Source organism: Enterococcus canintestini (assembly GCF_001885735.1).
In the GTDB taxonomy this organism is placed as follows: Bacteria; Bacillota; Bacilli; order Lactobacillales; family Enterococcaceae; genus Enterococcus_C; species Enterococcus_C canintestini.
The window spans coordinates 173,015-230,685 of the sequence record NZ_JXKG01000002.1; the positions used below are offsets into that span (position 1 = coordinate 173,015).

The following is a 57,671-nucleotide window of genomic DNA, read 5'->3' on the forward strand; positions in this document are numbered from 1 at the left end:
CCTAATGCTAAGGTTTGGCTAGGTGTCCCTAAAAAAGTCTTTCGTCAATATGCTAAAGACAACGCAGATAAGCAGTATGCCGAAAAATTAATCAAAGCAGGACGTTACGGCACCACTTTGTTTTATGAAAAGGATTCATCAATTCGTCGTTATCTTTTGATGAAATATGCTTTCCACAATTATGTTACAGGCTTTAAGAAATATTTCAGTGAGAAAGAAGGCTAACCTAGTGGAAAACTTTTTTAGTATTTTAGGTGGGATGGGTACCCAAGCAACAGAAAGTTTTGTTCGTCTGTTAAATCAGCGGACTGTCACGCATAAAGATCAAGATTATCTAAATTATGTCTTGTTTAATCATGCGACCGTTCCAGATCGAACAGCTTATATCTTAGATAAAGATGCAGAAAACCCGCTACCGTTTTTATTAGATGATATAAAAAAACAAAATTTATTACAGCCGAATTTTATTGTCTTGACTTGTAATACTGCGCATTATTTTTTTGAAACGCTACAAGCGGCGACTGAAATTCCTATTTTGCATATGCCACGAGAAGCGGCGATTGAAATGAGTCGGCGGCAAGAAGGTGGCAAGGTGGCCTTTTTAGGTACAGAAGGTAGTGTAAAAGCGGGGGTTTATCAACGCGAACTGGAAAAAGTCGGTTTTGAAGTAATGCTGCCTAATGCAGCGTTACAACAAAAAGTAAACGATTTGATTTATCGTGATATTAAAGAAAACGATTTTTTAAATAAAGAGTTATATTATGAAATTCTGACCGAAGCGATTGAAGAATGTGGCTGTGCTAGTGCGGTTTTAGGCTGTACTGAGTTGTCGTTAATGGAGGAATTTGCAACGGATAATCCATATAGCGTAGTGGATGCGCAATCGATTTTAGTTGATCGTACGATTGAACGGGCGCTAGCTGATCGTAAAAGCGCAAAAGAAAATTAGTGATAGTTTAAACCGCAATAACTAACCGCTTACCCAAATACCGTTTGTGCACGTGTTAAAAGGATTGTGATGAAGCTTTGATCACAGTCCTTTTTTATTAATGGAAAAAAGATATACATAGAAAGTCGAGTGTTTATTTCTAAAGTAAAAAGTAAAGAGAATATAATATTATTGCTTATGATACGCCCGGAATGTTATAATGTCAGATGGAGAAGTTTTCCAGCTGAGAGTTTAGAGGAATGCTAAAAACCCGAGCAAAGAAAGCCAAAGTAGTTGCCATTCTTTGTTCGGCTTATTCATGTCGAGATAACTTTAAAAAACTGCAACTTTTGAGAGGAGCTGCTTTTATGCAAGACAATTTAAAACTAGTGATTATTACCGGAATGAGTGGTGCCGGTAAGACGGTAGCGATTCAAAGCTTTGAAGATATGGGGTATTTTTGCATTGACAATATGCCACCTTCTTTAATTCCTAAATTTTGGGAACTAATTAAGGAATCCGGCAAAGTTACTAAAATTGCTCTAGTCGTTGATTTACGCTCCCGATCCTTTTTTGAAGAGATTCAAGAAATGTTAATGGACATTGAAAATACGAACTTTATTGATACGCAAGTGTTATTTTTAGATGCTTCAGATGAGGAATTGGTTTCACGTTACAAGGAAACTCGACGCGTACATCCTTTGGCAATGGAAGGTCTAATTACAGAAGGAATTCGAAAAGAACGCGCCATTTTGGAAGATTTAAAAACTAAAGCAACTTTTGTTGTCGATACAACCAATTTAACGCCACGGCAACTGCGGGAAAAAATCAATCAAGAATTTAAAACGACCAATGAGGTCGGTTTTCGGATTGAAATGATTTCATTTGGATTTAAGTATGGTTTGCCAATTGATGCCGATATTGTAATGGACGTTCGTTTCTTACCAAATCCGCATTATATTCCTGAATTGCGTCCGTTAACAGGGAAAGATCAAGAAGTTTATGACTATGTTATGTCATTTCCAGAGACAGAACAATTTTATCAACAATTCTATCAGTTACTAGAGACGATTATGCCTGGTTATGTAAAAGAAGGTAAAAGTAGTTTAACGATTGCAATTGGTTGTACTGGTGGACAACATCGATCGGTTGCTTTGACAGAACGGGTAGGGCAAGCATTAAGCAAAAACTATAAAGTTAATATCACTCATCGGGATAAAGACAAACGCAAAGAGACGGTGAACCGCTCATGAAAATGAAAACATATCGTATTCGTAAACCAAAAGTCGTGGTCGTAGGCGGTGGAACTGGTTTGCCAGTTATTTTGCGGGGATTAAGAAATCAAGGAATTGACATCACGGCTGTTGTAACTGTAGCTGACGACGGTGGCAGTAGTGGTGAGATTCGTAATTCCGTTGCAATGGCTCCACCAGGGGATTTACGCAATGTTTTAGTCGCTTTATCAGATATGCCCCAATTATATGCTGATATTTTTCAATATCGGTTTCATAAAGATGACAAATTTTTAGCGAATCACGCCTTGGGAAATTTAATTATTGCTGCGATTTCAGAAATGCGAGGCAGTACTTATGAAGCAATTCAATTATTGAGCAAAATGATGCATGTCGATGGCCATATTTATCCTTCTAGTGAAACACCATTAGTTTTACATGCTGTTTTTAAAGATGGCACCCAGGCAGTCGGCGAGTCAAAAATAGCGATTGATCGCAAGACAATTGATCATGTTTTTGTTCGTAATCAAGAAGGAGACAAAGAACCAAGTGCTGCTCGAAAAGTAGTTTCTTCGATTATGGAAGCAGATATGATTGTGTTGGGTCCGGGAAGTTTATTTACAAGTATTCTACCTAATTTAATGATTTCAGAAATTGGTACCGCACTTTTGGCTACGCAAGCGGAGACGGTTTATATTTGTAATATTATGACTCAAAAAGGTGAGACAGAGCATTTTACTGATGCAAATCATGTACAAGTTTTACACCAGCACTTAAACCAACCTTTTGTAGATACTGTTTTAGTTAATACTGAAAAAGTTCCGGAAGGGTATATGGATCCTGAAGTATATGATGAGTATTTGGTTCAAGTGAAACACGACTTTAAAGGTTTACGCAAAGAAGGATGCCGTGTTGTTTCAGCTGACTTTTTACAATTACGCGATGGTGGCGTTTTTCACGATGGCGAAAAAGTCGTTGAAGAATTATTGCGCATATTGTATTAAAGATTAAAAATTTAATGAACCATAAATAAAGCAGAAAGGAGGTAAAAAAATGTCATTTGCGGCAGATGTAAAAAAAGAATTGACGACTTTAGAAGTCCATCGCGAACACGCAAAAGCGGAGTTGGCTGCTTTAATTCGTATGAATGGATCGGTTAGCTTAAGTAATCATCAGTTTGTTTTAAACGTTCAAACTGAAAATGCCGCAATTGCGCGCCGTATTTATACTTTATTAAAGGATCATTTTGGCGTGCGAAGTGAATTATTGGTCCGGCGTAAAATGAAATTGAAAAAAAATAACGTATATATCGTACGCTTAAAAGAACGAACACAGGAAGTTTTAAATGAATTGGCAATTATGGACGGTCTGATGTTCCAAACACATATTTCTGATGAAATAATGGGAAATACGCAAAAAATGCGCTCTTATTTGCGCGGCGCTTTTATGGCATCCGGATCGGTGAACAATCCGGAAACGAGTCGTTATCATTTAGAAATTTATTCTCTTTATGAAGAACACAATCTCGATGTCTGTCAAATGTTAAACTATTACGATTTAAACGCGCGCACCTTAGAACGGCGTAACGGCTATATTTCTTATTTAAAAGGCGCAGAAAAAATAGCGGATTTCTTGACGTTAATTGGAGCGACCAATTCTATGTTGAAATTTGAAGATGTTCGGATTGTGCGGGATATGCGCAATTCAGTCAACCGCTTGGTTAATTGTGAGACTGCTAATTTGAATAAAACAATTGATGCTGCTTCAAAGCAGATTGAAAATATTGAATTTATTGAAAATCGAGTTGGTTTACAAGCTTTACCAGAAAAATTGCAAGAAATTGCCGAGTTACGTTTAGAGCATCCGGAAGTGAGTCTAAAAGAGTTAGGGGAAATGATTCCTTCAGGTGCTATCTCAAAATCGGGAATTAATCACCGTATCCGCAAAATTAATGAGTTTGCCGAGCGACTAAGAGAACAAGTAGTTTAAATAAAAAATGATCATAAAAAAGCCTGTATTTTTTTCCTTTTAAAATTGTCACGATTTAAAGAGTTAGTTTTGGTTTAACTTTTTAAGATCGATACAAGCATAAAGGTAAAAAATACAGGCTTTACTTTATTCATTTAGGTAAGCTAACAGAGTTTCTGCAGAGATGCTTTCATCAAAAATATGGTCGTTTAAAATCATAGTTGGCACAAACTGAATATTGGCCCGTTGTGCTTCTGTGACGATAGCTTTTTGTGTTAATTCATCTGTATAGTTTTCCAGTTTTAAATCTTCTTCGGCAAATTTGGCTACAGCTTCTAAAGATAAATCCCCCCATAAGTCTTGTGATAAGAAGATTTTCTTGATATCAGCCAGCGCTTTTTTCTCATCTCCTTTTGTCACGTACTGATGCATGACATTGCCGCGTTGCAAACTTTCTTTGTCTTTATTGTATAATTTAATTACACGTTTTAAATTGCCACTCGCAACTTCTTTTGCTAACAGTTTTTCATGATCTAAAAACCATTGGCGGCAAAAAGGGCAACGGAGATTAATAAATTCGACTAATGTCTTTTTTGCATTTTTATCTCCAATAATGATTCCTACATCGCCATTTGTTTCGGCGGCATTAATGATACTAATATCCAAAATGTTTCATCCTCTCTGTTTTCTTACTGTTAGTGTAGCGAAAAGTAGGTAAAATGGGAAATATTGTGTTTAATAATAATTTTTTTGAATAGAAATGAAAAGAGTATGAAAAAAATGTAACTTCCATTGTTTTGCAGGTGAGGGGAGAGAAAAGCTGTGCTATACTAGTAAAGTAAGTCCAATTGTAAAGGGAGTCTGCCTATGTCATTTAGTATTCAAGAATTATTTAATATCGATTATTGGAAACAAATGTTTAACGTCGATATTTTTTCTTGGAATTTTTTTGTTAATATTTTAGATATTCTTGTTGTGTGGTATATCGTTTATAAGTTGATTCAACTAGTGAGAGGGACTAAAGCCATCCAGTTGTTTAAAGGTGTAGCAATTTTTATTGCTATCCGTTTTGGCGCTGAACTCATTGGGTTACACACGTTGTCTTGGTTAATGGATCAAGTTATTACCTATGGGGTGATTGCAGCGATTGTCATTTTCCAACCTGAAATCAGACGTGGGCTGGAACATTTAGGGCGGAGTACCTTCTTTAAGACGACAAAACAAGAACAAAAAGAAGACGAGCAATTGATCACGTCACTAGACAAGGCTGTTCAATATATGTCTAAACGTAAAATTGGCGCTTTAATTACGATTGAACGTAATACAGGCCTTGAAGAGTACATTGAAACCGGGATTCCTCTTGAAGCCGATATTACCGGTGAACTTTTGATCAATATCTTTATTCCAAATACTCCACTGCATGATGGTGCTGTGATTATTCGCAACGATAAAATTGCTGTGTCGTGTGCGTATTTGCCTTTGTCTGAAAGTATGCTCATTCCAAAAGAATTCGGGACTCGTCACAGAGCGGCCGTAGGAATTAGCGAAGTGAGTGACGCCGTTACCGTCGTTGTTTCAGAAGAAACTGGTGGGGTTAGCATTACATTGAATAATCAATTGTTATCTGAACTCTCCCAAGAAGAATATTTGAAAATTTTACACAGAGAATTAATTCCTGAAGAAAAAACAGAGACAAAGAAAAATCTGCTTCAATCCTTTATCGAAAGTTTCGCTAAAGGAGGTAAGAAATGAGCTCAAGTCGTAAAAGCAATATCTTGTATGGCTTCTTAGCGTTTATTTTCAGCTTGATTTTATTTTTTAATGCCAATGGCCGGAATGTGCAAACGACTTTAAATACCAATCCCGAAAATTTTGAAGAAACGGTCAATAAAGTTCAAATTCATCCAGTCTATGATTCGGATAAATATTATATTTTAGGTTTTGATCCTTATGTTTCTGTAAAACTAAGTAGTGCCAACCGGATTCAATTAAACGCAGAAGCCAATCCGGATACACGGGGATTTCGAGTTGTTTGTGATCTGACTGGTTTAGGTGAAGGTACTCATGAAGTGAAGCTACGGATTCAAAACGGTAGTAGTGCGGTAGGTTATACCATTAGTCCGGCAAAAGTTACGGTAACAATTGAAAAGAAAGTCACAAAATCTTTTAAAATCAATCCAGTTGTATCTTCGTCTAATCTTGGGGAAGGTTTTTCAGTTGATAGTATTACCGTTGAACCTGAAGAAGCACAAATTACCACTGGTGAAAAAACATTAGCTGAAATTGATCGCGTGGTGGCAACAGTTGATCCATCAAAAACTGCTAGTGCGGATTTTGAAGAAAAAGCGACAATTGAAGCGCTGGATAAAGAAGGTAATCGTTTAAGTGTGATTTCTGATCCAGCAGAAGCACAAATATCAGTTAAAGTAAAAGCACCTGAAAAAATTGTCAGTCTTTATGCGTCTCAAATTGGCACGGTTCCAGCCAACATTTCCCACTATGAATTTAAGCTAGATAGTTTATCTACAGTTATTCGTGGACCGCAGTCTAAATTAGATGCAATTGAAAGTATTGCGTTGCCGGTGGATATCACTAATATTTCTGAAAAAACAACGCGAGAAGTTGCTATTCCGACTGAAAGTGGCGTTGTTGCTTCTCCTAAAACAGTTAAAGTGGAAATTACACCAGTTCGTAATACAACAAGCACAACACAAACGACAACTTCTTCCACACGAGCAAGTACAAGTCAGGAAGAAGAAACAAGTGCTTCTTCGTCAAGTGAAGAAAGTCAGGAATCAACTGAAGCAAGCGTAGAACAAACGTCAAATGAATAAAATTAACTAAAACAATTTAGTGAGGTAAGAAAAAATGGGTAAATATTTTGGTACAGATGGTGTTCGTGGCGTAGCCAATGTAGAGTTAACACCAGAGTTAGCGTTCAAACTTGGTCGCTGTGGTGGTTATGTATTAAGTCAGCATGAGGACAGTGATCACCGGCCTAAAGTTTTAGTCGGACGCGATACTCGGATGTCTGGACAATTATTAGAAAATGCATTAGTAGCTGGTTTATTGTCTGTTGGAATTGAAGTTTTCACATTAGGCGTTATTTCAACGCCAGGGGTTGCTTATTTAACTCGGGTTCAAAAGGCAAGTGCTGGTGTAATGATTTCAGCTTCTCATAACCCAGCAGAAGATAATGGTATTAAGTTCTTTGGTAGTGATGGTTTTAAACTGGTTGACGAACAAGAAGCAGAGATTGAAGCATTACTTGATGCGCCAAAAGACACTTTACCTCGTCCTTCAGCTGAAGGGTTAGGGACAGTCGAAGAGTTTCCAGAAGGACTGTTAAAATACTCTCAATTTCTAGAGCAAACGATTACGGGAGATTTATCTGGCGTAACAGTATGTATTGATGCTGCTAATGGCGCTACTGCTACAAGTGTGAATCGCTTATTTGCCGATTTAGAAACTGATTTTTATACTATGGGTACTTCTCCTAATGGTCTAAACATCAATGATGGTGTTGGCTCTACGCATCCTGAAAAATTGGCAGAATTTGTTGTTGAAAAAGGTGCCGATGCAGGGTTAGCATTTGATGGTGATGGTGACCGCGTTATCGCAGTGGATGAATTAGGAAATATTGTCGATGGCGATAAAATTATGTACATTTGCGCGAAATATTTAGCAGCGAAAAAACGACTTAAACAAGACACAATTGTGACTACTGTTATGAGTAATTTAGGTTTTCATAAAGCGGTGGAAGCTATTGGCTTAAAAGATGTGATTACTCAAGTGGGCGACCGTTATGTCGTTGAAGAAATGCGTAAAAATGATTACAATTTTGGCGGTGAACAATCTGGTCACATGGTCTTTTTAGACTTTAATACAACCGGTGATGGAATGCTTTCTGGGATTCAATTATTAAGTATTATGAAAGAAACTGGTAAAAAATTATCAGAGTTAGCTTCTGAGGTTACGATTTATCCGCAAAAATTAGTCAATATTCGTGTTACAGATAAAAACGGTGCCATGGAAGTTCCCGCCATCAAAGCTGTAATTGAAGAGGCTGAAAAAGAAATGAATGGTGAAGGTCGAATCTTAGTCCGTCCTTCTGGAACTGAACCGTTATTACGCGTAATGGCTGAAGCCCCAACAGATGAGTTAGTCAATTATTATGTTGATAAAATTGCAGCTGTTGTTGAAGCTGAAATTGGTGCTTAAATATTAAAAAGACTGTGACAAAACTTGTCACAGTCTTTTTTTAATTGGAATGTTTTATATTTTTATCTAAAGTACATAAAATAAAAAATGATAACAGCTAAAAACACTTATTTTACCTGCTGTCCTTTAAAGTAACTTTTGGCAACAGGGATTCTTCGAGCCACAAACTCAGCCGTGGAACTAGCATTTACCAAGGTGAAATCAGCAGGCATACCTTCTTTTATCCAACCAGCAGGAGTAATTAGTTTTTGATTTGTAACCAACTCCAGGCTTTCGGTTAGCTCTTTTTGGGAGGTTAAATCAAATATTTCAGCGTAGCGATTCAGTTTATCTATGACGTCGCCACTTCCAAATGGCGACCAGCAATCATAAATGTTGTCATTTCCGATAAAAGTTTTCACCCCCGCAGACTTTAATTCAATTAAAGGTGGAATGACAAAGTCTAAAGGGATGCTTGAAATAATTGTTACTTTATTTTTAGCTAGCTGGGCAAACAGTTCTTTTCTTTCTTCTTTTGGTAAGTCTCTTAAACCATAAGCGTGGCTAATTGTTACTTTTCCTTGCCAGTTTGTTTCTTCAATTAATGACAAAAATTTCGCAAATGTTTGGCGGGCATCGTGATGGCGTTCATGTAAATGATAATCAATCGGAGCATGAAACTGTGTAGCAAGTTCAAAAGTCTGATTTAGTGATTTCTCTAAATTGCCATCAATACTAATCGGATCAACTCCGCCGACTAGGGTAGCGCCGTTTTGGAGGGCACTTTTCATCTCTGAAAAAGCATTTGATAAGAGTAGACCGTGTTGGGGAAATGCGACTAATTCATAATCCAATTTATCATGATAATTCTCTAAAACTTTTTTCGCAGCTTCAAGCGACTTTTGTCCAACAGCAGGATGAATATCAATATGGGAACGAAAATGAGTAACGCCATAAGAAAGTTCTAAGTTTAGCAAATTTTCCATTCTTTGTGTAAAAGATAATGGGGCTTTTTTTAAATAATCAAATTCCTTTTCAAAACGTTCAATCCGATTTTTGACTGGTTCTATTGGCGTCCAGGGGATTCCCAATTTACTTTTATCAAAGTGTACATGCATCTCACGTAATTGCGGTAATAATAAATTATTTTGACCATCAATGACGATGATATTTTTGGTTAATTTGGCTTTGTTTATTTTAACTTCATCATCTAAAACATCAGTAACAACCCCAGCATCAAAAATAATTGCAATTCCTTTTGTTGCGGTACCATAGGTGAAGTTGTCTTGTGTTAAATAACCTGTTTCAATGCGGATATTTGTAAGCAAAGTCTTCATAAAAGCACCTCCAATTTAGTATAAAGATACCGTGAAAGTAGCTAAAAAGCGAATTTTTCAACTTTAATCATAAGTAGCACGGGCCAGGTTAAGTAAGTGGTAATGGGATTGGTTAATTGAACCAAAAGTAATTTGTAACCAAAAGTAAGTTGTAAGCAAAAAGGGGCAGTTTGAAGAATAAGAAGGGATTTAAGAAAACACTGCTCAAAATTTTTCGCGAAGTTGCGGCTGATTGAAGCTGTTGCTTTTTTGACTAATCATAAAAAAGAGCTTGTGCCAAAAGCTGCTTCTGCTACAACCGTTTATTCGGAAACAAAAGGTGTGACAAGATTTTTGTCACACCTTTTTAAAATTATTCGACTGTTACAGATTTAGCTAGATTACGTGGTTTATCAACATCATAACCTCTTTGTAAAGTAGCAAAGTAAGCGATAAGTTGGGTTGGTACTACGGCTAATAAACTGCTTAGTAATGGGTGAACTGTTGGTAATAAAATTTGATCATCTGGTTTTGCGAGATCTTCTGTTGCAATGACCAAAGTCCGCGCACCACGACTTGTTACTTCTTGCAAGTTGCCTCTAGTATGTGGGCCGGTTACAGCATCAGTAATAATACCAATAACGGGTGTTCCTTCTTCAATTAAAGCGATTGTGCCGTGTTTTAACTCACCAGCGGCAAATCCTTCTGCTTGCAGATAAGAAATTTCTTTTAGTTTTAATGCAGCTTCCATCGAAACGTAGTAATCATTTCCCCGCCCAATATAAAAAGCGTTGCGAGTGTCAGTTAAATAATCAGCTGTTAATTCAGCCAATGATTCTTTTTCGTTGATCATTGTTTCCATCGCACTAGCCACGAGACTTAGTTCATGGAACAAATCAAATTGAAGGGCAGCAGAAATTCCTTTTTCTACTCCTAGTGCTTTAGCTAAAACGGCCATGACAGCGATTTGAGCAGTATAGGCTTTTGTTGAAGCCACGGCTATTTCAGGACCTGCGTGAAGTAACAGCGTATAGGTTGCTTCACGAGATAAAGTTGAACCAGCAACATTTGTAATCGTTAATGAAGGGTAAGCTAATTCATTTGTTTTGACTAAAACTTGGCGACTATCTGCAGTTTCGCCACTTTGACTTAAATAAATGAAAAATGGTTTTTCTGATAATAAGGGCATGTTATAGCCAAATTCACTAGACAAATGAATTTCGACTGGTATTTGGGTTAGTGTTTCGAAAAACTTCTTAGCGGCCCAACCAGCATGACTACTCGTGCCACAAGCGACGATATAAATGCGATCACTATTTTTTAAACTGGTTAATAAATTTTGATCGATGGCAACTGAACCATCGTCATTTTGATATTTTTGAACAATTTTACGCATCACGACGGGTTGTTCATCGATTTCTTTTAACATGTAATACGGATACGTACCTTTTTCAATATCACTGGCATCAAGTTCAGCTACATAATAGTCTCTTTTGATGATTTCTCCAGCTGCATTTTCAATTGTTACATTATCAGCAGTTAGTGTCACCATCTCACCATCTGTCAATTCCACAAAACGGTTGGTTTGATCTAACATTGCCAATGCATCACTACACAAAACGTTAAAACCTTCCCCTAGGCCAATCAAAAGAGGACTTTTGTTTTTTGCGACATAAATGGTTTCACTATCTTTTGTATCAACTAACGCAAAGGCGTAAGAGCCATCAATTACAGCTAAAGCTTTTTTAAAAGCAGCTTTTGTCGTTAATCCTGTATTTTTAAAGTGAGCAATTAGATGGACGGCTATTTCGGTATCTGTTTGGCCATAAAAATGATCTGTTGCTAAATAAGTTTGGCGTAATTCATCGTAATTTTCAATCACACCATTGTGAACCAAGACAAGTTCGCCGTTTTGACTAGTATGTGGATGAGCATTTGCCACGGTTGGCTTTCCGTGAGTTGCCCAACGCGTATGGCCGATACCCATTGTCCCTGTAATTGTAGTATCTAATTTTTCTTCTAAATTTTTAATCGGTCCAATTGCTTTTACTAAATGACTTTCATCTCCAGCGACATAAATACCAGCCGAATCATAGCCTCGGTATTCTAAGCGTTTTAAGCCATTTAAAATAATTGTTGTTGCGTCGTTTTTACCAACGACTCCGACGATTCCACACATATATATACCTCTTTTCTGTAGTTGCGGTTGTTTTCTTTTTTTATCATTTACCGCGTATAACACAAACGATTTAATTAGACCAATTAATTTTTTTGGGGATAATTTTTCATTGGTCTAAATTAAAAGACAATCAAAATGATATTATTTAATCTGGTTTTTGTCAATAATTATTTTTGTTTATTTAAATTGGTATAGTCTTATGCATTTAAAACCAATTTGTTAAGTGAATTTTTTTTTGCTTTTTTTATTTTTCGTTTAGGGAAATTATCTAGGAATAACTGTTTTTTTTGCAGTCTTTTCGCTACAATGATAAAAGATGATGCTGTTAAGAGCAGAGTTTAGAAAATAAAGTTACTCAGTGGGAGGATAATATGGAAAATATGGTACGCTGCATGAGTTTTAAGCAATTAAAAGCTATAGTTGCAAAATTAGAAGCGACAGAAGCCGTTTTGGATGAGACTAAAATTTTTCTTAATACAGGCTGGGATAGTTTACAAGAAGTGGCACCAGAGAGCATCGAAGTAAAAAAAGCCCGCTATTTTGAAGTGCAAGATCCTGTTAGTAAAGAATATTTTGGTGGTTTTGCTTTAACGGAAAAAGCGGAAAAAGTTAATGCGACAGGGGAAGAAGAAACAGTTATTGTGATTGAAAATTTATATTAAAAGGAGTTTAGGAATAAAGATGAATAAAAGACGTTGGATTGCCGTAGTAATTGCGGTGGGGTTATTTCTATTTTCAGCTGTGTCTTCAAGAGTGGCAACCCACAATAATGAGGATACAAAAGAAGCGCTAGCGGGGTTAAATGCGTTACTTTATGGTTCAAATCAGTTGGAAAAAAAGGTATTAGAAGACGGGAACGAGACACAACAGATTGCGAAATTATCAGTAGATGGAACGATCGCCGATACAGGATCAGGTGGGATTTTTTCGACTGAATCATACAGTCATCAAGATTTTTTAGCACAGTTAAAAGAGATTCAAACCGATGAAAATATTAAAGCCATCTTATTGGAAGTAAATTCTCCTGGGGGCGGGGTTTATGAAAGTGCTGAAATCGCCAAGGAATTTGCTAAGATTAAAAAATTAAAGATTCCTGTCTATGTTAGTATGAAAAATATGGCAGCAAGTGGGGGTTACTATATTTCTGCTGCTGCAGATAAAATCTTTGCTACTGATGAAACAGTAACAGGTTCAATTGGTGTTATTATGTCAGGCGTTAATTATAGTGGTTTGATGGAAAAATTAGGAATCACTGATCAAACTTACAAAAGCGGTGCTTTAAAAGATATGGGCTCAGCTACTCGTAAACCAACTGAAAAAGATAAAGAAGTCCTACAAACATATGTGAACAATGCCTACGATCGTTTTGTCAAAGTAGTGGCCAATGGACGTCACATGTCAGAAGATGCTGTTCGTAAAATTGCAGACGGACGTATTTACGATGGGGCGCAAGCTAAAAATATTGGCTTAGTAGATGAAATTGGTTTTCCAGAAGATACGTTAGCAGCGCTAAAGAAAGATCAAAAATTAGCAGATGCTCAAGTAATTGAATACACAGTAGGTGATACAGGTTTTTACTCTTCATGGTTAGGTAGCAAAGTGGCACAATGGCAAGGACTTGCTCCAAGTGAAAGTAGCAAGGTGTTACATTTATTTGAATCGTTGGGAAGTGCCCAAGCACCAAAACCTCTTTATTATTATGGGGGTGAATAAAATGAGTGAAGATAAAGTACAAGGACCAAAAATTTTTAAAAAAGCTCCGGCAAAAGAAAAATTTAGCGAAATAGAAACCAAACAAAAACAAAAATTATGGCACAAATTAACAAATGAACAAGCACCACAAAGAAAAAACTACTTTCCCAATTATTTTTATGCGGGTTTTTGGATTCGTTTTTTTGCTTATTGCGTTGATTTACTTTGTATAAGTGCTATAACGAATGGAACGGTTGGGCTAGTATATCGCGTTATGGGTTTAAAGATGCCAACTAGCTTTTTAAGTTTTGCTTCTTTATTGACACTAGCTATTTATTTAAGTTATTTTACTTTACTGACCAAACTAAATGGTGGCCAAACGATTGGTAAAATGATTTTTGGGATTCGCGTGGTTTCCTTAACACAATCTGAGTTATCGTGGACTACAGTTATTATAAGAGAAACTGTTTGTCGCTTTATCTTAAAAGGATTTCCTTTTATATTAGGTTATGTAGTAGCCGCTTTTACAGATCACAAACAACACGTAGGCGACTACTTTTCAGATACGTCTGTAGTTACGATTAATATTTTGAAAGCTTTTAACAAAGAAGTACGAGCGTAATTTGCAATAGGAGCAGGTGCTAACAATGGGAGAAAAAATCGTCTTTCCTGATGAACTCCAACGAATTATTCGTTTAGGTAAAAAGAAAATGGCAGAGGAAGAATACTTATCCAGTTGTCAATACTTTAAAAAAGCCTACGAAATGGAAATGTCATTTACTGTTAATCAACTTTATGTGGCAGCCTTACTAAAATTAGAAGATTTTCCAACCGCGTTAAATATAGCAGAAGATTTTTTTGAAGAATACAAAAAAGATGAAGAGACGCTGGCGCAATATCTGCGAATTTTATTGTTAAATCAACAATTTTTAGTTGCCCGTAAAACTATTTATCAAAGTTCTCTTTTGACTAAAGAAAAAACACATGCTTTTATGCACCAAGTAGAACAACTGGAATTGGCAGTCGATTTACTTGATCCGGAAAATTTACAACAAAAAAGACAACTTCTAAAAAGTTGGGATCAAAATAAAGGGCCCGTCACACCAAATGCGTGGGCCAAATTTCAACAACAATTAACTTATCCGCAATTTGTGGCTTTGATGCAAGATTTTTTACCGACAAGTAAAAATAATTTTTTACGGCCGCGCTTAATTGAAGAGTTAGTCCTGCTAAAATGTGACAAAACCATTACGACCAATAGCTGGCAAGATGTGACAATGCAGGTGGAGTTAACTAAACTATCTTTACCAGAAGAAATTCCTGCTTATAAAGTAATGCAACATTATTTTGAATCAGAAATTGCTGCTGTCGATGTCCAAATGGCACAATATTGTCTAGCGGAATTAAAAATGGATCTAGCTTTAACTTATCCTTTTGTACCGTTTACTAAAAATACAGCTCTTTGGCAAGAAAGCTATGTTTTACAATATCAACAAATAATGGGGAAAAGCATTGCTGAAAAGTATTTAGAGGAACTTTTGGAGGTCAATTTACAAAAAGAAAAAATTCGTCAAATTTATCACGAAATTTTATAAGGTTTTTTACTTTCCATAACCTTAAAATGTTTACAATTCAATAGGGTTAGTGTACTATTTAAAAGTATGCATGAAAGTATTTCATAGTAAAATTAGTTTATTCGGAGGGAAACACATGACTGCAAAATGGGAAAAAACTGGCACCAATGATGGTGTATTGACATTTTCAATTGATCAAGCTGAAATTCAAAAAGGTTTGACACAAGCTTTTAATAAAGTAAAAGGGAATTTAAACGTCCCTGGCTTCCGTAAAGGTAAAGTTTCACGCCAAGTATTTAACCGTATGTATGGGGAAGAAGCGTTATACGAAGATGCATTAAACGCTGTTTTACCTGAAAATTATGAAGCTGCTGTTAAAGAAGCGGGTATTGATCCTGTTTCACAACCAAAAATTGACATTGAAAGCATGGAAAAAGGTCAAGACTGGGTGATTAAAGCAGAAGTTACTGTAAAACCAGAAGTAAAATTAGGTGACTACAAAGATCTAACTGTTGAAAAACAAGATCGTACAGTTACTGAAGCAGATGTAGATGCTAAATTAAAACAAGAACAAGAACAACAAGCAGAATTAGTTATTAAAGAAGACGAAGCTGCTGTAAATGGCGATACTGTTGTGATTGATTTTGAAGGTTTTGTTGATGGTGTTGCTTTTGAAGGCGGCAAAGGCGAAAACTATTCATTAGAACTAGGTTCAGGTTCATTCATTCCTGGTTTTGAAGAACAATTAGTCGACCATAAAGCAGGTGACAATGTTGAAGTAACAGTGACATTCCCTGAAGACTATCAAGCAGAAGATTTAGCTGGTAAAGAAGCAATCTTTAAAGTTGTTGTTCATGAAGTGAAAACAAAAGAATTACCAGACTTAGATGATGAATTTGCTAAAGACGTTGACGAAAACGTTGAAACTTTAGCTGAATTAAAAGAAAAATACATGAAAGAATTAACTGAAGCAAAAGAAAAAGCAGCTGAAGACGCAAAAGACGAATTAGCGATTCGTACAGCCGTTGAAAATGCTGAAATTCTTGACTTGCCACATGTAATGGTTCACGACGAAGTACACCGTTCAATGGACGAATTCTTAAACAACATGCAACGCCAAGGTATTTCACCTGAAATGTACTATCAATTAACTGGTTCAACTGAAGCGGACTTACACAAACAATTTGAAGGTGAAGCTGAAAACCGTGTTAAAACTAACTTGGTGATTGAAGCGATTGCTGCTGCGGAAAACTTGGAAGCAACAGATGAAGACATCGAAAAAGAAATCGCTGAATTGTCTGAAGCTTACAACATGCCAGTTGACCAAATCAAACGCGTCTTAACAGAAGATATGTTAAAACATGATATCACGATGAAAAAAGCAGTGGAACTTGTAACTGGAACTGCTGTTGAAAAATAATTTTTAGTAACTTTTAAGAGGTGTGACAAAAGTCTTGTCACATCTCTTTTTTGCAAATAAACGGTATTAAAGAAGCGATTTTCTTAAAGTTTCTTTTTTATTTTGAAGTTAATTATGTCTGACACAAGCTTTTTTACATAGTAAAATTTATATAAAGTAAAAAGTTGTTATTCTAAAGTTACTTGCATTATATTTTATAAGGAACTTTTGTAATAATAATCTAAGTCTTAAAGGGAAAATTTATAAATGTTTTTGCTTGCTGCTTAATAAAAAGCATATTACTACGTTTTTTTATGGGAAAACTAGTTAATAAATCTTAAAAAAAAGCGAACTTGCAAAACAATAAAAGCAACTACTTTTGCTTTGGTAAATTGTATGCTATCATAGTCTAAGACTGTTTAAATTCAGTTATCCACCACTCGTTAAGAGTACGGAAATTTTTCAAGGGGTGAGACCATGTACGACAATACTAACGGAAATGAAACTGTACGTTGTTCATTTTGTGGTAAGTCACAAGAAGAAGTGCGTAAGATCGTCGCCGGTCCCGGGGTCTACATTTGTAACGAGTGTATCGACTTATGCAAAGAGATCATTGACGAAGAATTCCTAGATGAAGATGTGCGGGAATTCATCGATGTACCTAAACCAAAAGAAATATTAGCAATATTAAATGAATATGTAATCGGACAAGATCGTGCGAAAAAAGCATTGGCAGTGGCTGTTTACAATCATTACAAACGTGTGAATGCACAAAGTGTCGAAGATGATGTAGAATTGCAAAAAAGTAACATTTGCTTAATTGGACCAACTGGATCTGGGAAGACTTTTCTTGCCCAAACACTGGCTCGCTCATTAAATGTTCCTTTTGCAATTGCAGATGCTACTAGCTTAACTGAAGCAGGTTATGTTGGTGAAGATGTTGAAAATATTTTGTTGAAATTGTTGCAAGCAGCTGATTTCAATGTGGACAGAGCGCAAAAAGGGATTATTTATATCGATGAAATCGATAAAATTGCGCGTAAAAGTGAAAATGTTTCTATCACTCGAGATGTCTCAGGTGAAGGGGTGCAACAAGCGTTATTAAAAATCCTTGAAGGAACAGAAGCAAGTGTGCCACCACAAGGAGGACGCAAACATCCTCATCAAGAAATGATTCAAATTGATACTACCAATATTTTATTTATTGTTGGTGGTGCTTTTGATGGCATTGAAACGATTGTTAAAAATCGGATGGGCGAAAAAGTCATCGGTTTTGGTACCAATAATAAAAAAATCGGGGATGATGAAAGTGTTATGCAACATATCATTCCAGAAGATTTATTAAAATTTGGGTTGATTCCTGAATTTATCGGACGTTTGCCAGTCATGGCGGCATTAGATAAATTAACCAATGATGATTTGGTAAGAATTTTAACAGAGCCTAAAAACGCTTTGGTAAAACAATATAAAAAATTACTGTCATTAGATGAAACTGCGCTAACCTTTGAACCAGAAGCGTTAAAAGCCATTGCAGCAAAAGCGATTGAACGAAATACAGGTGCACGGGGTTTGCGTTCAATTATTGAAGACATTATGATGGATGTTATGTTTGATGTGCCAAGTGATGAAGAAATTAAAGAAGTTGTTATAACTGAAGATTCTGTCACTGGCAAAGGGACACCAAAAGTTATTTATGCTGAAAAAAAAGCCGGATAACCGGTAACTAAAGCTGGGTTTTATACCCAGCTTTTAGCTTGAGTAGAATAATTTATCAAACTTAACAAGTGGATGATGTTTTAAGAAAGGAGTGAATTTTTTGAAAGTTCACAATGCAGAAATCGTGATTAGTGCGGTTGCGCCTAAGCAATATCCAGAAACTGACTTACCAGAAATTGCTTTAGCCGGGCGTTCTAACGTGGGGAAATCTTCGTTTATCAATACCTTAATTGAACGAAAAAACCTGGCCAGAACCTCTTCGAAACCTGGTAAAACCCAAACGCTTAATTTTTATTTGATTGAAAATACTTTGCATTTCGTTGATGTTCCCGGGTATGGCTATGCTAAAGTTTCAAAAACAGAACGGGCAAAATGGGGACAGATGATTGAAACTTATTTGACCCAGCGGGAACAACTAAAAGCGGTCGTATCATTAGTTGATATGCGTCATGAACCTAGTATAGAAGATGTCCAGATGTATCAATTTTTGAAGTATTATGATTTACCGGTAATTGTCGTTGCTACGAAAGCAGACAAAATTCCGCGTGGCAAGTGGAATAAACATGAATCGGTTATCAAAAAAGCGTTGGATTTTGATAAAGAGGATACATTTATCATTTTCTCTTCTGTTACAAAAGAAGGAAAAGATCAAGCCTGGGCGGCAATTGAAGCTGCTATAAAATAAAGAGTCGAATCATTTTTGATTCGACTCTTTATTTTTATTCTTTTTTTTATCTTTAATTTCTGGTTTTAAAAAGCGGGTTACATCTACCTCTTCTTTTTTATCGGGCATAATGACAAAGTCATCAAACATCTTATCTAAAGAATCGTCGCGCTCAAATTTTAGTCCCATCTATGCCACCTCCTCTTAGAGTTTAACATGTTTTCGTTTTATTTTTAAGAAAAAGGATGTCTTTTTACTTTTTTTTAAAAGTAATATTCGTTATAATGTAATTATAAAAACATTAAAAGGTGGTGAGAACGTGAAGCTGACAAATAAAATGTTTATTACGATTCAATATATTAATTTAAACGATCAGATGATTAAACGCCATCTACAAGATTGGTTGGTCTTTACTCGCTTGCTTTATACTCCTGCCCAAATGATTATTAACCATGAAAAAACACAGCCGTTTTCCTTACGCATGGTCCACCAATTATTAAATAAATTAACAGAACATGAAGATTTGGAGTTTGTTGTAAAAAATGGTCCCAACGAATCCTATTTTCATTTAGTTGATGGGAATCTATTAGAAAAACATCTGATCACCCAAGATATATTTTTAAAGCAAAAACAAATGATTTTAAATTATATGGATATCAAAATGAATAAACGGGGGCTATTTGGCTATTTACGCAGTTATGATGAATATTTGTATCATAATACTGAAGAAATAAAGATGCGTTTAGCTTTTGAGGAAACACAAGCAATTGAACAACTCCCTAAAATCCGTAATCAAAAAAACGAGATAGTCGTCGATTGTAATCAATTTGCCGGTTATGACATTTTCTATCGGGGCTTTTGTTTGACATCTTGTTGGCGAATCTACTTTAGCTCACGTTATCACAAGATTATTCCACTAGCAGTAGTCCAAGAAGTTCAACAAGTTGAACAAGTATGTAAAGTCGCAGAAGATGTTTGGTTTGTTGAATTATACAAAGATCCTTATCGATGGCAAGAAAAGCTAAACTTAAATTATCAAAGGTTATTTCGTGACCAAATGGGGATTGATCAATTGGCTTGGAATAACGGTGTTGGCATCTTACGAGAACCGCTAATTGAATACGCATACACAGATAATGTCATCCAAACTGTTCAATATCAAAATGATCGTTTGCAACCGACACCAAAAAAAGAAGCGACACATTTTGTAACACGGGTTTATGATATTATTCACGACAACTATCAAGAGCGTCGTGTAAAGGGCACCTTAAATGCGCAAGCATATTTTCCTTGGGTAGATGAACAAGGGATGAAAATGATGAATTATTTAGTTCTAAACCCCAAATATTCTTTGGATGAAGGGCTTTGTGCATATGAGTTTTATTTACGAAATTATTTAGAAATTAATGTAGCAGATGAAAGATATCAGGAATATTTAGCCATTTTAAATATTTATTTACCGGATGAATTTTTGACTAAAATACCATATAAACCATTAAAAGAAAAAATGGCAGATATTCATTTCAGTCGCTTAAAAAAACGGCGTAAACGCATTTTTTTTGACCTTAAGAAAGAGAATAATCATTTACGAGTCAATTTTATTCCATTTTCAGCAATGAAAAATACTAATGAAATCAGCCGAGTAGGGGGTTAAAAGATGGAAGATTTATTGTTTAAAAAGTATATGTTACCAACTGGTGTATTAACGATTTTATTACTATTTCTACCAGACTTTTTTATGAAGATACCTCTGGCTATTACGATTATTTTACTTGGAAGCTGTTTATGTATTTACAATTATTGGAAATTAGAAGTGAAGTTAGAGGTACAAAAAATAAGAGCACAGAAAGAAAAATAAAAATAAGCATCAGCAATCAATGGTTAAAATTGACTGCTGATGCTTTTATTTATTTATTTATTTATTTATTAATATCTTTTTTTAATAGGCCAAAGACAACCCCTGAAATTACGGCACCAATTGCGATAAAGACTAAATATAAAATTGGATTACTTACTAAGAAGACGACGAAAATACCACCGTGAGGCGCAAGTAAAAGAATATCTTTAGCACCTACTAACGCACCTGTAATTGCAGAACCAACAATAAAGCTTGGAATCGCCCTTAAAGGATCAGCTGCGGCAAATGGAATGGAGCCTTCTGTAACAAAAGATAGTCCCATAACAATATTAGTTAAACCAGCATCTTGTTGATCTTTGGTGAATTTATTTTTGAATAAGCGAGTAGCTACAAAAATTGCTAATGGTGGTACCATACCACCGGCCATAACAGAAGCCATAACCACACTACCACCAGAGGCAACAGTAGATGCTAATGTTGCTGTACCAAATACATAAGCAGCTTTATTAATCGGACCACCTAAGTCAGCTGCCATCATCCCAGCGAGTAACGCACCAAGTAAGGCTGCGTTTGAACCACTTAAGCCAGTTAAGAAGCTATTTAAAGCATCGTTGATGACTTTCATTGGTACGTTTACGATCAACATTAGAAAGCCTGTAATTAGCAAGCCAAAAACGGGATAGAATAAAATTGTTTTAATCCCATCTAATGATTTTGGCAAGTTTTTGAAAAGTTTACGTAAGAATAAAATGACATATCCACCAAGGAAACCACCGATTAATGCACCTAAGAAGCCAGCACCACCAGCGTTAGCCAACGCACCTGCGGCAAAACCGACAATTAAACCAGGACGATCAGCAATACTTGAAGCGATAAAACCAGCTAATACAGGTAACATAAAGCCAAAGGCAGCATTCCCGATTTGATTAAACCATGAAGCTTGCATATTATAATTTCCTAGTTGAGCTAAGCTATCTTGAGGTACACCCATAAATTGGTCAATCATAAAGGATAAAGCAATGGCAATCCCGCCACCGATAACAAAAGGTAACATATGGGAAACGCCGTTCATTAAGTCTTTGTAAATGCGTTGGCCAACTGTGCCGTCAGCGCTCTCTTTGCTATCGCTGACACTTGATCCGTCACCTTTAAAAATTGGTGCACTGCCACTTAAAGCTTCGTTGATTAAATTTTCTGGTTTGCGAATACCATCACTAACAGGGCGATTCACCAAATGTTTACCATCAAAACGATCCATTTCAACTTTTTTATCAGCAGCTACAATAACACCATCAGCGCGGGCGATATCTTCAGCAGTCAAACGGTTTTTGATTCCTTCTGAACCGTTTGTTTCAACTTTAATGTCAACACCCATTTCTTTGGCTTGTTTTTTCAAAGCATCTTCTGCCATATAAGTGTGGGCGATACCAGTTGGGCACGCAGTAACCGCAACGATGTATTTACGATTAAAACTTTTCAACTCTTCTTCTTCAGCTGCTTTTTTCTCAGCTTGTGCTTCTGCTTCTTTTTTTGCTTCAGCATCCGCGAAAAGTTTTTGCACTTCGTCAGGTGTTTTAGCTGATTTTAATTGTGCGACAAAATCGGCATCAATTAATAGGCGTGAAAGAGCAGCTAAGGCTTGTAAATGTGTATCATTTGCGCCTTCTGGAGCAGCAATCATAAAGAACAAGTAAGTTGGTTGTCCGTCTAATGCTTCGTAATCAACCCCAGTATTACTTTTAGCAAATAAGACAGTAGCTTCTTTTACAGCTTTGTTTTTAGCATGGGGCATAGCAATTCCATCACCTAAACCAGTTGAGGTTTGGGCTTCACGGGCTAAAATTCCGTCTTTGTATGTTTGGATATCAGAAATTCGACCTACGTCATACATTTTTTGTACCATTTCATCAATTGCGCCTTTTTTATCAGTCGCCTTAAGATCCATAATCATGGCATCTTTAATCAATAATTCATTGATATTCATTGTTTTCCTCCTTAATTTTAAAACAGTGTCTTATTTTTAGCCCAAATTAATCGGCAATTTTTTCTACAATAACTTCAGCTAATAGCTCTTTAATGAAAGGAGCTTGTGCTAAATCATCGGAAAAGGCAGTTGCACTTCCGCAAGCCACTCCCCATTTAAAGGCGGCTACAGCATCTTTGTTTTGGCTATATTCCCCGATGAAACCTGCAATCATGGAATCGCCAGCGCCAACTGAATTTTTTAATGGACGCTTTAAGACGTTAGATTGATATACGCCATCATTTGTAAAGAGTAGGGCACCGTCACCAGCCATTGAGATAATCGCATTTTTGGCTCCGGCTGTTAGTAATTTTTTACCATAAGGGACAATATCAGCAATGCTGTTAAAAGTTGTTTGATAGGCTTCTGCCAATTCATGATTATTAGGCTTCACTAATAATGGCTCATTAACTAAGGCATTCATTAAATCTTGTCCGGTTGTATCAATGACAAATTCCGCTTGATTTGCTTTAACTAGTTGAATTAATTCTTGATAAAATCCGTTTGGTAAGCTTGCTGGAGCGCTACCGGATAAAACAACGATATCGCCTTTTTCAACTTTTGAAAGTTGCGCTTTTAAATCTGCAATATCAGTCGGCGTAATGGCAGGGCCAAGGCCGTTAATTTCAGTTTCTGATTCCGCTTTTAGTTTAATGTTAATGCGCGTATCATCTTCAATTTTCGTGAAGCGTTGGGAGATGTTTTCTTGCTTTAGCCAGTCAGCGATAAAGTTACCGGTAAAGCCGCCTAAAAATCCCAAGGCCTTATTTTCAACAGCGATTCTTTTTAAAATTCGTGAAACATTGATACCTTTGCCACCAGGTAATTTTAAATCTTTTTTCATTCGATTTACTTCGCCGATTTTTAAATCGTCGACGTGAACAATATAGTCGATGGAAGGGTTAAGTGTTACTGTGTAAATCATTTTTGTGCCTCCAATATTTTGACATCATGATACAATTCAGCGTGTTCAGCTGGACAGTAGTCAGTTAAGATTGTTACAGCTTCAAGAGCGGCTACTTTTGCAAAACTTATCTGATTAAACTTGCTGTGATCGGCGAGAATAAATCCTTCTTCCGCTTGTTGCAATGCAGTTTTTTTTAAAATAGCTTCTTCTGGATCAGGGGTGGTTAGCCCGGCATTTAAATCAATACCGTTGATCCCAAGAAAAGCTTTGTTAAAATTAAACTCTTGAAGTTGTTTTAAACTCGTGTTCCCTAAGGTTGCGTTAGTGGAAAGTTTAATCATTCCCCCTAAGATAATGGTGTCAATATTCAAATCAATCAGTAGTGATGCGTGCTTGACGGAGTTTGTGACAACTTTTAAAGGGGTGCCAGTAGGAAGCAAGGGGATAAGTTCTAAGGTACTGCTACCTGCATCTAAATAAATGACATCGTCTTTTTTTATTTGTGTGGCAGCAAGTTTGGCAATCATTTGCTTGGCGTTTACATTTTCTTTTGATTTTGTCTGCATGTCTGCTTCAAAGCCAATATGTTGTCCGATTCTTTTTGCGCCACCGTGAACACGAATTAATAATTTTTGATTCTCGAGCTCTTGTAAATCACGTCGAATGGTGGATTCAGAAGCAGCTAATAAGTCCGTTAATTCGTGTAGTTTGACGATGTTATTTTGAGCAAGGAGTTGCAAAATTTTTTGTTGTCTTTCTTCTGTAAGCATTTACAATCCCTCCTTCGACCATATAATAGCACGTTGTTCAATCAAATTCAACTACAATCGTTCAAAAACGTTCAAAATAAATCACAGAAGAAATAAAAAACTAATGGTGAGGGGAAAATTAGTACTTGGAAGGGTTAACAATTGAAAAAGCTGTCATTTTTTGGCTTAATTATAAGTAGGAGGGTGTTGGTAAAATATGAAGAGAACGTTATTGCAGGCATTTCAATGGGAACTTGAGGCAAATAGTAATCACTGGAATTTGCTTGGCGAAGAAATAGATTATTTTAAAGAATTAGGAATAAACGCATTGTGGTTACCGCCAGCGGCAAAAGGATCTGCGGGTGTCAATGATGTGGGATATGGCACTTATGATTTATACGATTTGGGAGAATTTGACCAAAAGGATACCGTGCCCACTAAATATGGTACCAAAGCAGAATATATAAACGCGATAAAAAAACTGCAAAAAAATCAAATTGAAGTTTATGCAGATATTGTTTTTAATCATTTTATGGGAGCAGATGAAACAGAACAAGTTTCAGCTGTAAAATATAGTTGGGATAACCGTAATCAGCAAATTAGTGATGAAGAAGAAATCGAAGCTTGGACACGCTTTACCTTCCCAGGTCGGCAAGGTAAGTATAATGACTATGTTTGGACTTGGCGCAATTTTTCAGGCGTTGATTATGATGCCCATAATAAAGATCATGCAATTTTCAATTTAGCAGACAAGGGCTGGGTTTCAGATGTTGATTCAGAAAACGGTAATTTTGATTACTTGATGGGCTGCAATTTGGATATGACTTATGAAGAAACTGTTCAACAATTAGATCGATGGGGAAAATGGTTTTTAGCCGAAACTGATGTTGACGGCTTTCGGTTAGACGCTGTAAAACATATTCAATTTGATTTCTTCGTGGATTGGTTATTACGGCGCCGCAAAGAAAAAGGAGCACCTCTTTTTGTAGTAGGAGAGTATTGGACAGATGAGTTGGATAAATTGGAAAATTATATCGATTCGTCTGGAAATTTAATTTATTTATTTGATGTACCTTTACATTTTAATTTGTATCAGGCTAGTCGCAGTAATGGCGATTTTGACTTGCGGGAAATTTTCACAGGTACTTTAGTGGAGTCAAGACCAGATTATGCAGTTACTTTTGTTGATAACCATGATACCCAAAAAGGACAAAGTTTGGAATCTTGGATTGATGGTTGGTTTAAAGTCCATGCTTATGCGCTAATTTTATTACGTAAAATTGGAACACCGACAGTCTTTTGGGGAGATTTATATGGAATTCCCACACAAAATATCGGTGCAGTTGGCAAAAGCTTAGAATATTTGTTGAAAATTAGGCGTCATCTGGCTTATGGTAATGAAGTTGATTATTTTGATGATCCTAATTGTATTGGTTGGGTTCATACTGGTGAATTTGAAAAAGAATTATCCGGTTTTGCGGTAGTTTTAACAAATGCAGACGCGAATCAAAAAGAAATGACAATTAGTGCGATTCATGCGGGTAAAACTTTTGTAGATGTCCTACAAAATAATGAGACAAAAGTCGTCTTAGACGAAAATGGAAGGGGGGTGTTTCCGGTAAATGGTGGGCAAATTTCTGTTTATGTTAATGAAGATGTTGCAGAGTTAATCTGGAAACAATAAGAAAAGAGGGGAAAAAATGAAAAAATTAGGTGTTTGGTTTGGGTTGTTGTGTATCTTGCAAGGTGTGGTGCCTATGCAAGTTGTAGCAGAAGTTTTACCAGCAGATCCGCGTACAACGCAAAGTGCTGGAACAACGGATCCTTGGGTATCAGATGAAATGATAACGCAAAGTAGCGCAACGAGTGATTCTGTAATAAGTAGTACTGTTAGTGAAGAAGCGGTTGAAAGTAGCACTGCGACATCAAGTAGTAAAGAAAATACGGCTACTACCGAAAGCGATACGTCTACATCAGAAACAGAAAGTCCACTTTTAGCGCCACAAGATCTATTACCAAAGAAAAATAAAGTTGGCGATTTCAAATATGTAACGCTAACAAGCGATAATACTAATTTGAAATTATTTCAAGATTTAACCAATTTAAATGTCTGGAACACGCCAACAAAGAATCAATTAAATAAAACATATCAAATTAAAGAAGTTTATCGTTTTAACGAGCAAGATTATTATCTCCTTGGGGATACTACTAGTGAGCTTGGCTATGTAGTAGCTTCAGCGGTTAAACCAACTACTTTTTCTCAAGGTAGTGAGCTACCATATGGAGAAGAAAAGTATTTTGTAGCTGTGACTGAAACGAATGCTTTATGGAAAGATTTCTCACAAGCGCCCCAATCAACAAAAAGCATTTTACGTAAAACATTAAAAGCAAAAGGGTATTATCTTGATTTTGATGGTACACGGTATGAAGTTTTAGTCGATAGAAATGGTGCGCAACAAGGGATTGTGAAAACCAGCGCCTTGAAAGCTACGAATGCAGGTGGGATTTATCAATCTGCCAAGCAATATGTTACTTTTGTTAAAAACAATAGTCCAATCTATAATAATTTTGCTTTAAGTGTACGTAGTAAAACAAATACTTATTATTTAAAAACCTATGAAGCGCGTGGGTTCTATCTCCATTTTAATGGAACTAAATACTTAACAATTTACGATAATAAAGGCAAATGGATTGGTTATGTCCCAGAAAACTTTGTTAAAACAGGCAATGGTAAAGGCGGGATTTACCAAAGTAGCAATCGCTACATTACCTTTACGAGCGCTAATTATGCGATGTATAGTAATTTTAATTTCAAAAAATTAGGAACGACAAAAGGGTTATACAAAAAAACTTATCAAGCCCGCGGTTACTATGAGCATTTCAATGGCGCAAGATATTATACGGTTTACGACAACAAAGGCAAGTGGCTAGGTTACGTCAATGCCGCCAGTGCCAAAACAGGTAATGGTAAAGGTGGGATTTACCAAAGTAGTAATCGCTATATTACCTTTACGAGCGCTAATTATACCATGTATAGTAATTTCAATTTCAAAAAATTAGGGACGACAAAAAATTTGTATAAAAAGACCTATCAAGCCCGCGGTTACTATGAGCATTTCAATGGCGCAAGATACTATACAGTTTATGACAACAAAGGCAAGTGGCTAGGTTACGTCAATGCTGCCAGCGCTAAAACAGGTAATGGTAAAGGTGGANCTATACAGTTTATGACAACAAAGGCAAGTGGCTAGGTTACGTCAATGCTGCCAGCGCTAAAACAGGTAATGGTAAAGGTGGAATGTATCAGAAATTAGGGGATGAAGGTGTCGTTATCTCACGAAATTATGCGACATACACCAATTTTAATTTTAAAAAGAGGGGAAAAACCTCATCTGTCTTTAATCAAAGTGTTCAAGTGCGCGGCTACTATCAACACTTTAATGGCGCAAAATATTACACAATTTATAATGCTAAAGGTAAATGGCTAGGCTATGTTAATAGTGCTGCAGTGCGCATTAAAAAAGGCGCAGCCACTTATTTAGGTACAAGTCGGGCGCGAGTATTGAAACATTTAAAAGCAAATGAAAAAAATGGCTTTTACGTCGGAACACGCTATCGTGGTCTTGGTTATGGTGGCGTTAGTAACCAAGAAGTATTCATGCAGCCAAAAGGAAATCCAAATAAATATGGACAAGGGATGAATTGTACAGGTTTTGTGGCAGCTGCAATGCGTAACAGTGGCGCAAATCTAGCCCCTATCTCTCGTTTAGGTTACGGCGGAGCTGCCAATGCGACATTATGGCGCGATTCTTTGAAGAAAAATTGTAAATATTATACTTATGGTTCCATTAGTGCGTTATTGAAAAGCGGTCGTGCGAAAAAAGGGGACATTTTGTATTTAGAAGGCCGCTGGGGTGAGTATGGTGCCGATTGTCATATTGGGATTTTCTGGGGAGACAACGGACATCAAAACCGCTTCTGGCACCAAGTATTAGCAGGCAATATGATCTCAAATATTTTCTCAGGGACGCCTTATTCTATGGTTTACTTATTCCCACAAGAATAAAAAGCTTTACTAAAGCGACTGAGAAAAAATGTGTATTTCAAAAACAGATTGTGACAAAATCAAAAAGCTTCTAGATGTAAACAGAAATTACTTTTTTAACACCATTTATTTGCAAAAAGGCAGTGACAAAATTTTTGTCACTGCCTTTTTGGCGGGAAATTTCTTATAACAATTGTTTAATGATCAAGAGCGAGTTACTATATTTTTTATAGCTGTTCATTGATAGTTCGGACAATAGAACTAGCATGTGTCGTATCCGTAAGTATTTCTAAAGTATCTCCAATTTTCATGACGGTATCTCCATGAGGAATAATCTCACGGTCACCTCGATGTAATAAAGCCAATAACATGTGGTCTGGCCATTCAAAATCTCGGACTAGAGTTCCATCGAGTTTACTGCCAGCTAAAACAGGGATTTCAACGATTGTTCGTTGACCGATGAGATGCGTTTTTTTGCTTTTAACCAGACGTTCCAAAAGAGCTTCGTAAATCGGATCTCCGCCAAGAACATCCACAACAATATAAGCTACAAGTGCTGTTAAGCCAAGCGGCATTAGATGAACAAGGGAGCCGACCATCTCAGTCACTAAGATAATTGCAGTCAATGGAGCTTTACCGATTGCAGCGAAGTAGCCAGCCATGGCAATGACAATAAAATCTTTGATGAAAACAGGCTCTAAACCGAAAGTTGTAGTGGCGAAATTTGCAAATAAGCTACCGATAATTGCGCCTAGTGTTAAGATTGGCAAGAAGATGCCGCCGGGCAGACCCGAGCCATAAGAAACCATCGAAAAAGTAAAGCGTAAAAATAATAATAAAAAAAGTGCAATTAGTGTAGGCGAATGTTGACCTAAGGCAAGAATGATTTGATTTCCTCCTCCTAAGATATGAGGAAAAAAAAGACCGATTGGAATAATTAGAACAAAAGGTAAAACACCACGAAAATAACTAGGTAGAGGTAGCAGAGCATACCAATTATCAAGCGCTAATAAAATAATTTGATAAAATCGTCCTAAAACACCTAATAATATACCTAATAAAATTAACAGCCAATAATGTCTTAGTGGTAAAGAAGGAATGTCCCCTAAATGCAATACCGGTTGTAAACCAAAAAAAGTTAAAGAAACGAAATTTGACGTTAATGCCGCCGCAAAAGAAGTTAACCAAACAAGAGGTGAAAAATTGTGATGGACTTCTTCTACAACGAATAATAGACCGGCAATAGGTGCGTTAAAAGCCGCCGCTAAGCCAGCAGCAGCACCACTTGACAGTAAGATTTTTTCTTCGCTCTTCGTGGCTTTTAGTTTAACGGCAATACCTTGTGCACAACTAGCGCCAAGTTGAATAGAAGGGCCTTCTCGTCCTAGAAAAAGTCCAGTCCCAACACTTAAAATACCACCGACAAATTTTTTCCATAGAACAGACCACCATGAAACATTCACTTCATCTTTTAATTGGCCCTCTACTTGCGGAATCCCACTACCTTTAATATTAGGATCGCTTTTAATTAATAAACCAACCACAATTGCTAAAAAAATCATAAATAAACACCAGGGGATTAGCCAAAGGGGGTGGCTTTTTAGTTGACTATAAATGAGTGGCAACACTTCACCAATTTTTTCAATTGCCAGTCGAAATAAACTAACCACAACTCCTGCTAAACCACCAACTAACACGCCTTTTGCAATGTATTTTATTTTGGTTTTATCCAATGTATCTAAAAAATTCTTCACAACAACCCCGCCATTTCATTTATTCACTTGTCAAAAGTCTGCGTTTTTATCATAGCGGATTTTTTTATAGAGGACAAATAGAAATCGTAGCTTAAAAAAATTTGTTTTTTTTTTGTTTTAAAACCTTTATAAAAAACCCAATATTTTTTTCTTTTTCAATTTATCCAAAGAGGCTAAAATGCTATAATTGAAAAGATTGAATGAGAGAGGATGTTGTAAGGTGTCACCCAATTCATTATTAGAGGGAATGAATCCTCGGCAAAAAGAAGCTGTAAAGCAAACTGAAGGCCCACTGTTAATTATGGCAGGCGCCGGTAGTGGTAAAACACGCGTATTAACTCATAGAATCGCGTATTTAATTGAAGAAAAAGAAGTAAATCCTTGGAATATTTTAGCAATCACGTTTACTAATAAAGCTGCTAAAGAAATGAAAGAGCGGGTTAATAAGATTATTCCTACTGGTGGTCAAGATGTTTGGGTATCGACGTTTCACGCTATGTGTGTGCGTATTTTAAGACGAGATGTTGACTATATTGGGTATTCTCGTAATTTTACCATTATAGATAGTTCAGAGCAGTTGACGTTGATGAAGCGTGTCTTAAAAGAGCTAAATATCGACCCTAAAAAATATGATCCCCGTTCCATTTTAGCGGCTATTTCTAATGCAAAAAACGCCCTTTTAACGCCTAGTGATTATGAAGCACAACAAGGAGCTTTTTTTGAAGAGATTGTAGCGCGTTGTTATGATATGTATCAACAAGAGTTAAAAGTAAATGAATGTATGGATTTTGACGATTTAATTATGAATACCATTCGTTTATTCCACGATCATCCGGAATCATTACAGTACTATCAAAATAAATTTCATTATATTCACGTAGATGAGTACCAAGATACTAACCATGCCCAGTACACTTTGGTAAATATGTTAGCGGCCCGCTTTAAAAATTTATGCGTAGTCGGTGATGCCGACCAAAGTATCTATGGCTGGCGGGGAGCGGATATGCAAAATATTCTGGATTTTGAAAAAGATTATCCTGATGCTAAAGTTATTTTGTTAGAACAAAATTATCGTTCAACTCAAACTATTTTAACTGCAGCCAATCAAGTAATCCAAAACAACCAAAACCGCAAAGACAAAAAATTGTGGACAGAAAATGATGCAGGAGAAAAAATCACGTATTATCGAGGCGATAACGAACGGGATGAGGCGCGTTTTATCGTAAGTGAAATGCAAACAAAGCGTCAAACGCAAGCGCGGGAATACGGGGATTTTGCTATCTTATATCGGACCAACGCCCAATCTCGTGTAGTGGAAGAAACATTATTAAAAGCCAATATTCCCTATAAGATGGTGGGAGGACATAAATTCTACGATCGTAAAGAAATCAAAGATATTTTGGCCTATTTACAAGTAATTGCTAATCCTGCTGATTCTTTAAGTTTTGAACGCATTGTGAATGTACCAAAGCGAGGGATTGGTGCTACTTCTTTAGAAAAACTACGCCAATTTGGAAATCTTCACGGTTTTTCACTTTTAGAAGCTGCCGAAAATTCCGCTTTAGCTAATATTAGTGGCAAAGCCGGTAAAGAGTTGGAAAGCTTTGCTACACTCATTACCAATTTTCAAAAGATGAGCTCGTTTTTAACGATAACGGAACTAACAAAAGAAGTCTTGGCAAAAAGCGGTTATGAAGACGATTTAAAACGCCAAAATACGCTGGAATCTCAAAATCGTTTAGAAAACTTAGAAGAGTTTTTGACTGTAACCCAAGAATTTGATAAAAATTATGAACGGGAAAATGAAGAAGATACAGAAAATGCAGCCGATAAGTTATCTGTTTTTCTAAATGATTTGGCTTTATTATCAGACGTAGATAGTTTTGAAGAGTCCAATAGTCAGGTCACTTTAATGACGCTGCACGCGGCCAAAGGTTTGGAATTTCCAGTAGTCTTTTTAATTGGACTAGAAGAAGGTATTTTTCCTTTATCTCGCGCTTTGATGGAAGAAAATGAATTAGAAGAAGAAAGACGCTTAGCTTATGTTGGAATTACGCGTGCAGAAGAAGAATTATATTTAACCAATGCTTTTACTCGCACATTATATGGAAAAACACAATATAACCGTCCTTCACGTTTTGTAGAAGAAATTGAGGATCAGTTGTTAACAAAAGCAGGACAAGTTGTACAGCCTGCAAATAACCGTCCCTTTGCCACCAGAAAAGCTTATGCAACAAGGCCAGCCTATGAACAAACAGCAACAACTGGTGTTCATGCTAAACAAAATACTGGTGGTGAAAAAGCTGCTTGGCAAGTGGGCGATAAATTACGACATAAAAAATGGGGCGTCGGGACAGTAGTTAAAACAAGTGGTGCCAAAAAAGATATGGAATTAGATGTAGCTTTCCCTGAACAAGGAGTAAAAAGACTACTTGCTGCGTTTGCCCCGATTGAAAAAATCTAGTTTTCAGAAAGGAAAAGTGGAGATGGCAGAATCAATGGCAGATTTAACCAAAAAAGCAGCTGCTTTAAGACAAGAATTAAACAGATATGCTTATGAATATTACGTTAAAGATAATCCAACTGTAGAAGATTACGTTTACGACAAACTCTATCATGATTTAGTAGCAATCGAGATGCAATATCCCGAACTTGTTACTGCTGATTCTCCTACCCAACGTGTGGGAGGAAAAGTTTTACAAGGATTTGAAAAAGTTGTTCATGACGTGCCGTTGTATAGTTTAAATGATGTTTTTAGTAAAGAAGAAATTGAGGCTTTTATTAACCGTGTCACAAAAGAGTTAGGCAATGACGTCTCTTACGTTTGCGAGTTGAAAATTGATGGATTATCGGTGACATTGCGGTATGAAGATGGCCTGTTTGTGCGAGGTGCTACTCGTGGAGATGGCACAGTCGGTGAAAATATTACGGAAAATTTAAAAACAGTGCGTTCCATTCCGTTGCGTTTAGAAGAACCCCTCACGATCGAAGTGCGGGGTGAGTGTTTTATGCCAAAGAAATCCTTTGTGGCCTTAAATGAACAAAGAGACGAGGCGGGACAAGCTATTTTTGCTAACCCCCGTAATGCGGCAGCGGGAAGCTTGCGCCAACTAGATCCCAAAATAACGGCAAAGCGGAATTTGGATACCTTTTTATACACGGTGGTAGACTTTGGTCCGTTGCATGTAGACAGTCAAGCGGCTGCTTTAAAGCAATTGGAAAAGGTTGGTTTTCATGTGAATCCAAACCGAAGAATATGTAAAAATATTGATGAAATTTGGGACTACATTGCAGAATTTCAAGCAAGCAGAGGAACGCTACCATATGAAATTGATGGTGTCGTAATTAAAGTCAATGATTTTCATCAACAAGATGAACTTGGTTTTACCGTCAAAGCACCAAGATGGGCGGCGGCTTATAAATTCCCTCCTGAAGAAGCGCAAACTGAGCTTTTAGATATTGAATGGACTATTGGTAGAACTGGTGTGGTGACGCCTACTGCTGTTATGACCCCTGTTCGTGTGGCGGGAACAACGGTGAGTCGCGCTAGTTTGCATAACGTTGATTTCATTAAGCAAAAGGACCTACATGTAGGAGACACTGTAACTATTTATAAAGCTGGTGATATAATTCCTGAAGTGGCGCAAGTTGTTCTGGCTTTGCGACCAAAAGACAGCAAACCTTACCCTATTCCTACACAGTGTCCGGTGTGTGGTAGTGAGTTGGTCCATTTAGACGATGAAGTGGCGTTGCGTTGTATCAATCCGAAATGTCCGGCTTTAATTAAAGAAGGCTTACGTCATTTTGTCTCACGAGATGCCATGAACATCGATGGTTTAGGTCCTAAAGTCTTAGCCCAGATGTATGATCATCACTTATTAAATGACGTTGCTGGTTTGTATAGCATCACAGAAGAACAATTACTGACTTTACCAAAAATCAAAGAAAAATCGGCTAACAATATTTTACAAGCGATTGCCAGCAGTAAAAATAATTCAGTTGAACGGTTATTGTTTGGTCTTGGGATTCGTCATGTCGGAGCTAAGGCAGCCAAAATATTAGCCGAAAATTTTGGCAACTTAGAGACAATTGCCAAAGCGGATAAAGAAAGCATTGTTGCTTTAGATACTTTAGGTCAAACCATCGCTGACAGCATTGTGACGTATTTTGACAATGAAGAGGTCCATGACCTCCTAGAAGAACTAAAAGCAGCCGGCGTGAACTTTACTTATAAAGGTCGCTTAGTAAATAAGACAGAAATCGATTCGCCATTTAATGACAAAACGGTTGTTTTAACTGGTAAATTGACTCACTATAATCGTAATGAAGCCAAAGAAAAGATTGAAAATCTTGGTGGAAAAGTAACCGGCAGTGTTTCAAAGAAAACAGATATTGTCGTAGCTGGTGAAGATGCTGGCAGTAAACTAACAAAAGCAGAAGAATTAGGCATTACTGTCTGGAATGAACAACAGATGGTAGAGGCTTTGGATAGGAGTTTAGTTCATGAAGATTAAATCATTATTTTTAACTAGCGCTATGTTACTGCTCCTCTCTGGTTGCGGCAATTTAGATAAGGGTGTTAGTAATGTTGATAATGGGAATAAATCAGATGGAGGCAATATGACAACAGGTCGCATTGATCGTTCTGAATATCAGGCTATCATCAATGACGGTCGCTATAAAACAAGTGCAGCAAGAGAGCTAAATGCCACTAAATTAAATAGCGGTTATAATCAAGATAATTTTGAATCGGGTTTATTACGCTTATCGCATCAAACATTTTCACCAGATAAATACTTCTTTCAAGAAGGTCAAAAACTCGATTACGATACTATTGAAAAATGGTTGGCGCGCAATTCAGATGACAATAATCAAGGTTTAAACCCGGCTGATGAAAGTCAACCAATTATTTTCCAACAGTTAATGGAACAAGATTTCTTAAAAGAGGATGGGAAAACATTAGCTGGGATGTCTTTAGGCTTTGCTTTTAATTCGGTCTACTATAGCAATGATAGTGAAACTTCAATTTCTCGCGATGAATTAATGGCCAATGCTAGAAAAACGATTAATGCGGTTTTAACAAGAGTTCGTAAAATGGAAGGATTAAAAAATATTCCCATCGTCGTAGGTATTTTTGAACAAGCTTCAAAAGAAGATATTAATGGTGGTAACTATATTTATACAGCAGTTAGCAAAGATGGTGGCACTACGATTGCTGATTTTAAGGCAGTAAATGAAAGTCATTTGTCGCTACCAGTAGCTTCTGAGGTTAAGAACATCGCTACACAAGATGGAATGAGCACTAAATTTAATTCTTTTCAAGCTGCTGTCCAAAATTTCTTTCCTAACTTAGTAGGTGTGACAGGCCAAGTTTATTATGTCGATGAACAAGTTGAAAATTTAACGATCAATATTGAAACAAAATATTATAGTAAAACTGAAATTACTAGCTTTACGCAGTATGTGGGTAAACAAGTGGAATCCATCTTTGATTCTGTCGCTGGGAATGTCGAGGTTCAAATTAATTCTGTCGAAGGTCCACAAGCTTTCGTGGCCAAAAAACCGGAACAAAAAGAGATTATTTCCTATATTTTCAATTAGTTACTTGAAAAATAAGCAGAATTATTTCATTATAGAAAAGAAAAAGTATTTTGTGCACCATTTAAATACTTAGTGGCAAGAAAGAAGGGGTAGTATGGCAATTAGTGAAGAACAAGTAAAGCACGTGGCGAAACTTGCAAAACTTGCATTTTCTGAAACAGAAGCAGTAGAATTTACTGATCAATTAGGCAAAATTATCGAAATGGTTGAACTTTTAGACGAAGTCGATACAACTGGCGTTCCATTTACATCTAATGTGGTAGAAACAGTTAACGTTATGCGCCCAGACCGTGCCGAAGCTGGCATGAATCGGGATGATTTAATGAAAAATGTACCAGAAAAAGAAGACGGCTTTATTAAAGTGCCGGCGATTATTGATAATGGGGAGGCTGGCGCTTAATGGAAAACTTATATGATAAAAGTTTAAGTGAACTACATGATTTATTAGTGGCAAAAGAAATCACTGCCACTGATTTAACCGCATCGACAATCGCGCGGATTAAAGAAACAGAACCACAAGTAGAAGCATTTATAACTGTCAGTGAAGAAAAAGCTCTCGCACAAGCCAAAGCGTTGGACTTAAAAGGAATTACAGAAGCGAATGTTTTAGCCGGTATTCCAATTGGGATTAAAGATAATATTGTTACAAAAGATATTTTAACTACTGCGGCTTCTAAAATTTTATCAAATTTTGAACCAATCTATGATGCGACAGTAATGGACAAAGTTTATCAAGCCGATATGATTCCGGTTGGTAAATTGAATATGGATGAATTTGCAATGGGAGGAAGTAGTGAAACTTCTTACTTCAAAAAAACCAAAAACGCTTGGGATGAAAGCAAAGTACCAGGAGGATCTTCTGGTGGTTCAGCTGCGGCAGTAGCTGCCGGCCAAATTCCAGTTTCATTGGGTAGTGATACGGGTGGTTCTATTCGCCAACCAGCAGCATTTAATGGCATTGTGGGAATGAAACCAACTTACGGCCGTGTCTCTCGTTTTGGCTTGATTGCTTTTGCGTCTTCTTTAGATCAAATTGGACCTTTAACTCGCAATGTTAAAGATAACGCCTTAACCCTAAATGCGATTAGTGGTTACGATGAAAAAGATGGTACTAGCTCTGGTATTTCAGTGCCAGATTTTACCGCTAATCTTGAAAAAGGCGTGCAAGGCCTTAAAATTGGTTTACCAAAAGAATATTTAGGTGAAGGTGTCGAACCTGGTGTTAAAGCAGCGATTGAAAAAGCAGCGGCTACCTTTGAAAAATTAGGAGCAACTGTTGAAGAAGTTAGTTTACCCCATTCAAAATATGGTGTTGCGGTATATTATATTATCGCCTCTTCTGAAGCTAGTTCAAACTTGCAACGTTTTGATGGTATCCGTTATGGCTTCCGGGCTGAAGATGTTGAAAACTTGGAAGATGTTTATGTAAAATCTCGCAGTGAAGGTTTTGGTACAGAAGTTAAACGTCGGATTATGTTGGGCACATTTTCTTTGAGTGCTGGTTACTATGATGCTTATTTCAAAAAAGCAGGTCAAGTACGGACTTTAATCAAACAAGATTTTGATAAAGTGTTTAATGACTATGATTTAATTATTGGACCAGCTTCACCCACCGTTGCTTTTGGCTTAGGTGAAAAAATCAATGACCCTGTTACAATGTATATGAGTGATATTTTAACGATTCCAGTAAACTTAGCGGGACTACCAGGAATGTCAATTCCAGCTGGATTTTCAGAAGGGTTACCAGTCGGTTTACAAATTATCGGTAAACAATTTGATGAAGCTACAATGTATCAAGCTGCTGCAGCTTTTGAAGGTGCAACAGATTTCCATTTACAAAAACCAGTGATTTTAGGGGGGAATAAATAATGAATTTTGAAACAGTTATTGGGTTAGAAGTTCACGTGGAACTAAAGACCAACTCTAAAATCTTCTCACCTGCACCAGCACATTTTGGCGCAGAGCCAAATAGTAATACTAATGTTATTGACTGGGGCTATCCTGGGGTTTTACCAGTAATGAATAAAGCGGCAGTTGAATTTGGTATGAAAGCAGCGCTAGCATTAAATTGCGAAATTTCAAAAGAAACACATTTTGATCGCAAAAACTATTTTTATCCGGATAATCCTAAAGCTTATCAAATTTCACAGTTTGATCAACCAATCGGACATGACGGCTGGATTGAAATTGAAGTAGAGGGGAAAAAGAAAAAAATTCGGATTGAACGGGTGCATTTAGAAGAAGATGCCGGTAAGAATATGCATGGTATTGGCGGTTATTCTTATGTCGATTTAAACCGTCAAGGCACACCTTTGATTGAAATTGTTTCAGAAGCAGATATGCGCTCACCAGAAGAAGCCTATGCGTATTTAGAAGCATTACGTTCTATTATTTTATTTACCGATGTCTCAGATGTCAAAATGGAAGAAGGCTCCATGCGTTGTGATGCCAATATCTCCATTCGCCCTTATGGACAAGAAGAATTCGGAACAAAAACGGAATTGAAAAACTTAAATTCCATGAGTTTTGTTAAAAAAGGTTTGGCCTTTGAAGAAAAACGTCAAGCAAAAGTCTTGCTTGCTGGTGGACAAATTCAACAAGAAACACGTCGTTTTGATGAAACTACCAATAAAACTATCTTGATGCGGGTTAAAGAAGGTTCAAGTGATTACCGTTACTTCCCAGAACCAGACATTCCCCGATTTGTGATTGATGATGAATGGATTAGTAAAGTAAAAGCAAGTTTACCTGAATTACCAGCTTCTCGTCGTTTACGTTATATCAATGAATTTGGCCTACCAGAATACGATGCTAAAGTTTTAACCTTAACCAAAGAAATGTCTGATTTCTTTGAAGCAACTCTTGCTGCCGGTGCAGATGCTAAACTCGCTTCAAACTGGTTAATGGGTGAAGTATCGGCTTACTTAAATAGTGAAAAACTTGAATTAGGCGAAACAAAATTAACACCTGCTAATTTAGCTGGAATGATTGTTTTAATTCAAGATGGTACGATCAGTTCAAAAATTGCTAAAAAAGTTTTCCGCGAATTAATTCAAAACGGTGGCGATGCTAAAGCTGTTGTTGAAGCAAAAGGTTTAGTGCAATTATCTGATCCTGCTCAATTACTGCCAATTATTAATGAAGTTTTAGATAATAACGGGCAATCAATTGAAGACTTTAAAAACGGTAAAGACCGCGCTGTTGGCTTTTTAGTGGGACAAATTATGAAACAAACGAAAGGGAAAGCAAATCCAGCTGTTGTGAATCAATTACTCCAGACTGAATTGGCTAAACGCTAATAAGAGTATGAAAAAAGCACGTGTGATTTATAATCCAACATCAGGTAAAGAGGCAACAAAACGTAGCTTAGCCGATATTTTACAAGTATTGGAACAAGCAGGGTTTGAAGCCAGTGCTTTTGCAACGACTCCAGAACCAAATTCAGCTAAAAATGAAGCTACGCGGGCTGCTAAAGCTGGCTTTGATTTAATTGTTGCCGCCGGTGGTGATGGTACCATTAACGAAGTCGTTAATGGTATCGCCCCTTTAAAGAAACGTCCGAAAATGGCCATTATCCCCGCTGGAACTACAAACGACTATGCCCGCGCTTTGAAAATTCCCCGCGATAATTTAAAAGCTGCCGCTGAAGTCATTTTAAAAAAACAAACGATTAAAATGGATATCGGTCAAGCCAGAGAAAATTATTTTATTAATATTGCCGCTGGTGGTCATTTGACTGAACTGACTTATGATGTTCCTTCTGAATTAAAAAGTATTTTCGGGTATTTAGCCTACTTAGCTAAAGGTGCAGAATTATTACCCCGCGTAAAACCTATTAAAATGCATTTAAAATATGACGAAGGTGAATACAAAGGAAATGCTTCGATGTTTTTCTTGGCTTTAACGAACTCTGTTGGTGGCTTTGAACAAATCGCTCCGGATGCTAAACTAGATGACGGTAAATTTTCACTTATTATCGTGAAGACGGCTAATATTTTTGAAATTGTCCATTTGGTAGCTTTAATGTTAAATGGTGGGAAACATATCAACGATAAGCGAATTATTTATACTAAAACTAGTCGTTTAGAAGTAGATACAATTGGTGAAAAAAATCAATTAATGATCAATCTTGATGGCGAATATGGTGGAGATGCACCGATGACGTTTATCAATCACCATCACCATATTGAAATGTATGCTAATCTTGATGCGATTCCTGACGATGCGGTCGTGGGTTATGAAGAAGAAGCGGAATACGAAGAAGTAAGTCGTGATTTTATTAAAGAAGTTGAAAAATTGACGGATGAAGATATTGATGGTGATGGTCAAATCGCGGATCAAAATGATAAGAAATAATTATAAACTCCACATTCATACAGACGGATGTGGAGTTTTTGGTTGTATATGTCAAGGTTATGCCTTAGAATAAACAAGGATTGTTTAGTGAGAATCAGTCAGCAGCCGATGCGGTTGTTTTTGTTCTAAATTTAGGAGGAACTATGAAAAAAACAGATCAAGTATATCCAGTAGTAAAAAACAATGAATATGAAGTAACTATTTCTGACTTAACTTATGAAGGCATGGGGGTGGCTAAAATTGATCATTACCCATTATTTGTAGATAATGCTCTCCCCGGGGAAAAAGTTATTTTAAAAGTAATTAAAGTAGGCAAAAAATTTGGGATTGGGAAAGTTCGTTCTTATTTGGAAAAAAGTAGCAAGCGTGTAGATATAAAAAATGAAGACTTATTACGAACTGGTATTGCTCCTTTGAGTCATTTGGCTTATGAAGAACAGTTACTTTTTAAACAAAAACAAGTGGAAACAGTTTTACAAAAAATTGCTAAAATGCCTGATATTCCGGTACTTCCTGCTATTGGAATGGCAAAACCTTCAGGCTATCGAAACAAAGCGCAAATTCCTGTCCGCCGAAAAGACGGAAGACTCCAAACGGGCTTTTACCGCAAAAATAGTCATGATTTGGTTGCAATTGAAGACTTCTTTATTCAAGATCCAGCGATTGATGCAGCCATTATTAAAGTCCGTGATATTTTAGAACGCTTCAATGTTAAAGCGTATAACGAGCAACAACACGAAGGTTTATTGCGTCATATAGTGATTCGTCAAGGGCATTATTCCCGTCAGATGATGGTGGTATTGGTAACGTTACGTAACAAATTTTTTAAAGCCGAAGAAATTGCCAACCAAATTCACCAAGAAATTCCTGAGGTTGTTAGTGTTATTCAAAATGTTAATACTGAAAAAACTAACGTTATTTTTGGTGAGAGAGAAAAATTACTTTATGGTAAAGATCATATTGAAGATACATTGTTAGGAAAAACATTCCGGATCTCTGCTAAGTCTTTTTACCAAGTTAATACAGAGCAGGCCGAAGTATTGTATGAAACAGCTTTTGAGATGGCAGCCTTAAAACCGGATGACGTGGTTATTGATGCATATGCTGGAATTGGGACGATTGGTTTATCAGTTGCTGATCGTGTTAAACACGTTTATGGGATGGAATCAATTCCAGAAGCGGTGGCAGATGCACAAAAAAATGCAAATTTAAATGGCATTGAAAATGCAACTTACTTAGTCGGTGATGCCACAAAAGTAATGGGGCAGTGGTCAAAAGAAGAAATGCAGCCGGCAGTCATTTTTGTTGATCCACCCCGAAAAGGATTAACGCCTGACTTTATTCATGCAGCTTGTGATATGCAACCAGAAAAAATTGTATATATTTCCTGTAACCCAGGAACAATGGCTCGTGATTTAATTGATTTCAAGGCTAGAGGATATAGCTGTGAAAAAATCCAACCGGTTGATTTATTCCCACAAACCACGCATATTGAAGCAGTCGGCCTATTAACAAAAGATTAATGATTTATTTTTAGGTTTAGCCGATTGGCTGAACTAGCCTAATTGAATAAAAAAGTTTGATATTTAACTAAACTGAAGATAAAGACGTCTTAAAAAAGGGACGTCTTTATTTTTTTGCAGTAAAACAAAAAGGAACGGGCAAGGTGAGATTAATCAAATTAATTTAATTAACGGTTATGCAGTTAATTTTTACAAAAAGGCTAAAAAGGCAAGAAAACTAACAAGAATGGTATAATAATAATACTAGTAGCATGACTAAGGCGCATATTATTCATAAGGGCTGAAATAAAATTTTTGAAGAATTTAGTCGATATTTTGATGCGGATCTTAAAAGGAGTGAAAAAAATGAAACTAGGTCGCTTTTCCTATCTTTTAGCTTTATTAGCTACACTGACAGCCTGTAGTACCAAAACCACAACAAATGAAACAACAATGACAACATCAACATCAGAATCAGTTGCTAAAACCGATTCAACGACTAAAGAAACTACTACTGCTAAATCTACCGGTGTTTCAACTACTACAGTAAGTTCAAGTGAAAAAAATGTGTCAATTACACTCGCTGGCATTTTTTATACTGAAACAGGAGAAGAAGCTCAAATTCGCAATTTAAGGCAAAATGAATGGGAAATTTTCTATCCAACCTCAGAAGGAAATGTAAGTGGTACGTTTACGACAAATTGGCAAGAAACAGATAGTGGAATGCAGTCTGATAGTATGTTAAAAAAATCAGATGGCAGTGAAAATTTTGAGATCTCAATTCGATACCGTAATGAAGAAAATATTTTTATTACGATGGGAGATGGCAATGTTAATCACGAAATGAAGTTGACGAAACAAGCGCCTCAAGTTGATGCCCAATATGAGGAGATTTTAAAGGGTGATTTATCTAGCTTTGCGGGTCAATTTTCTAACGATCAATTCAATCAAACCATTGCCGAGTCAAATTTTACCTTGGGTGGCTACAGACCAGAAGATTATTTCAACAATCAAACCACAGTTTTTCCGGCAATTGTTCAAAACGGCTATTGGAATGGGATTACTTCACATGGTAGTTATGAAATTAGACAATCCGATTTACCTAAAAAAGTCGACAACTACTATCTGGTTCACGTTTACGGTGCAAACGCAGGAGCTAATGATAGAAAAATTACGTTTTATCTGGTACCGCCTTTTGTTAAAGGCCCGGATGGTATTGCCGCAAAAGAAAAACGCGTATTTCAAGTAATGGCTAATGGATCGCTTTATCCTTTAGAATACCAAAAAGAAAATTGGTGGCAAGATTACCAGCACGAAGAATAAGTTTTAATCATGTAGAGAATGGATCGTTATGATTTATTAAACAAGTACATAAGAAATTACTCTTATGATTAAAACAATAAGATACGTTTCATTGCTTAAACTTGTGTTTCAGAAGAGTTAAAATTAAGTAGTGAGGGTCGCTTTAATGTTTTGTGAATAAATTTGTTACTGAGATAAAAAGGAGATATGAAAAATGGAACAATACCCACAAGCTTTAACAATCGCAGGCTCTGATAGTGATGGATCTGCTGGTATGCAGGCAGATTTACATACATTTTTTGCTAGAAAGGTGTATGGTGCTTCTGTTATGACTGCTTGTGTGGCAGGCAATTCCTACGGTATTGAAGCTAGTGTCACATTGCCTTCAACATTTATTGATAAAGAATTTGAATTATTGGCTGCTGATTACAAAATTCGGGCAAGTAAAACGGGAATGTTAGCCAATTCTGAATTAATCAAAACTGTTGCTAAAAATTATCGTTTATATGATTTTGGTCCGTTAGTCGTGGATCCGGTAATTGTAACGAAACATGGCAACATGTTAATTGAAGAAGAGGCACTAAAAACTTTGAAAGAAGAGTTGCTTCCTTTGGCGACAGTTTTGACACCAAATTTCTATGAGGCAGAAAAACTAACCGGAATCGCTTTAAGACAAGAACAAGATTTTGTTGCAGCTGCAGCTGTTTTACAAAAAATGGGTGCTAAAAACGTCGTCATAAAAGGTGGCCATCATGATGAAAAACAAGAAGAAGTTGTGGATTATTTAGTATTAGAAACAGGGGAAAGCCACTGGTTAAAGGCGCCTTATCACAAAACCAACCGAATTAATGGTACTGGTGATTCGCTATCTGCCTGTATTGCAGCCGAATTGGCAAAAGGCAACGATGTTTTAACCGCTGTGAAAATTGCCAAAGAATTTGTTAATCATGCTATTGCAGCTGAATTAATTGTTGGCCACAAATTTGGCCCCATTAATCATTGGGCAGGTAATAATTTTGAGTTAGCCTAAGTGTTGTGACTTAAAAATACGGACGAATTCCCTAAACTAAAAATAAGAGTAAAAGCTTGTAATCAGGCTTTTACTCTTATTTTTAGTTTAACTTGAACCGTTACTAACTAAGTAACTAAGCACAGTTTAAAGTCCATAGTTTTCAATTGAAAGAATGTAAAAATATTTTTCTGCAAAACAGATAAAAGAAGTGTATCATCTTTGATAAATAAAGAAATGAGTGGTATATTAACTTTTGTTAGTGATACAGATTTTTAAGGAGATGTAACACAGTGAGTAAAAAAGGTGCAGAAATTATTGTTAATAGTTTAGAAAATCATAACGTACCATTCATTTTTGGTATTCCAGGTGCCAAAATTGATGGTGTTTTTGATACATTAGCCGATCATGGCCCTAAATTAATTCTTGCTCGTCATGAACAAAATGCAGCGTTTATGGCCCAAGCAATTGGTCGTTTAACAGGGGAGCCGGGTGTAGTAATTGCTACTAGTGGTCCCGGGGCAAGTAATTTAGCTACAGGATTAGTAACAGCGACAGCTGAAGGTGATCCAGTTTTAGCCTTAGCCGGTCAAGTAAAACGTTCAGATTTATCAAAATTAACCCACCAAAGTATGAATAATGCAGCATTATTTGCACCAATTACTAAATATAGTTCTGAAATACAAGATCCAAATACTCTTTCAGAAAATATTGCCAATGCTTATCGCATCGCAAAAACAGCTAAAAAAGGGGCAAGTTTTTTATCGATCCCGCAAGATGTCACTGATGGAAAAGTTAACGGAGAAGCGATCAAACCTTTGGCAACGCCAAAACTAGGGGCTGCTTCTGATGCAGATATTAATGAATTAGTAAAACGTATCAAGGAAGCAAAATTACCCACTCTATTAGTAGGCATGCGAGCTTCTGGTAAAAAAGAAACAGCAGCGATTCGATTATTGGTTGAAAAAACCGGCATTCCTGTTGTGGAAACTTTTCAAGGTGCGGGTATTATTTCTAGAAAATTAGAAGATCACTTTTTTGGCCGTGTGGGATTATTCCGCAATCAACCAGGAGACATGTTGTTAAAACGTAGTGATTTAGTAGTAGCAGTGGGATATGATCCAATTGAGTATGAAGCTAGAAACTGGAATGCAGAAAAAGATGCGCGCATTGTTGTCATCGATGAAGTACCAATGGAAATTGATCAATATATGCAACCAGAAGTAGAACTAATTGGTAATATTGAAAAAACAATTAAAAAGTTAAGTGAAGCCATTGAAAATTATCATTTATCAACAGATGCTAACCATTACCTAGCGACTTTACAAGCAAAATTGAGCCATAATACGCAAGAATATCCAATCAAGCAAGGAAAGGTTCATCCTTTGGAAATTATTGATACTTTACAAAAAAGTGTTTCAGATGAAATGACGGTTACTGTGGACGTAGGTAGCCATTATATTTGGATGGCTCGTCATTTCCGTAGTTATGAACCAAGACATTTATTGTTTAGTAATGGGATGCAAACATTAGGTGTTGCTCTTCCATGGGCGATTTCAGCTGCATTGGTACGCCCAAATACGCAAATTTTCTCCATTTCAGGAGATGGTGGCTTTTTATTTTCTGCTCAAGAATTAGAAACAGCAGTACGCTTAAAACAAAAAATTATCCATCTTATTTGGAACGATGGAAGTTACAATATGGTGGAATTCCAAGAAGAAATGAAATATGATCGTTCATCAGGTGTGCATTTTGGTTCTGTTGATTTTGTGAAATATGCTGAGGCTTTTGGTGCCAAAGGCTTAAGAGCTACTTCAAAATCAGAGCTAGAAAAAGCAATTGAAGAAGGCTTAGCTACCGATGGCCCGGTAATAATTGATATCCCCGTTGATTACGCAGATAACAAAGAATTAGGCAAGACAATTTTACCCGATCAATTTTATTAAATTTTAGATATTTACGTGGTTTATGTATTCATAAACGAATTCTATGTTTTTCTAAAGTCAAAATAGGAGAGGATTTAATATGACTGTGAAAACGACAAGTTACCTTTATCAACATGGAACCTTAGGTGGTCTAATGCAAGATTTAATGGACGGCACTGAAAAAATTGGTACACTGTCTAAGTATGGCGATTTTGGGTTGGGAACATTAGAAGGATCCAATGGCGAAGTTATTTTTTTAGACGGTACAATTTATCATGCTGGTGAAACAGGAAAAATTAATCGATTAACAGGAGCAGAATTAACGCCGTATGCAGCAGTTACGCAATTTGAATCGGACCGTAATTTTTTTGTTACTGCCAGTGATGATGATGCTCTGAAAACAGAAATTTTGCAAAAAATTAGTCATAATTTATTTGCTGCGATTAAAATTCATGGGACATTTACACATATGCATGTACGCGTAGCTCCCAAACAAGTGAAGCCATATCCGCGCTTTGTAGAAATAGCGCGCAATCAACCTGAGTTTGAAGCAACTGACATAACTGGGACGATTGTGGGGTTTTTCACGCCCGAATTATTTCACGGGGCTGCTGCCGCGGGTTTTCATCTACATTTTATTAGTGATGACCATAAATTTGGTGGACATGTACTAGATTTTACAATAGCTAAAGGAAAAGTAGAACTAATGGAATTAGCGGAATTTAGACAACATTTTCCTACCGAAAATCCGGAGTATTTAGAAAAAGAAATCGAAATTTCAAAAATAGCTAACGACATTAAAGAAGCCGAATAAAAAATAATAGCTAAGGTAGCGGATTTCATATTAATTTTGAAAAAAGAATGCGTAATAAAAAAACTTTAGAAAAACGATTAATAATTTGTTTTTCTAAAGTTTTTTAGTATCACTATTTTAATGGCTGGACGACTATTTTTTGATCTGATAAATTATCGTCTTGTAGACTATAGTCAAGATATTGTTGTAAAAAAGGAGAATATTTTTTTAAGTTATCATAAGCTTCGGAGTCTTTTATAGCTGCTATTTGGTTTGAAGAATAATTATCATTACCAGTAAAATAGTTATAATTAACTTTTGCCACTAACTTTGCGACAGGGTCTAAAATTTCTTCATCTCTAACATTTTGTTCCAATAGTTGTTGATAAGCTAGTCTTTCACCATCTTTTATAAAAAGATTCTTTAAATAGGTATTGTGATGACGCAAATTTTGATCAGTTTTTTTATTTTCTTTTGCCCATGTTTCGACATTAACTTGTTTACGCTTATAAATAATTCGATTAGCTTGGAGTTGTAATTCACCATAACTATGATCTGCAATTGCAAAGGAACTCGTAACAACTTCTATGATTGATGTTTCTCCCGTTGGATCTTTCATGATGTCTTGAGCATGAATATGACCAGAAAACACGATGGGAACGTGATATTTAGCAAAAAGTTTTTTTACAATCTTATCGTTTGAGAGAACATATCCTTTATAAATAAGAGGGTTATGTTTAAACAAATTGTGATGCATAAAAACAATGGGGATTTTCTGATTGTTTTCGGTGGTTTTTAACCTGTCTTCAAGCCAAGTGAGCGTAGCTTCTTTTACTTGTCCACCAGTATGTGGTTGGGCACGACTATTCTGAATCGGATATTCATTTGTGTCTAAAAAAATGAAATCATACGTTTTGTTAATATTTACCGCATAACTTAATGAAGCAGAATCCGTATCAAAAGCCATTTTATACCCATCAGGAAAAAACTGTTTAAAGTCTGCCGGTGAAACTTGGTCGATTCGCTCTTTTTTATCTTCTTGATACTTTCTAGCCCAACCGTCATAAATATCATGATTACCCGGGATGGCCAAAACGGGAATATCAATAGCTTTTAATGGAGAAAAAATTTGTGCCATTTCTTTGGCACTTTGCCTTTCACCGTTTAAGGTTAAGTCACCTGTTAATATAATGGCTGCAGGCCGTTCTTTTTTTGCTTTTGCGACAAATGCGCTTAATGATGCTACTTGATAATCCAAATCTTTTCCGGCCGCTGTTTTTTTGATAAACTGAAATTCTTTTCCGTCATCGTGAAGCGACGGGGCAATAAAGTGAATGTCTGTAGCTATCCAAAAGATATCATTAGTCGAGAAACTTTTTGCGAATTTTTCATTTTCTTGGCAGCCGGCTAAAAAGAAATTAGTGCATAATAGCAAAAACAGTAATATTTTTTTCATTATTCTCACTCCCGCAGTTTATGATAGCACAAAGAAGAATTACAAGTTGAAATTTTCCATGCGAATTACTGATTGATTTAAAACGATAGGAAGTCTTTTTAAAGACTTTACAGTAATGTCGGGGCTTTTACAAGGGAGGAATAAAGATAAGATTTATTTTAGTGATTACTTTTGAAAACACCTCCAATTTGCTTTCAAGAGAAGCTTCTTGTATAATCAGTAGGCGCTGAGTGGATAGACAGCAAGTAGTAAAACTATAGTAGGTAATTTAGTAGCAGGTTGAGCTAATCAAGGAGAAAAAATGAATACAAAAGAAAAAATGCTAGAATTAATTAAGAAAAAACAAGGTGGCGGACGCGTAAAAGAAATGCAAGCCCCAAAAAACGATCGCAAGAATATGCGCAAAGGACCCAAAATTTATAATAAATAGCTTAAAAAGTGTACTTTCTTAATGAGAAAGTACACTTTTTATTACCACTAATTAGATGGCCTCTGGATTTATTTATTGTTTAGCTGCTTTTATTACTTGTCAGACTATAAATTTGTTACTTTACCAAAAATGAAATTAACTGAAAATTTAATGGAGCGGATTTATAAAAATAAGTTCACTATCATAATAATATGTAAACTAAAAGGATATCGCAATTTATTAATTAAAAGAAAAAACCGCCTTTGAATGAAGAAATCATTCGAGGCGGTCAAACTGGAATGTTGTTTTTCAAATTTTAATTAGCTAAATAGGAAGAAAAGAACGATAATGTTTGAGGCAACGCCAATTCCCAATAACCTTCACCGTGGACTGTTCCTGCGATTAGTTTTACATCACTGGGAACGTCAACATCAGCAAGTGCCTGCTGTAACTTTAAGACACCGCTAATTGGAACTAATTCATGTAATGAATTCGCTAAAAATACAGGGCCACTTTTTGAACTGACGCGGGTCAGCGGAGTAGCTGATTTTAATAGGTTTAAATCATTACGTACATAATTTAAAATAAACCATTTATAAAATTGATCATTGTTGCCATCTTGATCAATTTCGCGACTTTCATGGGCATCAAAATGTTGCTCTTTATTCATTACTGCTTTTACTTCAGGATGTTGTGTCACCCAATCATACATATCGATAATTCCTGACCATGATGCAGTAGGAATGCCTTTTTGCAAAGCCAGTTCAACAGCTAAATTGCCACCGGCAGAAGCACCCAAGGCAAAAATTGGCATATTAGCTGCTAATGTATTTTTTTTCGTCCAAGCATATGCATTGAAAACGTCCGTCAGAGCACTAGGATAAAGATCAGCAGGAGCAAGGCGATAATTGGGGGCGACGACAAAGAAACCTTCATTGACAAATTTTTCAGCTAGAAAACTTTCTTTTTCTTTATCTCCACGAAACCAACCACCACCATGGATTAATAATAGGGTTGCTTTTGGCTTTGTATCTGGTGCATAGGTATCTAGTTTTAAATCATTGCCGCTATCATAAACGATATCTTGAGTAATTTTCATCGTGATCACTCCTAAATCAGATTGTTGGGATCATCAGGCTGTAGTGATAAAATTTGATCAATTGTTTTTCGTAATGCTTGTTGTGCTTGTTCGTATTGGGGTAATTGATCCCCAAATTTTTCATTGAATCCAGCTAAACCATTACTAACAAATGCCATTTCGTATTGATAAACTGCATCGTACTGAGTTGTAAAATCTTTTAGCAAATCCATCTGATTGCCAGCAAGTTGCAATGCCATTTGAGTTACACGAAAATCCGTATAGGCGAGTTCAAATTGGACCGCCCAAGCCCGCATAAATTCATGTTGATTTTTAATATGCAAAAAGTGATGCTCTACTGTCCAAGCTAAATTTTTTAAAGAGCCTTGAATGTCTAACATACAAACATCTCCTATTTTTTATTCTAATTTCAAGAAAATTCCTTTGTCTTGCATTGCCTTTACAAATTTTGCTACCGTATCCGTTCGATTCCAATCCCGCTGGAATTCACAAGCTAATTGGGCAAAGGTGGTCATTTTAGCCCCCGCTTGTTCAACACGATGAAGTGCCATTTCGTGTGCGATTTTACTCGTGCCGCCAACAGCATCAACAACAGGATAAACCTCATAGCCTTCTTTTAATGCATCCAAAGTAGGGAAGGTTAGGCAGGCTTCTGTCCATAAGGCAGCAATAATAATTTTCTTTTTGCCAGTGGACTTCACTGCATCGTTAAATTCCTGATCTTCCCACGCATTGATAGAGGTACGATCATAACTTGGTAAATCTTTTACCAGTTCTTTTAACTGAGGAATAGTATCTTTGTTGCGTCCAGTTGCCACATTAACTGTTGATACAATTGTGGGAACATTGTAAGCACGCATTAAAGCAGTTAAATTTGTAATACTTTCAACCAGTTCATGGCGGTTCATCGAATTAATCGAGTTGACTTGAGTCGGTTGGTAGTCAATTAAAACAAAAACACTATTGTCGGGGGAAAGTAGTTCATCTTTTTGGGGATTTCTTGGTTCATAACTTGTCATAGTAAAATGCCTCCTTAATTTTGCGCAATATTTTGCTCTTAAAATCAATATACTGCCGTTTTTTAAATAAGGAAAGTAATCTGACTCCCTAAAAGGAATCGCTTACATTTTTTTAAAGTAAATCATTTAGATAAATGTGATGTAAAAGAACTGTTGTTTAAGTAAACTCTATTTTAATCTCCTCAAATTCAGCGATACAAAAATTTAAAGAAAAAAACACCTCGCTCGGGAGGTGTTTAAACAAAATTTTAGAAGGGAAAAACTATATTCTGACTAAAAAAGATGCAAGTTGCAAAATTTGATTTATTTATACTGATGGTACGTATTACGTGGTTTTTGGGTGTAGGGAGAAAATTTGCGAATGCTTTGGCGATATTTTTTCTCATCCCACAAAGCAAACCAAGTTAAAAAAGGCGGGACAAAAATTAAAGCAGCTAAAGCAACACCATAGTGACTAATGACAAAGCTAACGATTATACCTAAAACGATTAAAGAAATATTGCGAATTGTATTCATCCTTTTCACCTCAATTAAATTATACGAACAAACGTTTGTATATTGATTATACGAAAGTATGTTCGGTTTGTAAAGCAAAAAAATAAATCTCCGAAAAGTTCGAAGATTTATTCATAATTTTAAAGTAAATCACGATAAAGACCGACCACTAAGCCTAAGATTTTGACATTTGGCAAGATAATAGGTTCCATATAATCATTTTCGGGTTGTAAACGAATGTAATTATTTTCTTTAAAAAATCTTTTACAAGTTGCTTCATCTTCATCAGTCATCGCAATGACAATATCACCATTATTTGCAGCTGATTGTTTGCGGACAATAACTTGATCACCATCTAAAATACCTGCATTGATCATACTTTCTCCACGGATTGTTAACATAAATAAAGCACCGCTATCATTTAATAAATGAGGCGGGATAGGGAAGAAATCAGATGCCTCTTCCACAGCTAAAATTGGTTCACCGGCTGTAACGACGCCAAGCATCGGAATAGTCTCAGGCTGTGCACCAATTTTTTCCAATCCTAATTCCGTTAATTCGATTGCACGGGGTTTAGTAGGATCGCGTAAAATAAGACCTTTCTTTTCTAAACGGGAAAGATGACCGTGTACTGTCGATGTGGAAGATAACGAAACCGCTTCGCCAATTTCTCGAACTGTGGGGGGATACCCTTTTTCTGAGACGCGGTCGTGAATAAATTTTAAGATTTCAATTTGACGATTTTCTGTGCGTTTTGCCATATTGCACCTTCTTTCTTTCGATACGTTTAGTTTAGCATAAAGCAAAAAACAATTCAAACAGATGTTCGTATTTAGTTGGTGGTTGTCACGAACCCTTTTTTTAGCTAAGATAAGAGGGAATATAGGAATGTAGTCTCAATTTCAAATCATAAGCATAAAGGAGATTTTATAATGCTATCAGATGAAAAATTAGCGCGTATTAACGAGCTGGCTAAAAAGAAAAAAGAAATGGGTTTGTCAGAAGCAGAAACAAGAGAACAAAAGAATTTACGGGAAGAGTATTTAAAAGCTTTTCGATCAGGAATGCGGCACCACATTGAAGGTATGAAAGTCGTGGATCCAAAAGGAAATGATGTCACACCAGAAAAATTGAAGCAAATCCAAAAAGAAAAAGGATTACACAACCGTGATTGATATTTAATTGCATTTAAAGCGAAAATCCTTTACAATAGGGAAGTAAATAATAAAGGTAAAAAAAACCTAAAAACTGGAGGAAGCACAATTGTTTGATAAAATCGATGAATTGAGCGTTAACACCTTACGTACTTTAAGTATTGAAGCAATCCAAGCAGCAAATTCTGGCCACCCTGGTTTACCGATGGGGGCTGCACCAATGGCGTATGCACTTTGGACAAAGCATTTGAAAATTAATCCGGCCACTTCACGTAATTGGGCTGATCGTGACCGTTTTGTTTTATCTGCTGGGCATGGTTCAGCATTACTTTATAGTTTATTGCACTGTGCAGGTTATAAAGTTTCAATTGATGATTTGAAAAATTTTCGTCAATGGGGAAGTAAAACACCTGGACATCCTGAAGTGAATCACACTGATGGTGTCGAAGCGACAACTGGTCCATTAGGTCAAGGGATTGCAATGGCTGTAGGAATGGCGATGAGTGAAGCACATCTAGCTGCGACTTATAACCGTGATCAATTCAATATCGTCGATCATTATACTTATGCTCTATGTGGTGACGGTGATTTAATGGAAGGTGTTTCTCAAGAAGCGGCTTCAATGGCTGGGCATATGAAACTAGGAAAGCTAGTTGTTTTATATGATTCAAATGATATTTCATTAGATGGACCAACTTCAAAAGCTTTTACTGAAAATGTTGGGCAACGTTTTGAAGCATATGGCTGGCAACATATCTTAGTAGAAGACGGCAATGATTTACAAGCAATTTCAGATGCTATAAAAAAAGCAAAAGAAAATTTGAGCCAACCTACATTAATTGAAGTCAAAACAATCATTGGTTTTGGTGCTCCAAACGAAGGAACAAACAAAGTTCATGGCGCACCTCTTGGCACAGAAGGAATTGCTGCTGCTAAAAAAGCTTACGGTTGGGAATATCCTGACTTTACAGTGCCTGAAAAAGCAGCTGCTCGCTTCAAAGAAGCAATTAATGACCGAGGCGAAAAAGCAGAAGAAGCTTGGAACAAGATGTTTGCTGAATATAGCCAAAGCTATCCAGAACTAGCTACGCAATTTAAAGCTGCATTTGCAGGCGAGCTGCCAGATAATTGGGATAGTGAATTGCCTACTTATGAAGTAGGTTCTGCCCAAGCAAGTCGTGTTTCTAGTAAAGAAATGATTCAAGCGCTATCTAAAGCAGTCCCAACTTTGTGGGGAGGCTCAGCTGATTTATCATCTTCAAACAACACCATGGTGGCTGCAGAAAAAGATTTTGAACCTGGTCAATATGAAGGACGTAATATTTGGTTTGGTGTTAGAGAATTTGCAATGGCTGCGGCGATGAATGGTATTCAATTACACGGTGGCACCCGAGTTTATGGCGGTACATTTTTTGTCTTTACCGATTACTTACGCCCAGCATTACGGCTGTCTGCAATTCAAAATGCGCCAGTTATCTATGTTTTAACCCATGATTCTGTAGCAGTAGGAGAAGATGGACCAACGCATGAACCGATTGAACAACTAGCAAGTGTCCGTTGCATACCAAATGTTCAAGTTATTCGACCTGCTGATGGAAACGAAACAAGAGCTGCTTGGAAGATTGCAATGACCACTAAAGATAAACCAACTGTCTTAGTTTTAAGCCGTCAAAATTTACCAGTATTACCAGGGACAAAAGAAAATGCTGATGAAAATGTAGCTAAGGGTGGTTATGTAGTTTCCCCTCAAGAAGGGCAAGTACCAGAAGGAATTCTAATTGCGACTGGTTCAGAAGTTGACTTAGCTGTTAAGGCTCAAGCTGAACTTAAAAAAGCTGGTAAAGATGTTTCTGTGGTTTCTTTACCAAGTTTTGATTTATTCGAATCGCAAAGTCCTGAATATAAAGAAAGTGTATTACCAAGTTCTGTTACTAAGCGTGTTGCCATTGAAGCAGCATCTCCATTTGGCTGGGAACGTTATACTGGCTTTGACGGTAAAGTAGTAGCTATTGATCACTTTGGCGCGTCTGCACCTGGTGACAAAGTGCTTAGTGAATTTGGTTTCACTGTTGAAAATGTTGTAAACGTCTATAATTCATTGTAATTAACTGTTAAAAGACTCTTTGTCAGATGTTTTATTTAAACAATCTGCAAGGAGTCTTTTGTTTTTGTTCCGTCATAATGATGATTGTGCATAAAATCATTTAAAAAGCTTTTTGGATTGTTGCATATATTAAATATATGTTACAAGATAGGAATTATTTGATATGAAAAAAAATTCAAGCTATAATACATACATCTAGTTATCGTTATAATAATCTTAATTTATATAAGTTTTTTCAGGAGGAAGAAAATGGTAGAGTATCTAACTCGTAGTGAGCGACATCAAAAAAAGCAAGTAACGTTTAAATACCGTTTTGATAGTAAGAAGGCTCTGTCAATGGCGGGGGTTGGTTTGATTTGTACACCAGGTATTATGGCAGCAATGCCAACACAAACTGTTCAAGCGGCAGAACTCCAAAATCAAAGCGTGGATAGCACGGCTAGTTTAATCAATCAAATCGGTGCAGCAGCAACGCAAATTGCCCAACAAAATGACTTGTATGCTTCAGTCATGATTGCCCAAGCAATTTTAGAAAGCGGTAATGGTTCCTCAGTTCTAGCTCAAGCGCCATATTATAATTTATTTGGGGTTAAAGGGGCATATAATGGCCAGTCTGTTACTTTTCCAACGCAAGAATATTTGAACGGACAATGGGTGACTATGAATGAACCGTTTCGCCAATATAGTTCTTACTGGGAATCTTTAGCGGATCACGCTTATGTATTACGCAGTACAAGTTTCGCTACAGAAATGCCACATTATGCAGGGGCTTGGAAGAGTAATACGAATAGTTATTTAGATGCGACTGCATATTTAACAGGACGCTATGCCACTGACCCTACCTACAACCAAAAACTAAATTATTTAATCTCAGCTTACAATTTGACGCAATATGACACACCAGCTTCTGGCTATGTGCAAACTAGTTATGACACAACTGCTCAAACAACAAGTAGTGAAAATCAAGTTTCCCAGCAAGAAACAGCTGTTGCTTCCCAAAATAACGTTGCGGGAACTACTTATACTGTTGTGTCTGGTGATACACTTTGGGATATTGCCGCTAAATACGGTACTACTGTGGATCAGCTAATGGCCAATAATGGACTTTCCAGCGATGTTATTATGGTAGGACAACAATTAAATATTTAATAAAATGAAAACTACCCTCGACTAAACAGTAAAAACTGTCTAGTCGAGGGTAGTTTTTTTGTAAGACAAAATATTCGCACATGTTGCGTAATTTCGCTATTATATTAAATGAGTACAGTTGTTTTTAGAGCTTAAAAGGAGGAAATAATATGAGTGAAATTTACCAATCTGTTTTAGATTTAATCGGACATACACCCATTGTAAAACTGAACCATTTAGTTTCAGCTGAAGATGCCGAGTTGTATGTAAAACTCGAATTTTTCAATCCCGGTAGCAGTGTAAAAGATCGAATTGCATTGAGCATGATCGAAAAAGCTGAAGCTGACGGCAGTTTAAAAAAAGGTGGAACAATCATTGAACCGACTTCTGGTAATACCGGCATTGGTTTGGCAATGGTTGGGGCAGCTAAGGGTTATAACGTTATTTTAGTGATGCCAGATACGATGAGCATTGAACGTCGTAAAATAATGCAAGCCTATGGGGCTAAATTAATTTTAACACCAGGTTCTGAAGGAATAACTGGTTCTATCAAACGAGCTGAAAAAGAAGCACAAGAAAATGGGTATTTCTTACCATTGCAATTTGAAAATCCAGCTAATCCTGAAATTCATGAAAAAACAACTGGTAAGGAAATTGTGGATGCCTTTGGGGTTGGCGGTCTTGATGCTTTTGTCGCAGGCATTGGCACAGGTGGTACCATTACAGGGGCAGGTCATGAATTAAGACGGGTTTATCCTGAGATAAAAATTTATGGGGTAGAACCACAAGAATCTGCTGTTTTAGAAGGTGGCAAGCCTGGACCGCATAAAATTCAAGGTATTGGCACGGGCTTTATCCCAGACACCTTGGATACAAAAGTTTATGATGAAGCCGTGGCCGTTTCTAGTGATGATGCGATTGCAACAGCCCGCAAAATGGGAACGCAAGAAGGTATCTTGGTAGGGATTTCCTCTGGTGCAGCAATTAAAGCAGCTATTGATGTTGCCAAAAATCTTGGTAAGGGTAAAAAAGTTTTAGCGATTGTCCCTGATAATGGTGAGCGCTACTTATCTACAGTACTTTATCAATTTGACGAAGAATAATAATTTTTGACGAACTTCTTAATGATTAAGAAGTTCGTTTTATTTAGTCCATGTTTTTTTTGCATCGCTTAAAGTAGATACTTTTCTTTTTTTTTGACTCATAGTATGATTAAAATATATTAAAAACAAAAAGAGGAGGGGATTTGTTGGAAGCGCACATTAATATAGAAGAAGTAATTGCAAAATTGAAAAAAGATAATATACGTATTACCCCTCAACGTCAAGCTATTTTAGATTATTTAATCGCCCACCACTCTCATCCGACTGCTGATGAAATCTATCATGCGTTATCTCCGTCATTTCCGAGTATGAGCGTTGCAACAGTCTATAATAATTTACGCCTGTTTACAGATATTGGTTTTGTTCAAGAAATGAACTATGGGGATGCTTCAAGCCGTTTTGATTTTGCAGTGAAACCACATTATCATGCAATTTGTACCAATTGCGGAAAAGTTGTTGATTTCTTTTATCCATCATTAGAAGATGTAGAAACAGCGGCAAGTCAACTTACCGGTTTTGAAATAAACAATCATCGTTTAGAAGTATATGGGTTATGCCCAGATTGTCAGAAAAAGGAGTAATGAAATGAAAGATGTTGCTACTAATTTAGCCCCTAAAGCGATTGGTCCTTATGTACAAGGAAAAATTGTAAATGGTTTTTTATTTGCTTCTGGTCAGATACCTTTAAATCCTGAAACAGGGGAATTAATGGGTAAGACTATTCAGGAACAAACAAGACAAGTTTTTGAAAATATTGAGGGTCTGTTAACAAGTTGTAATTTAACACTTGCTGATGTTGTTAAGACAACTTGTTTTTTAAAAGATATCAATGACTTTGCAGATTTTAATGCTGTTTATGCTACTTATTTTGCTACAAGTTTTCCCGCTCGGTCAGCTGTTCAAGTTGCTGCACTACCAAAAGATGCGCTAGTGGAAATTGAAATTATTGCAGTGGTTAAATAGTTTTTTTGAAAACTTTTTTTGCCGTGAGGTCAGTCCGACAGTCTTTGGT

General features: G+C 36.6%; 52 protein-coding genes (1 of these 52 cut by a window edge). 38 read left to right on the top strand and 14 right to left on the bottom strand.

The window, feature by feature from the left end:
- From RU96_RS02260 to whiA, 5 genes are all read left to right on the top strand, one after another.
- Nucleotides 1-225, top strand: partial view of a carboxylate--amine ligase gene (locus tag RU96_RS02260; RefSeq protein WP_211269892.1) — the final stretch only. 987 nt of this gene lie to the left of the window's left edge; 225 of the gene's 1,212 nt are visible here — the last part of the coding sequence; its start codon lies beyond the left edge, outside the window; the stop codon is at nucleotides 223-225.
- A gap of 4 nt (nucleotides 226-229) precedes the next feature.
- The gene (locus RU96_RS02265; protein WP_071863929.1) at nucleotides 230-949 is read left to right on the top strand and encodes an amino acid racemase; all 720 of its coding nucleotides are present in this window, start codon (nucleotides 230-232) and stop codon (nucleotides 947-949) included.
- A 347-nt stretch (nucleotides 950-1,296) separates the two neighbouring features.
- A complete protein-coding gene (rapZ, locus tag RU96_RS02270; RefSeq protein ID WP_071863930.1) occupies nucleotides 1,297-2,181 on the top strand; it encodes an RNase adapter RapZ in 885 nt (294 codons plus the stop codon).
- Nucleotides 2,178-3,164, top strand: coding sequence for a gluconeogenesis factor YvcK family protein (locus tag RU96_RS02275; protein WP_071863931.1), 987 nt, complete (start codon nucleotides 2,178-2,180; stop codon nucleotides 3,162-3,164). Before rapZ ends, RU96_RS02275 begins: the two co-directional genes overlap by 4 nt.
- A 49-nt stretch (nucleotides 3,165-3,213) precedes the next feature.
- The gene (whiA, locus tag RU96_RS02280; RefSeq protein ID WP_071863932.1) at nucleotides 3,214-4,149 is read left to right on the top strand and encodes a DNA-binding protein WhiA; all 936 of its coding nucleotides are present in this window, start codon (nucleotides 3,214-3,216) and stop codon (nucleotides 4,147-4,149) included.
- 126 nt (nucleotides 4,150-4,275) lie between these two features.
- Here whiA and RU96_RS02285 read toward each other — a convergent pair whose 3' ends face one another.
- Nucleotides 4,276-4,794, bottom strand: a complete 519-nt coding sequence (locus RU96_RS02285; protein WP_071863933.1) for a DsbA family protein — start codon at nucleotides 4,792-4,794, stop codon at nucleotides 4,276-4,278.
- A 201-nt stretch (nucleotides 4,795-4,995) separates the two neighbouring features.
- Here RU96_RS02285 and cdaA point away from each other — a divergent pair, with 201 nt between their 5' ends.
- The 3 genes from cdaA to glmM are packed head-to-tail and all read left to right on the top strand — an operon-like array spanning nucleotide 4,996 to nucleotide 8,349.
- Nucleotides 4,996-5,880: a diadenylate cyclase CdaA gene (cdaA, locus tag RU96_RS02290; protein ID WP_071863934.1), complete on the top strand. Its 885-nt coding sequence runs from the start codon at nucleotides 4,996-4,998 to the stop codon at nucleotides 5,878-5,880.
- Entirely contained in the window at nucleotides 5,877-6,962 is a 1,086-nt protein-coding gene (locus tag RU96_RS02295; protein WP_071863935.1) for a CdaR family protein, read from the top strand. The genes cdaA and RU96_RS02295 overlap by 4 nt, the downstream gene beginning before the upstream one ends.
- A gap of 34 nt (nucleotides 6,963-6,996) precedes the next feature.
- Nucleotides 6,997-8,349: a phosphoglucosamine mutase gene (glmM, locus tag RU96_RS02300; protein WP_071863936.1), complete on the top strand. Its 1,353-nt coding sequence runs from the start codon at nucleotides 6,997-6,999 to the stop codon at nucleotides 8,347-8,349.
- A 107-nt stretch (nucleotides 8,350-8,456) separates the two neighbouring features.
- On the opposite strand, the gene RU96_RS02305 is transcribed toward glmM, so the two are convergent.
- Together RU96_RS02305 and glmS are read right to left on the bottom strand one after the other, a co-directional pair.
- Complete coding sequence (locus tag RU96_RS02305) at nucleotides 8,457-9,665, bottom strand: amidohydrolase family protein (protein WP_071863937.1); 1,209 nt, start codon at nucleotides 9,663-9,665, stop codon at nucleotides 8,457-8,459.
- 352 nt (nucleotides 9,666-10,017) lie between these two features.
- Nucleotides 10,018-11,823 (bottom strand): glutamine--fructose-6-phosphate transaminase (isomerizing), encoded by a 1,806-nt coding sequence (glmS, locus tag RU96_RS02310; RefSeq protein ID WP_071863938.1) that lies wholly within the window; start codon nucleotides 11,821-11,823, stop codon nucleotides 10,018-10,020.
- Between the two features lie 371 nt (nucleotides 11,824-12,194).
- Between glmS and RU96_RS02315 the strand changes: the two genes are divergently transcribed.
- The 7 genes from RU96_RS02315 to yihA all read left to right on the top strand — a co-directional run bounded on the left by RU96_RS02315 (nucleotide 12,195) and on the right by yihA (nucleotide 18,889).
- Nucleotides 12,195-12,485, top strand: coding sequence for a hypothetical protein (locus RU96_RS02315; protein WP_071863939.1), 291 nt, complete (start codon nucleotides 12,195-12,197; stop codon nucleotides 12,483-12,485).
- 19 nt (nucleotides 12,486-12,504) lie between these two features.
- Nucleotides 12,505-13,536, top strand: coding sequence for a signal peptide peptidase SppA (gene sppA / locus RU96_RS02320; protein ID WP_071863940.1), 1,032 nt, complete (start codon nucleotides 12,505-12,507; stop codon nucleotides 13,534-13,536).
- Nucleotide 13,537: 1 nt separating this feature from the next.
- Complete coding sequence (locus RU96_RS02325; protein ID WP_071863941.1) at nucleotides 13,538-14,137, top strand: RDD family protein; 600 nt, start codon at nucleotides 13,538-13,540, stop codon at nucleotides 14,135-14,137.
- 25 nt (nucleotides 14,138-14,162) lie between these two features.
- Nucleotides 14,163-15,110 carry a hypothetical protein gene (locus RU96_RS02330; protein ID WP_071863942.1) on the top strand — a complete coding sequence of 316 codons (948 nt, stop codon included), beginning with the start codon at nucleotides 14,163-14,165 and terminating at the stop codon, nucleotides 15,108-15,110.
- 115 nt (nucleotides 15,111-15,225) lie between these two features.
- A complete protein-coding gene (gene tig / locus RU96_RS02335) occupies nucleotides 15,226-16,509 on the top strand; it encodes a trigger factor (RefSeq protein WP_071863943.1) in 1,284 nt (427 codons plus the stop codon).
- Between the two features lie 456 nt (nucleotides 16,510-16,965).
- Nucleotides 16,966-18,204 carry an ATP-dependent Clp protease ATP-binding subunit ClpX gene (gene clpX / locus RU96_RS02340; protein ID WP_071863944.1) on the top strand — a complete coding sequence of 413 codons (1,239 nt, stop codon included), beginning with the start codon at nucleotides 16,966-16,968 and terminating at the stop codon, nucleotides 18,202-18,204.
- Nucleotides 18,205-18,304: 100 nt separating this feature from the next.
- Complete coding sequence (yihA, locus tag RU96_RS02345; protein WP_071863945.1) at nucleotides 18,305-18,889, top strand: ribosome biogenesis GTP-binding protein YihA/YsxC; 585 nt, start codon at nucleotides 18,305-18,307, stop codon at nucleotides 18,887-18,889.
- A 9-nt stretch (nucleotides 18,890-18,898) separates the two neighbouring features.
- Here the strand turns inward: yihA and RU96_RS13005 are convergent, their stop codons facing one another.
- A complete protein-coding gene (locus RU96_RS13005; protein WP_169818338.1) occupies nucleotides 18,899-19,057 on the bottom strand; it encodes an SPJ_0845 family protein in 159 nt (52 codons plus the stop codon).
- A gap of 130 nt (nucleotides 19,058-19,187) precedes the next feature.
- Here RU96_RS13005 and RU96_RS02350 point away from each other — a divergent pair, with 130 nt between their 5' ends.
- The gene (locus RU96_RS02350) at nucleotides 19,188-20,522 is read left to right on the top strand and encodes a hypothetical protein (protein ID WP_071863946.1); all 1,335 of its coding nucleotides are present in this window, start codon (nucleotides 19,188-19,190) and stop codon (nucleotides 20,520-20,522) included.
- 3 nt (nucleotides 20,523-20,525) lie between these two features.
- Nucleotides 20,526-20,726, top strand: a complete 201-nt coding sequence (locus tag RU96_RS02355) for a hypothetical protein (protein ID WP_071863947.1) — start codon at nucleotides 20,526-20,528, stop codon at nucleotides 20,724-20,726.
- Between the two features lie 61 nt (nucleotides 20,727-20,787).
- Here the strand turns inward: RU96_RS02355 and RU96_RS02360 are convergent, their stop codons facing one another.
- The 3 genes from RU96_RS02360 to RU96_RS02370 are packed head-to-tail and all read right to left on the bottom strand — an operon-like array spanning nucleotide 20,788 to nucleotide 24,426.
- Complete coding sequence (locus RU96_RS02360; RefSeq protein ID WP_071863948.1) at nucleotides 20,788-22,710, bottom strand: PTS fructose transporter subunit IIABC; 1,923 nt, start codon at nucleotides 22,708-22,710, stop codon at nucleotides 20,788-20,790.
- Between the two features lie 46 nt (nucleotides 22,711-22,756).
- Entirely contained in the window at nucleotides 22,757-23,674 is a 918-nt protein-coding gene (gene pfkB, locus RU96_RS02365; RefSeq protein ID WP_071863949.1) for a 1-phosphofructokinase, read from the bottom strand.
- A complete protein-coding gene (locus RU96_RS02370; RefSeq protein ID WP_071863950.1) occupies nucleotides 23,671-24,426 on the bottom strand; it encodes a DeoR/GlpR family DNA-binding transcription regulator in 756 nt (251 codons plus the stop codon). Before RU96_RS02370 ends, pfkB begins: the two co-directional genes overlap by 4 nt.
- A gap of 196 nt (nucleotides 24,427-24,622) precedes the next feature.
- Here RU96_RS02370 and RU96_RS02375 point away from each other — a divergent pair, with 196 nt between their 5' ends.
- Together RU96_RS02375 and RU96_RS13150 are read left to right on the top strand one after the other, a co-directional pair.
- A complete protein-coding gene (locus RU96_RS02375; protein WP_071863951.1) occupies nucleotides 24,623-26,089 on the top strand; it encodes an alpha-amylase in 1,467 nt (488 codons plus the stop codon).
- Between the two features lie 16 nt (nucleotides 26,090-26,105).
- The coding region (locus tag RU96_RS13150; RefSeq protein ID WP_249024137.1) for a hypothetical protein at nucleotides 26,106-27,620 on the top strand (1,515 nt) is incomplete at its 3' end.
- Between the two features lie 1,057 nt (nucleotides 27,621-28,677).
- Here the strand turns inward: RU96_RS13150 and RU96_RS02385 are convergent.
- Nucleotides 28,678-30,204 (bottom strand): ClC family H(+)/Cl(-) exchange transporter, encoded by a 1,527-nt coding sequence (locus RU96_RS02385; protein WP_071863952.1) that lies wholly within the window; start codon nucleotides 30,202-30,204, stop codon nucleotides 28,678-28,680.
- A 247-nt stretch (nucleotides 30,205-30,451) separates the two neighbouring features.
- Here RU96_RS02385 and pcrA point away from each other — a divergent pair, with 247 nt between their 5' ends.
- From pcrA to budA, 12 genes are all read left to right on the top strand, one after another.
- Entirely contained in the window at nucleotides 30,452-32,668 is a 2,217-nt protein-coding gene (pcrA, locus tag RU96_RS02390) for a DNA helicase PcrA (RefSeq protein ID WP_071864040.1), read from the top strand.
- A 22-nt stretch (nucleotides 32,669-32,690) separates the two neighbouring features.
- On the top strand, nucleotides 32,691-34,718 hold the full coding sequence (gene ligA, locus RU96_RS02395; protein WP_071864041.1) for an NAD-dependent DNA ligase LigA: 2,028 nt from the start codon (nucleotides 32,691-32,693) through the stop codon (nucleotides 34,716-34,718).
- Nucleotides 34,708-35,805: a CamS family sex pheromone protein gene (locus RU96_RS02400; protein WP_071863953.1), complete on the top strand. Its 1,098-nt coding sequence runs from the start codon at nucleotides 34,708-34,710 to the stop codon at nucleotides 35,803-35,805. Before ligA ends, RU96_RS02400 begins: the two co-directional genes overlap by 11 nt.
- A 94-nt stretch (nucleotides 35,806-35,899) precedes the next feature.
- Nucleotides 35,900-36,205: an Asp-tRNA(Asn)/Glu-tRNA(Gln) amidotransferase subunit GatC gene (gene gatC / locus RU96_RS02405; protein ID WP_071863954.1), complete on the top strand. Its 306-nt coding sequence runs from the start codon at nucleotides 35,900-35,902 to the stop codon at nucleotides 36,203-36,205.
- Nucleotides 36,205-37,674: an Asp-tRNA(Asn)/Glu-tRNA(Gln) amidotransferase subunit GatA gene (gene gatA / locus RU96_RS02410; RefSeq protein WP_071863955.1), complete on the top strand. Its 1,470-nt coding sequence runs from the start codon at nucleotides 36,205-36,207 to the stop codon at nucleotides 37,672-37,674. Before gatC ends, gatA begins: the two co-directional genes overlap by 1 nt.
- Nucleotides 37,674-39,104, top strand: a complete 1,431-nt coding sequence (gatB, locus tag RU96_RS02415; RefSeq protein ID WP_071863956.1) for an Asp-tRNA(Asn)/Glu-tRNA(Gln) amidotransferase subunit GatB — start codon at nucleotides 37,674-37,676, stop codon at nucleotides 39,102-39,104. Before gatA ends, gatB begins: the two co-directional genes overlap by 1 nt.
- Nucleotides 39,105-39,111: 7 nt before the next feature.
- The gene (locus RU96_RS02420) at nucleotides 39,112-40,161 is read left to right on the top strand and encodes a diacylglycerol kinase (RefSeq protein ID WP_071863957.1); all 1,050 of its coding nucleotides are present in this window, start codon (nucleotides 39,112-39,114) and stop codon (nucleotides 40,159-40,161) included.
- 143 nt (nucleotides 40,162-40,304) lie between these two features.
- Nucleotides 40,305-41,684, top strand: coding sequence for a 23S rRNA (uracil(1939)-C(5))-methyltransferase RlmD (rlmD, locus tag RU96_RS02425; RefSeq protein ID WP_071863958.1), 1,380 nt, complete (start codon nucleotides 40,305-40,307; stop codon nucleotides 41,682-41,684).
- Between the two features lie 345 nt (nucleotides 41,685-42,029).
- Nucleotides 42,030-42,986, top strand: a complete 957-nt coding sequence (locus tag RU96_RS02430; protein WP_071863959.1) for a hypothetical protein — start codon at nucleotides 42,030-42,032, stop codon at nucleotides 42,984-42,986.
- A 193-nt stretch (nucleotides 42,987-43,179) separates the two neighbouring features.
- Complete coding sequence (gene thiD, locus RU96_RS02435; protein ID WP_071863960.1) at nucleotides 43,180-43,995, top strand: bifunctional hydroxymethylpyrimidine kinase/phosphomethylpyrimidine kinase; 816 nt, start codon at nucleotides 43,180-43,182, stop codon at nucleotides 43,993-43,995.
- 272 nt (nucleotides 43,996-44,267) lie between these two features.
- On the top strand, nucleotides 44,268-45,920 hold the full coding sequence (gene alsS, locus RU96_RS02440; protein ID WP_071863961.1) for an acetolactate synthase AlsS: 1,653 nt from the start codon (nucleotides 44,268-44,270) through the stop codon (nucleotides 45,918-45,920).
- A gap of 79 nt (nucleotides 45,921-45,999) precedes the next feature.
- A complete protein-coding gene (budA, locus tag RU96_RS02445; RefSeq protein ID WP_071863962.1) occupies nucleotides 46,000-46,713 on the top strand; it encodes an acetolactate decarboxylase in 714 nt (237 codons plus the stop codon).
- A gap of 112 nt (nucleotides 46,714-46,825) precedes the next feature.
- On the opposite strand, the gene RU96_RS02450 is transcribed toward budA, so the two are convergent.
- Nucleotides 46,826-48,148 (bottom strand): metallophosphoesterase, encoded by a 1,323-nt coding sequence (locus RU96_RS02450; protein ID WP_071863963.1) that lies wholly within the window; start codon nucleotides 48,146-48,148, stop codon nucleotides 46,826-46,828.
- A gap of 301 nt (nucleotides 48,149-48,449) precedes the next feature.
- On the opposite strand from RU96_RS02450, the gene RU96_RS13380 reads away from it, so the two are divergent.
- Entirely contained in the window at nucleotides 48,450-48,578 is a 129-nt protein-coding gene (locus tag RU96_RS13380; RefSeq protein WP_016171945.1) for a hypothetical protein, read from the top strand.
- A 295-nt stretch (nucleotides 48,579-48,873) separates the two neighbouring features.
- Here RU96_RS13380 and RU96_RS02460 read toward each other — a convergent pair whose 3' ends face one another.
- The 5 genes from RU96_RS02460 to lexA all read right to left on the bottom strand — a co-directional run bounded on the left by RU96_RS02460 (nucleotide 48,874) and on the right by lexA (nucleotide 51,931).
- Nucleotides 48,874-49,656, bottom strand: a complete 783-nt coding sequence (locus RU96_RS02460) for an alpha/beta hydrolase (RefSeq protein ID WP_071863964.1) — start codon at nucleotides 49,654-49,656, stop codon at nucleotides 48,874-48,876.
- A gap of 11 nt (nucleotides 49,657-49,667) precedes the next feature.
- Nucleotides 49,668-50,036 (bottom strand): hypothetical protein, encoded by a 369-nt coding sequence (locus tag RU96_RS02465; RefSeq protein WP_071863965.1) that lies wholly within the window; start codon nucleotides 50,034-50,036, stop codon nucleotides 49,668-49,670.
- An 18-nt stretch (nucleotides 50,037-50,054) separates the two neighbouring features.
- Nucleotides 50,055-50,675, bottom strand: a complete 621-nt coding sequence (locus RU96_RS02470) for a hydrolase (protein ID WP_071863966.1) — start codon at nucleotides 50,673-50,675, stop codon at nucleotides 50,055-50,057.
- A 303-nt stretch (nucleotides 50,676-50,978) separates the two neighbouring features.
- Nucleotides 50,979-51,191 (bottom strand): hypothetical protein, encoded by a 213-nt coding sequence (locus RU96_RS02475; RefSeq protein WP_071863967.1) that lies wholly within the window; start codon nucleotides 51,189-51,191, stop codon nucleotides 50,979-50,981.
- Between the two features lie 119 nt (nucleotides 51,192-51,310).
- On the bottom strand, nucleotides 51,311-51,931 hold the full coding sequence (lexA, locus tag RU96_RS02480; protein WP_071863968.1) for a transcriptional repressor LexA: 621 nt from the start codon (nucleotides 51,929-51,931) through the stop codon (nucleotides 51,311-51,313).
- 171 nt (nucleotides 51,932-52,102) lie between these two features.
- Here lexA and RU96_RS02485 point away from each other — a divergent pair, with 171 nt between their 5' ends.
- The 6 genes from RU96_RS02485 (at nucleotide 52,103) to RU96_RS02510 (ending at nucleotide 57,622) form a co-directional block, all read left to right on the top strand.
- Nucleotides 52,103-52,345, top strand: coding sequence for a DUF896 family protein (locus RU96_RS02485; RefSeq protein WP_071863969.1), 243 nt, complete (start codon nucleotides 52,103-52,105; stop codon nucleotides 52,343-52,345).
- 88 nt (nucleotides 52,346-52,433) lie between these two features.
- Nucleotides 52,434-54,428 carry a transketolase gene (gene tkt / locus RU96_RS02490; protein ID WP_071863970.1) on the top strand — a complete coding sequence of 665 codons (1,995 nt, stop codon included), beginning with the start codon at nucleotides 52,434-52,436 and terminating at the stop codon, nucleotides 54,426-54,428.
- A gap of 249 nt (nucleotides 54,429-54,677) precedes the next feature.
- Nucleotides 54,678-55,577, top strand: a complete 900-nt coding sequence (locus RU96_RS02495; RefSeq protein ID WP_071863971.1) for a glucosaminidase domain-containing protein — start codon at nucleotides 54,678-54,680, stop codon at nucleotides 55,575-55,577.
- Nucleotides 55,578-55,726: 149 nt separating this feature from the next.
- Nucleotides 55,727-56,659: a cysteine synthase A gene (gene cysK / locus RU96_RS02500; protein WP_071863972.1), complete on the top strand. Its 933-nt coding sequence runs from the start codon at nucleotides 55,727-55,729 to the stop codon at nucleotides 56,657-56,659.
- A gap of 146 nt (nucleotides 56,660-56,805) precedes the next feature.
- Nucleotides 56,806-57,240: a Fur family transcriptional regulator gene (locus tag RU96_RS02505; RefSeq protein WP_071863973.1), complete on the top strand. Its 435-nt coding sequence runs from the start codon at nucleotides 56,806-56,808 to the stop codon at nucleotides 57,238-57,240.
- A gap of 4 nt (nucleotides 57,241-57,244) precedes the next feature.
- Nucleotides 57,245-57,622, top strand: coding sequence for a RidA family protein (locus RU96_RS02510; protein ID WP_071863974.1), 378 nt, complete (start codon nucleotides 57,245-57,247; stop codon nucleotides 57,620-57,622).
- Nucleotides 57,623-57,671 lie beyond the last annotated feature (49 nt).

Excerpts from the sequence above, each read along its gene's own strand:
- rapZ (WP_071863930.1), top strand. The coding sequence starts at position 1,297 with ATGCAAGACAATTTAAAACTAGTGATTATTACCGGAATGAGTGGTGCC.
- RU96_RS02275 (WP_071863931.1), top strand. The coding sequence starts at position 2,178 with ATGAAAATGAAAACATATCGTATTCGTAAACCAAAAGTCGTGGTCGTA.
- whiA (WP_071863932.1), top strand. The coding sequence starts at position 3,214 with ATGTCATTTGCGGCAGATGTAAAAAAAGAATTGACGACTTTAGAAGTC.
- cdaA (WP_071863934.1), top strand. The coding sequence starts at position 4,996 with ATGTCATTTAGTATTCAAGAATTATTTAATATCGATTATTGGAAACAA.
- RU96_RS02295 (WP_071863935.1), top strand. The coding sequence starts at position 5,877 with ATGAGCTCAAGTCGTAAAAGCAATATCTTGTATGGCTTCTTAGCGTTT.
- glmM (WP_071863936.1), top strand. The coding sequence starts at position 6,997 with ATGGGTAAATATTTTGGTACAGATGGTGTTCGTGGCGTAGCCAATGTA.
- RU96_RS02305 (WP_071863937.1), bottom strand. The coding sequence starts at position 9,665 with ATGAAGACTTTGCTTACAAATATCCGCATTGAAACAGGTTATTTAACA.
- glmS (WP_071863938.1), bottom strand. The coding sequence starts at position 11,823 with ATGTGTGGAATCGTCGGAGTCGTTGGTAAAAACGACGCAACAACAATT.
- RU96_RS02315 (WP_071863939.1), top strand. The coding sequence starts at position 12,195 with ATGGAAAATATGGTACGCTGCATGAGTTTTAAGCAATTAAAAGCTATA.
- sppA (WP_071863940.1), top strand. The coding sequence starts at position 12,505 with ATGAATAAAAGACGTTGGATTGCCGTAGTAATTGCGGTGGGGTTATTT.
- RU96_RS02325 (WP_071863941.1), top strand. The coding sequence starts at position 13,538 with ATGAGTGAAGATAAAGTACAAGGACCAAAAATTTTTAAAAAAGCTCCG.
- RU96_RS02330 (WP_071863942.1), top strand. The coding sequence starts at position 14,163 with ATGGGAGAAAAAATCGTCTTTCCTGATGAACTCCAACGAATTATTCGT.
- tig (WP_071863943.1), top strand. The coding sequence starts at position 15,226 with ATGACTGCAAAATGGGAAAAAACTGGCACCAATGATGGTGTATTGACA.
- clpX (WP_071863944.1), top strand. The coding sequence starts at position 16,966 with ATGTACGACAATACTAACGGAAATGAAACTGTACGTTGTTCATTTTGT.
- RU96_RS13005 (WP_169818338.1), bottom strand. The coding sequence starts at position 19,057 with ATGGGACTAAAATTTGAGCGCGACGATTCTTTAGATAAGATGTTTGAT.
- RU96_RS02355 (WP_071863947.1), top strand. The coding sequence starts at position 20,526 with ATGGAAGATTTATTGTTTAAAAAGTATATGTTACCAACTGGTGTATTA.
- RU96_RS02360 (WP_071863948.1), bottom strand. The coding sequence starts at position 22,710 with ATGAATATCAATGAATTATTGATTAAAGATGCCATGATTATGGATCTT.
- pfkB (WP_071863949.1), bottom strand. The coding sequence starts at position 23,674 with ATGATTTACACAGTAACACTTAACCCTTCCATCGACTATATTGTTCAC.
- RU96_RS02370 (WP_071863950.1), bottom strand. The coding sequence starts at position 24,426 with ATGCTTACAGAAGAAAGACAACAAAAAATTTTGCAACTCCTTGCTCAA.
- RU96_RS02375 (WP_071863951.1), top strand. The coding sequence starts at position 24,623 with ATGAAGAGAACGTTATTGCAGGCATTTCAATGGGAACTTGAGGCAAAT.
- pcrA (WP_071864040.1), top strand. The coding sequence starts at position 30,452 with ATGAATCCTCGGCAAAAAGAAGCTGTAAAGCAAACTGAAGGCCCACTG.
- ligA (WP_071864041.1), top strand. The coding sequence starts at position 32,691 with ATGGCAGAATCAATGGCAGATTTAACCAAAAAAGCAGCTGCTTTAAGA.
- RU96_RS02400 (WP_071863953.1), top strand. The coding sequence starts at position 34,708 with ATGAAGATTAAATCATTATTTTTAACTAGCGCTATGTTACTGCTCCTC.
- gatC (WP_071863954.1), top strand. The coding sequence starts at position 35,900 with ATGGCAATTAGTGAAGAACAAGTAAAGCACGTGGCGAAACTTGCAAAA.
- gatA (WP_071863955.1), top strand. The coding sequence starts at position 36,205 with ATGGAAAACTTATATGATAAAAGTTTAAGTGAACTACATGATTTATTA.
- gatB (WP_071863956.1), top strand. The coding sequence starts at position 37,674 with ATGAATTTTGAAACAGTTATTGGGTTAGAAGTTCACGTGGAACTAAAG.
- RU96_RS02420 (WP_071863957.1), top strand. The coding sequence starts at position 39,112 with ATGAAAAAAGCACGTGTGATTTATAATCCAACATCAGGTAAAGAGGCA.
- rlmD (WP_071863958.1), top strand. The coding sequence starts at position 40,305 with ATGAAAAAAACAGATCAAGTATATCCAGTAGTAAAAAACAATGAATAT.
- RU96_RS02430 (WP_071863959.1), top strand. The coding sequence starts at position 42,030 with ATGAAACTAGGTCGCTTTTCCTATCTTTTAGCTTTATTAGCTACACTG.
- thiD (WP_071863960.1), top strand. The coding sequence starts at position 43,180 with ATGGAACAATACCCACAAGCTTTAACAATCGCAGGCTCTGATAGTGAT.
- budA (WP_071863962.1), top strand. The coding sequence starts at position 46,000 with ATGACTGTGAAAACGACAAGTTACCTTTATCAACATGGAACCTTAGGT.
- RU96_RS02450 (WP_071863963.1), bottom strand. The coding sequence starts at position 48,148 with ATGAAAAAAATATTACTGTTTTTGCTATTATGCACTAATTTCTTTTTA.
- RU96_RS13380 (WP_016171945.1), top strand. The coding sequence starts at position 48,450 with ATGAATACAAAAGAAAAAATGCTAGAATTAATTAAGAAAAAACAAGGT.
- RU96_RS02460 (WP_071863964.1), bottom strand. The coding sequence starts at position 49,656 with ATGAAAATTACTCAAGATATCGTTTATGATAGCGGCAATGATTTAAAA.
- RU96_RS02465 (WP_071863965.1), bottom strand. The coding sequence starts at position 50,036 with ATGTTAGACATTCAAGGCTCTTTAAAAAATTTAGCTTGGACAGTAGAG.
- RU96_RS02470 (WP_071863966.1), bottom strand. The coding sequence starts at position 50,675 with ATGACAAGTTATGAACCAAGAAATCCCCAAAAAGATGAACTACTTTCC.
- RU96_RS02475 (WP_071863967.1), bottom strand. The coding sequence starts at position 51,191 with ATGAATACAATTCGCAATATTTCTTTAATCGTTTTAGGTATAATCGTT.
- lexA (WP_071863968.1), bottom strand. The coding sequence starts at position 51,931 with ATGGCAAAACGCACAGAAAATCGTCAAATTGAAATCTTAAAATTTATT.
- RU96_RS02485 (WP_071863969.1), top strand. The coding sequence starts at position 52,103 with ATGCTATCAGATGAAAAATTAGCGCGTATTAACGAGCTGGCTAAAAAG.
- RU96_RS02495 (WP_071863971.1), top strand. The coding sequence starts at position 54,678 with ATGGTAGAGTATCTAACTCGTAGTGAGCGACATCAAAAAAAGCAAGTA.
- cysK (WP_071863972.1), top strand. The coding sequence starts at position 55,727 with ATGAGTGAAATTTACCAATCTGTTTTAGATTTAATCGGACATACACCC.
- RU96_RS02510 (WP_071863974.1), top strand. The coding sequence starts at position 57,245 with ATGAAAGATGTTGCTACTAATTTAGCCCCTAAAGCGATTGGTCCTTAT.